58 protein-coding genes and 1 pseudogene (1 of these 59 cut by a window edge) are annotated in these 53,695 nt (G+C 74.1%); 33 read left to right on the forward strand and 26 right to left on the reverse strand.

What is annotated here, in order from left to right; genetic code table 11:
- Positions 1–76 precede the first annotated feature (76 nt).
- The 3 genes and pseudogenes from vph to ACA361_RS40215 all read right to left on the reverse strand — a co-directional run bounded on the left by vph (position 77) and on the right by ACA361_RS40215 (position 2,635).
- On the reverse strand, positions 77–973 hold the full coding sequence (vph, locus tag ACA361_RS40205) for a viomycin phosphotransferase (RefSeq protein WP_375020405.1): 897 nt from the start codon (positions 971–973) through the stop codon (positions 77–79).
- 64 nt (positions 974–1,037) lie between these two features.
- Positions 1,038–1,439: pseudogene (locus ACA361_RS40210) on the reverse strand (transposase); the annotation flags it as partial.
- 281 nt (positions 1,440–1,720) lie between these two features.
- Positions 1,721–2,635, reverse strand: coding sequence for a LysR family transcriptional regulator (locus ACA361_RS40215; protein WP_375020406.1), 915 nt, complete (start codon positions 2,633–2,635; stop codon positions 1,721–1,723).
- A gap of 96 nt (positions 2,636–2,731) precedes the next feature.
- Here ACA361_RS40215 and ACA361_RS40220 point away from each other — a divergent pair, with 96 nt between their 5' ends.
- From ACA361_RS40220 to ACA361_RS40230, 3 genes are all read left to right on the forward strand, one after another.
- A complete protein-coding gene (locus ACA361_RS40220) occupies positions 2,732–3,484 on the forward strand; it encodes an alpha/beta fold hydrolase (RefSeq protein ID WP_375020407.1) in 753 nt (250 codons plus the stop codon).
- Between the two features lie 70 nt (positions 3,485–3,554).
- The gene (locus ACA361_RS40225) at positions 3,555–4,427 is read left to right on the forward strand and encodes an oxidoreductase (RefSeq protein WP_375020408.1); all 873 of its coding nucleotides are present in this window, start codon (positions 3,555–3,557) and stop codon (positions 4,425–4,427) included.
- A gap of 193 nt (positions 4,428–4,620) precedes the next feature.
- Positions 4,621–5,226, forward strand: coding sequence for a recombinase family protein (locus ACA361_RS40230; protein ID WP_375020409.1), 606 nt, complete (start codon positions 4,621–4,623; stop codon positions 5,224–5,226).
- A 74-nt stretch (positions 5,227–5,300) separates the two neighbouring features.
- Here the strand turns inward: ACA361_RS40230 and ACA361_RS40235 are convergent, their stop codons facing one another.
- Positions 5,301–5,759 (reverse strand): carboxymuconolactone decarboxylase family protein, encoded by a 459-nt coding sequence (locus tag ACA361_RS40235; protein ID WP_375020410.1) that lies wholly within the window; start codon positions 5,757–5,759, stop codon positions 5,301–5,303.
- A 79-nt stretch (positions 5,760–5,838) separates the two neighbouring features.
- On the opposite strand from ACA361_RS40235, the gene ACA361_RS40240 reads away from it, so the two are divergent.
- Both ACA361_RS40240 and ACA361_RS40245 read left to right on the forward strand, forming a co-directional pair.
- Positions 5,839–6,708 carry a sigma-70 family RNA polymerase sigma factor gene (locus ACA361_RS40240; protein ID WP_375020411.1) on the forward strand — a complete coding sequence of 290 codons (870 nt, stop codon included), beginning with the start codon at positions 5,839–5,841 and terminating at the stop codon, positions 6,706–6,708.
- A gap of 67 nt (positions 6,709–6,775) precedes the next feature.
- Positions 6,776–7,549 (forward strand): VOC family protein, encoded by a 774-nt coding sequence (locus ACA361_RS40245; RefSeq protein WP_375020412.1) that lies wholly within the window; start codon positions 6,776–6,778, stop codon positions 7,547–7,549.
- On the opposite strand, the gene ACA361_RS40250 is transcribed toward ACA361_RS40245, so the two are convergent.
- Positions 7,531–8,502, reverse strand: a complete 972-nt coding sequence (locus ACA361_RS40250) for a helix-turn-helix transcriptional regulator (RefSeq protein WP_375020413.1) — start codon at positions 8,500–8,502, stop codon at positions 7,531–7,533. The two genes, ACA361_RS40245 and ACA361_RS40250, sit on opposite strands and share 19 nt — an antisense overlap.
- Before the next feature lie 132 nt (positions 8,503–8,634).
- Between ACA361_RS40250 and ACA361_RS40255 the strand changes: the two genes are divergently transcribed.
- Positions 8,635–9,030, forward strand: coding sequence for a RidA family protein (locus ACA361_RS40255; RefSeq protein ID WP_375020476.1), 396 nt, complete (start codon positions 8,635–8,637; stop codon positions 9,028–9,030).
- A gap of 75 nt (positions 9,031–9,105) precedes the next feature.
- Here the strand turns inward: ACA361_RS40255 and ACA361_RS40260 are convergent, their stop codons facing one another.
- The 3 genes from ACA361_RS40260 to ACA361_RS40270 all read right to left on the reverse strand — a co-directional run bounded on the left by ACA361_RS40260 (position 9,106) and on the right by ACA361_RS40270 (position 10,880).
- Positions 9,106–9,408: a hypothetical protein gene (locus tag ACA361_RS40260; RefSeq protein ID WP_375020414.1), complete on the reverse strand. Its 303-nt coding sequence runs from the start codon at positions 9,406–9,408 to the stop codon at positions 9,106–9,108.
- Positions 9,405–9,986 (reverse strand): RNA polymerase sigma factor, encoded by a 582-nt coding sequence (locus tag ACA361_RS40265; protein WP_375020415.1) that lies wholly within the window; start codon positions 9,984–9,986, stop codon positions 9,405–9,407. The genes ACA361_RS40260 and ACA361_RS40265 overlap by 4 nt, the downstream gene beginning before the upstream one ends.
- A 159-nt stretch (positions 9,987–10,145) precedes the next feature.
- On the reverse strand, positions 10,146–10,880 hold the full coding sequence (locus ACA361_RS40270) for a TetR/AcrR family transcriptional regulator (protein ID WP_375020416.1): 735 nt from the start codon (positions 10,878–10,880) through the stop codon (positions 10,146–10,148).
- 91 nt (positions 10,881–10,971) lie between these two features.
- Here ACA361_RS40270 and ACA361_RS40275 point away from each other — a divergent pair, with 91 nt between their 5' ends.
- A complete protein-coding gene (locus ACA361_RS40275; RefSeq protein WP_375020417.1) occupies positions 10,972–11,391 on the forward strand; it encodes a siderophore-interacting protein in 420 nt (139 codons plus the stop codon).
- Positions 11,392–11,426: 35 nt separating this feature from the next.
- Here ACA361_RS40275 and ACA361_RS40280 read toward each other — a convergent pair whose 3' ends face one another.
- Together ACA361_RS40280 and ACA361_RS40285 are read right to left on the reverse strand one after the other, a co-directional pair.
- Positions 11,427–12,899: an MFS transporter gene (locus ACA361_RS40280; RefSeq protein ID WP_375020418.1), complete on the reverse strand. Its 1,473-nt coding sequence runs from the start codon at positions 12,897–12,899 to the stop codon at positions 11,427–11,429.
- A 136-nt stretch (positions 12,900–13,035) separates the two neighbouring features.
- Entirely contained in the window at positions 13,036–13,680 is a 645-nt protein-coding gene (locus ACA361_RS40285) for a TetR/AcrR family transcriptional regulator (protein WP_375020419.1), read from the reverse strand.
- A 127-nt stretch (positions 13,681–13,807) separates the two neighbouring features.
- On the opposite strand from ACA361_RS40285, the gene ACA361_RS40290 reads away from it, so the two are divergent.
- Complete coding sequence (locus tag ACA361_RS40290) at positions 13,808–14,749, forward strand: sigma-70 family RNA polymerase sigma factor (RefSeq protein ID WP_375020420.1); 942 nt, start codon at positions 13,808–13,810, stop codon at positions 14,747–14,749.
- A 46-nt stretch (positions 14,750–14,795) separates the two neighbouring features.
- Here ACA361_RS40290 and ACA361_RS40295 read toward each other — a convergent pair whose 3' ends face one another.
- Complete coding sequence (locus ACA361_RS40295) at positions 14,796–15,170, reverse strand: VOC family protein (RefSeq protein ID WP_375020421.1); 375 nt, start codon at positions 15,168–15,170, stop codon at positions 14,796–14,798.
- A gap of 73 nt (positions 15,171–15,243) precedes the next feature.
- The gene (locus tag ACA361_RS40300; protein WP_375020422.1) at positions 15,244–15,819 is read right to left on the reverse strand and encodes a TetR/AcrR family transcriptional regulator; all 576 of its coding nucleotides are present in this window, start codon (positions 15,817–15,819) and stop codon (positions 15,244–15,246) included.
- 72 nt (positions 15,820–15,891) lie between these two features.
- Between ACA361_RS40300 and ACA361_RS40305 the strand changes: the two genes are divergently transcribed.
- Entirely contained in the window at positions 15,892–16,389 is a 498-nt protein-coding gene (locus ACA361_RS40305) for an FBP domain-containing protein (protein ID WP_375020423.1), read from the forward strand.
- 37 nt (positions 16,390–16,426) lie between these two features.
- Here the strand turns inward: ACA361_RS40305 and ACA361_RS40310 are convergent, their stop codons facing one another.
- The 4 genes from ACA361_RS40310 to ACA361_RS40325 form a co-directional block, all read right to left on the reverse strand.
- Entirely contained in the window at positions 16,427–17,029 is a 603-nt protein-coding gene (locus ACA361_RS40310; protein ID WP_375020424.1) for a CGNR zinc finger domain-containing protein, read from the reverse strand.
- Positions 17,030–17,048: 19 nt separating this feature from the next.
- Positions 17,049–17,435, reverse strand: a complete 387-nt coding sequence (locus ACA361_RS40315; protein ID WP_375020425.1) for a VOC family protein — start codon at positions 17,433–17,435, stop codon at positions 17,049–17,051.
- Positions 17,436–17,463: 28 nt separating this feature from the next.
- Positions 17,464–18,000, reverse strand: coding sequence for a YdeI family protein (locus ACA361_RS40320; RefSeq protein ID WP_375020426.1), 537 nt, complete (start codon positions 17,998–18,000; stop codon positions 17,464–17,466).
- 83 nt (positions 18,001–18,083) lie between these two features.
- Entirely contained in the window at positions 18,084–18,962 is an 879-nt protein-coding gene (locus tag ACA361_RS40325; protein ID WP_375020427.1) for an alpha/beta fold hydrolase, read from the reverse strand.
- A gap of 64 nt (positions 18,963–19,026) precedes the next feature.
- On the opposite strand from ACA361_RS40325, the gene ACA361_RS40330 reads away from it, so the two are divergent.
- Together ACA361_RS40330 and ACA361_RS40335 are read left to right on the forward strand one after the other, a co-directional pair.
- The gene (locus ACA361_RS40330; RefSeq protein ID WP_375020428.1) at positions 19,027–21,009 is read left to right on the forward strand and encodes a BTAD domain-containing putative transcriptional regulator; all 1,983 of its coding nucleotides are present in this window, start codon (positions 19,027–19,029) and stop codon (positions 21,007–21,009) included.
- Positions 21,010–21,067: 58 nt separating this feature from the next.
- Positions 21,068–21,829, forward strand: coding sequence for a class I SAM-dependent methyltransferase (locus tag ACA361_RS40335; RefSeq protein WP_375020429.1), 762 nt, complete (start codon positions 21,068–21,070; stop codon positions 21,827–21,829).
- 7 nt (positions 21,830–21,836) lie between these two features.
- On the opposite strand, the gene ACA361_RS40340 is transcribed toward ACA361_RS40335, so the two are convergent.
- Positions 21,837–22,409, reverse strand: a complete 573-nt coding sequence (locus ACA361_RS40340; protein ID WP_375020430.1) for a TetR/AcrR family transcriptional regulator — start codon at positions 22,407–22,409, stop codon at positions 21,837–21,839.
- A 74-nt stretch (positions 22,410–22,483) separates the two neighbouring features.
- Between ACA361_RS40340 and ACA361_RS40345 the strand changes: the two genes are divergently transcribed.
- A complete protein-coding gene (locus ACA361_RS40345) occupies positions 22,484–23,743 on the forward strand; it encodes an FAD-dependent monooxygenase (protein WP_375020431.1) in 1,260 nt (419 codons plus the stop codon).
- A gap of 67 nt (positions 23,744–23,810) precedes the next feature.
- Here ACA361_RS40345 and ACA361_RS40350 read toward each other — a convergent pair whose 3' ends face one another.
- Complete coding sequence (locus tag ACA361_RS40350; protein WP_375020432.1) at positions 23,811–24,476, reverse strand: response regulator; 666 nt, start codon at positions 24,474–24,476, stop codon at positions 23,811–23,813.
- Complete coding sequence (locus ACA361_RS40355; RefSeq protein WP_375020433.1) at positions 24,473–25,630, reverse strand: sensor histidine kinase; 1,158 nt, start codon at positions 25,628–25,630, stop codon at positions 24,473–24,475. The genes ACA361_RS40350 and ACA361_RS40355 overlap by 4 nt, the downstream gene beginning before the upstream one ends.
- Before the next feature lie 123 nt (positions 25,631–25,753).
- Here ACA361_RS40355 and ACA361_RS40360 point away from each other — a divergent pair, with 123 nt between their 5' ends.
- From ACA361_RS40360 to ACA361_RS40375, 4 genes are all read left to right on the forward strand, one after another.
- Complete coding sequence (locus tag ACA361_RS40360) at positions 25,754–26,665, forward strand: ABC transporter ATP-binding protein (RefSeq protein ID WP_375020434.1); 912 nt, start codon at positions 25,754–25,756, stop codon at positions 26,663–26,665.
- Positions 26,662–27,528, forward strand: a complete 867-nt coding sequence (locus ACA361_RS40365) for a hypothetical protein (protein WP_375020435.1) — start codon at positions 26,662–26,664, stop codon at positions 27,526–27,528. Before ACA361_RS40360 ends, ACA361_RS40365 begins: the two co-directional genes overlap by 4 nt.
- Before the next feature lie 128 nt (positions 27,529–27,656).
- On the forward strand, positions 27,657–28,085 hold the full coding sequence (locus tag ACA361_RS40370; protein WP_375020436.1) for a YciI family protein: 429 nt from the start codon (positions 27,657–27,659) through the stop codon (positions 28,083–28,085).
- 11 nt (positions 28,086–28,096) lie between these two features.
- Complete coding sequence (locus tag ACA361_RS40375; protein WP_375020437.1) at positions 28,097–29,350, forward strand: RNA polymerase sigma factor; 1,254 nt, start codon at positions 28,097–28,099, stop codon at positions 29,348–29,350.
- Here ACA361_RS40375 and ACA361_RS40380 read toward each other — a convergent pair.
- Both ACA361_RS40380 and ACA361_RS40385 read right to left on the reverse strand, forming a co-directional pair.
- Positions 29,347–29,979 carry a class I SAM-dependent methyltransferase gene (locus ACA361_RS40380; protein WP_375020438.1) on the reverse strand — a complete coding sequence of 211 codons (633 nt, stop codon included), beginning with the start codon at positions 29,977–29,979 and terminating at the stop codon, positions 29,347–29,349. The genes ACA361_RS40375 and ACA361_RS40380 overlap by 4 nt on opposite strands.
- Before the next feature lie 80 nt (positions 29,980–30,059).
- Entirely contained in the window at positions 30,060–30,848 is a 789-nt protein-coding gene (locus ACA361_RS40385; protein WP_375020439.1) for a putative protein N(5)-glutamine methyltransferase, read from the reverse strand.
- Between the two features lie 214 nt (positions 30,849–31,062).
- Here ACA361_RS40385 and ACA361_RS40390 point away from each other — a divergent pair, with 214 nt between their 5' ends.
- Positions 31,063–32,037 (forward strand): NAD(P)/FAD-dependent oxidoreductase, encoded by a 975-nt coding sequence (locus ACA361_RS40390; protein ID WP_375020440.1) that lies wholly within the window; start codon positions 31,063–31,065, stop codon positions 32,035–32,037.
- 24 nt (positions 32,038–32,061) lie between these two features.
- Here the strand turns inward: ACA361_RS40390 and ACA361_RS40395 are convergent, their stop codons facing one another.
- Positions 32,062–33,204, reverse strand: coding sequence for a winged helix DNA-binding domain-containing protein (locus ACA361_RS40395; RefSeq protein ID WP_375020441.1), 1,143 nt, complete (start codon positions 33,202–33,204; stop codon positions 32,062–32,064).
- Between the two features lie 99 nt (positions 33,205–33,303).
- Between ACA361_RS40395 and ACA361_RS40400 the strand changes: the two genes are divergently transcribed.
- The 5 genes from ACA361_RS40400 (at position 33,304) to ACA361_RS40420 (ending at position 36,519) form a co-directional block, all read left to right on the forward strand.
- Positions 33,304–34,272, forward strand: coding sequence for a helix-turn-helix transcriptional regulator (locus ACA361_RS40400; RefSeq protein ID WP_375020442.1), 969 nt, complete (start codon positions 33,304–33,306; stop codon positions 34,270–34,272).
- 158 nt (positions 34,273–34,430) lie between these two features.
- Positions 34,431–34,823, forward strand: a complete 393-nt coding sequence (locus ACA361_RS40405; RefSeq protein ID WP_375020443.1) for a hypothetical protein — start codon at positions 34,431–34,433, stop codon at positions 34,821–34,823.
- Positions 34,813–35,583 (forward strand): hypothetical protein, encoded by a 771-nt coding sequence (locus ACA361_RS40410; protein ID WP_375020444.1) that lies wholly within the window; start codon positions 34,813–34,815, stop codon positions 35,581–35,583. The genes ACA361_RS40405 and ACA361_RS40410 overlap by 11 nt, the downstream gene beginning before the upstream one ends.
- 25 nt (positions 35,584–35,608) lie before the next feature.
- A complete protein-coding gene (locus ACA361_RS40415; protein WP_375020445.1) occupies positions 35,609–36,136 on the forward strand; it encodes a roadblock/LC7 domain-containing protein in 528 nt (175 codons plus the stop codon).
- Positions 36,137–36,147: 11 nt separating this feature from the next.
- The gene (locus ACA361_RS40420; RefSeq protein ID WP_375020446.1) at positions 36,148–36,519 is read left to right on the forward strand and encodes a hypothetical protein; all 372 of its coding nucleotides are present in this window, start codon (positions 36,148–36,150) and stop codon (positions 36,517–36,519) included.
- Between the two features lie 76 nt (positions 36,520–36,595).
- On the opposite strand, the gene ACA361_RS40425 is transcribed toward ACA361_RS40420, so the two are convergent.
- Entirely contained in the window at positions 36,596–37,216 is a 621-nt protein-coding gene (locus ACA361_RS40425) for a TetR/AcrR family transcriptional regulator (protein WP_375020447.1), read from the reverse strand.
- 112 nt (positions 37,217–37,328) lie between these two features.
- Between ACA361_RS40425 and ACA361_RS40430 the strand changes: the two genes are divergently transcribed.
- Positions 37,329–38,327, forward strand: a complete 999-nt coding sequence (locus ACA361_RS40430; RefSeq protein ID WP_375020448.1) for an ATP-binding cassette domain-containing protein — start codon at positions 37,329–37,331, stop codon at positions 38,325–38,327.
- Positions 38,324–39,178, forward strand: coding sequence for an ABC transporter permease (locus ACA361_RS40435; protein ID WP_375020449.1), 855 nt, complete (start codon positions 38,324–38,326; stop codon positions 39,176–39,178). The genes ACA361_RS40430 and ACA361_RS40435 overlap by 4 nt, the downstream gene beginning before the upstream one ends.
- Here ACA361_RS40435 and ACA361_RS40440 read toward each other — a convergent pair.
- Entirely contained in the window at positions 39,157–39,918 is a 762-nt protein-coding gene (locus ACA361_RS40440) for a TetR/AcrR family transcriptional regulator (RefSeq protein ID WP_375020450.1), read from the reverse strand. The genes ACA361_RS40435 and ACA361_RS40440 overlap by 22 nt on opposite strands.
- A gap of 105 nt (positions 39,919–40,023) precedes the next feature.
- On the opposite strand from ACA361_RS40440, the gene ACA361_RS40445 reads away from it, so the two are divergent.
- Positions 40,024–41,058, forward strand: coding sequence for an ATP-binding cassette domain-containing protein (locus tag ACA361_RS40445; RefSeq protein WP_375020451.1), 1,035 nt, complete (start codon positions 40,024–40,026; stop codon positions 41,056–41,058).
- A complete protein-coding gene (locus tag ACA361_RS40450; protein ID WP_375020452.1) occupies positions 41,058–41,897 on the forward strand; it encodes an ABC transporter permease in 840 nt (279 codons plus the stop codon). Before ACA361_RS40445 ends, ACA361_RS40450 begins: the two co-directional genes overlap by 1 nt.
- Positions 41,898–41,916: 19 nt before the next feature.
- Here the strand turns inward: ACA361_RS40450 and ACA361_RS40455 are convergent, their stop codons facing one another.
- A complete protein-coding gene (locus tag ACA361_RS40455; RefSeq protein WP_375020453.1) occupies positions 41,917–42,456 on the reverse strand; it encodes a GNAT family N-acetyltransferase in 540 nt (179 codons plus the stop codon).
- 5 nt (positions 42,457–42,461) lie between these two features.
- Positions 42,462–43,541, reverse strand: a complete 1,080-nt coding sequence (gene rsgA, locus ACA361_RS40460; RefSeq protein ID WP_375020454.1) for a ribosome small subunit-dependent GTPase A — start codon at positions 43,539–43,541, stop codon at positions 42,462–42,464.
- A gap of 283 nt (positions 43,542–43,824) precedes the next feature.
- Here rsgA and ACA361_RS40465 point away from each other — a divergent pair, with 283 nt between their 5' ends.
- The 7 genes from ACA361_RS40465 to ACA361_RS40495 all read left to right on the forward strand — a co-directional run.
- Positions 43,825–44,811, forward strand: a complete 987-nt coding sequence (locus tag ACA361_RS40465) for a hypothetical protein (RefSeq protein ID WP_375020455.1) — start codon at positions 43,825–43,827, stop codon at positions 44,809–44,811.
- Positions 44,812–44,883: 72 nt separating this feature from the next.
- Positions 44,884–46,053, forward strand: a complete 1,170-nt coding sequence (locus tag ACA361_RS40470; protein ID WP_375020456.1) for a hypothetical protein — start codon at positions 44,884–44,886, stop codon at positions 46,051–46,053.
- 73 nt (positions 46,054–46,126) lie between these two features.
- Positions 46,127–46,861, forward strand: a complete 735-nt coding sequence (locus ACA361_RS40475) for a response regulator transcription factor (RefSeq protein WP_375020457.1) — start codon at positions 46,127–46,129, stop codon at positions 46,859–46,861.
- Positions 46,861–48,318, forward strand: coding sequence for an ATP-binding protein (locus ACA361_RS40480; RefSeq protein WP_375020458.1), 1,458 nt, complete (start codon positions 46,861–46,863; stop codon positions 48,316–48,318). Before ACA361_RS40475 ends, ACA361_RS40480 begins: the two co-directional genes overlap by 1 nt.
- A gap of 66 nt (positions 48,319–48,384) precedes the next feature.
- Complete coding sequence (locus tag ACA361_RS40485) at positions 48,385–49,659, forward strand: glycosyltransferase (protein ID WP_375020459.1); 1,275 nt, start codon at positions 48,385–48,387, stop codon at positions 49,657–49,659.
- Positions 49,656–51,836, forward strand: coding sequence for a glycosyltransferase family 39 protein (locus ACA361_RS40490; protein ID WP_375020460.1), 2,181 nt, complete (start codon positions 49,656–49,658; stop codon positions 51,834–51,836). Before ACA361_RS40485 ends, ACA361_RS40490 begins: the two co-directional genes overlap by 4 nt.
- A 9-nt stretch (positions 51,837–51,845) precedes the next feature.
- Positions 51,846–53,695: the 5' portion of an ArnT family glycosyltransferase gene (locus ACA361_RS40495; RefSeq protein WP_375020461.1), read on the forward strand. The gene runs 211 nt beyond the window's last position; the window shows 1,850 of its 2,061 coding nt (coding positions 1–1,850); its start codon is at positions 51,846–51,848; its stop codon lies beyond the right edge, outside the window.

The following is a 53,695-nucleotide window of genomic DNA, read 5'->3' on the forward strand; positions in this document are numbered from 1 at the left end:
GGCATGAGGGCCTCCTGGCGATCGGCGTAGATGTCGCAATCCACACCGAACCCGGAGGCCCTCCCTCACTTCAAGATCATCCGACCGTGTCCACCGCGTTCGCAACCTCCCGGGTCAGTACAGCTAGGCCGTCCGTGAGTTCTTCTTCGTCGCCGTCGCGGATTGCGTAGAGGGCTTGCTGCAGGGCGAATGTGCCGCAGATCGTGGCGATGCGGGTGAGGAGTCCGTGGTTTGACCAGTTGCCCAAGGCGAGTACCCGCTCCAGGAGCTCAGGGCCGTAGCTGGCGCCGATGGCTGCGAGGTCCTCGGCCGGGTCGCCGAGCGTGACGTCGTCCCAGTCGAGTACTCCGGAGAGGCGCGGCAGGCCGTGCGTCCACTCCCATAGGACGTTTTCGGCACCGAGGTCGCCATGGACCACTGCCTGAGTGAGATGGGGAAGGCTGTTGAGCGCTGTGAGTTCCCGCTCGGCCCGTAGGCGTCCGCTGTCGGACATGAGCGGGAACAGCTCCGCGCGCACGTTCTCCGCGAACCGCCGCCACTGGTCTTCTGCTGCCTGAGGGAGAACTGCGCGTACCGTCTCGTCGGTGCCGGTACGGGCCAGAGCGGACAGCAGCGTGGCGTACTGCGCCGCCACGGTGTCGACCACTTGGGCATCGTTGAGGGCGTCGGTCTCCAGCGGTTCCCCGGGAATGCGGCTGAGTACCAGGAACGGCGCCTCGTCGGTGCCGTGGGTGCCGCCCTGGAGCAGCGGCTCAGGTGTGCGGAAGCCGAGGCCGAGGTTGGCGAGTGCGTGTAGTGCGGCCGCCCGCTGGGACAGCCGGGCGGCTGCTGCCCGGGTGCGAGGCAGGCACACGACGCGGTCTGAGCCGATGACCACGGTGTGGAATTGCCCCTGACGTACGGCAAGGTCTTCCGGGTTGTCGTCGGGCAGCAGACGGCTCAGCAAAGCGCGATGCGTCGCATGGATTCTCACGAGTGTCTTCTGGATCCTTCGCTGGGTCGGAGGCGATGCGCGCGAAGTGCTGTCAAGCCGCGCGGAGGTAGGCGGCGAGTTTACGGATCGACCAGCGGGTGAAGGGCTGGCCGAGCTTGGTGCGGCGGGTGGTGGCCGTCTGGACGACGAAGTCCTCATCGTCAGGCTTGAGCAGGCGGGGACGGCCTCCCGCCCAACGAGGGTCCAGACAGGCCAGGCCGATCTCATTGAACCGGTGGATCACGTCCCGGACGGTGTCCTCGTCGGCCAGGACCAGCTGGGCAATCACCGGCACGCGGTTCCCGTCCGCCGACGCCAGCAGCATCATCGCGCGCCGGTAGCGCACCGAACTCGTGCTGCCCCGGCGCACGATCCGCTGCAGCTTCTGACCCTCCAGGTCGGTCAGTCTGCGCACCCGCACAGGCTCGACCACCACACCTCCAGCGATCGGAACGGACGTCACCATCCATCCAACCGCCAACCCGGCGAACGTTCCCGGTCAGAGCACATAGGGCGGGTCGCTGTCGCGCCGTGATGGGTTGGTGAGCAGGTTCAGCTGTGCACTGCCGGGCCGGGAAGGTCGTCGAGCGTGTGAGCGGGGTGGACGGCGTAGTGGGTGCGGGTGAGGTGGCTGGCGGTTTCCAGGTCGATCAGGATGCGCTGTACGGCGCGGTGTGGGGGCGCGGGCGATGGCCAGCATCGTGGAGGCCCGTGTCAGGGCGGGAGCATCCCATCAGCGAAACAACACTACGCGGGAGGGGCCGTGACGCTGGTGATGTGCCCGACCAGGAGATCCTTCGCGGATCGCACGAACTGTGTGACGAGTGGGTTCGTGTCTGCGGTCCGGGTGGCTACGACGATCTGGCAAGGCTCGATCCCGTCGAGCGCAACGGTGACCAGGCCGGGGCGCAGGGTGTGGCGCCGGTCGCCGGCCGGGACGATGGCGATGGCGGTGCCGTCGGCGATGGCCTCGAGTTTGTCCTCGTAGGTCTCGGCCAAGGTGGGCCCCACCGGGGCGGGTTCGCTGCCTGAGCGGGGTTCGAGCCGCCAGAAGGTGGTCCATTCGGCGCCCATGCCGGTGCAGCCCACCAGTGGTTCTGCGGCGATGTCGTCGGCCGTGACCACCTTTTTCCCGGCCAGGCGGTGCGAGGCGGGCACCAGCAGGACCCGGGCCTCGGAGTACAGGACCGTCACCTCCAGGTCCTCGGCCGGGATCGGCAGCGGCGTGCGGGTGACCAGGACATCGACCTGCCGTTCCAGCAGCGTGGAGGCGTCCTGCGAGCCGAGGTGGCGAGTACGGACGTGGGCGTCGGGACATCGATGGCGCAGGTTGCGCACGGCGGGTGTGATGACGAGATCGTCGACGTACCCGATGGTGATCGTGCGCGCCGGTGCCGCGGCCAAGGCGGTCAGGACCGCCTGCTGGGCGCCGTGCAGCAGTTGCTGTGCCTGGGGCAGGAAGGCCGCACCCGCGGCGGTAAGGCGGCTGCCCTGGGTGGTGCGCTCCAGCAGACGCACGCCGAGAGTGTTCTCCAGGCGCTGGATCTGACGGCTCAGGGAAGGCTGGGCAACGAGCAGTTCCTCGGCCGCCCGGGCGAAGTTCAGATGCTCGGCGACGACCGTGAAGTATCGAACCAGCCGTAGGTCCAGATCGGGAGGCATGTCCCCAGACTAGGCCCCCTGTTATGCACTTCTTGCATCACGGGGTGCAATGCAGGTCTTGGACGCCTACGCCGCCCTGGTGGTGTCATACCCGGTATGACCATTGTCTTTGTCCATGGCGTTCCGGTGACCTCCGCGGTCTGGACACCTCTGATCAGCGAGCTGCCCAAGTCCCAGCAGCAGGACGTGCTCCGGCTCTCACCTCCGGGCTTCGGCGCCGCACTTCCTGCAGGCTTCGGTGCCACCTTCCTGGACTACCGAGATTGGCTCATCGAGGAGCTGTCGCAGCTCAAAACCCCGGTGGACCTGGTCGGTCACGACTTCGGCGGCGGTTACGTGCTGGAAGTCGCGATGGCTCGCCCCGACCTGGTGCGCAGTTGGACCAGCGACACCATCGGCGGGTACGAACCGGACTTCACCTGGCATGAGATCGCAAAGACCTGGCAGACGCCGCGGGAGGGGGAACGCCATATCCAGGAGACCTTCTCGGGAGACGCCGCGGAACGGACGGCGCGCATGATCTCGTGGGGCATCCCGGAGTCAGCGGCCGGCGAGGTGGCGCTCGGGCAGGGCCCCGAGATGGGCAGGGCCATTCTGTCGCTGTACCGCTCCGTACCCGAGAACATGCTGGCCGAACGCGGGCGCAATCTGCCAGCGGCCGCAGCGCGGCCCGGCCTGGTTCCCGTGGCCACCGACGACCTCACCGCCGGCAGCGTCGCCCTCCGCCACCGCGCCGCCCACCGCGCCGGCGCCCGCGCCGTCGACCTCGACGCGCTCGGGCACTGGTGGATGCTTCAGGACCCGGCCCGGACCGCCCGCATGCTGTCGGACTTCTGGAACAGCCTGTAAAGCGGCACATCCGGAAGCCAACGATCTCGAACACCACGCAACACGATCACGGAAAGACCGCCATCACCTCATGACCATGCACGTCCCCGATCAGACCGGCCGGACCGCAATCATCACCGGCGGCAGCAGTGGCATCGGCAAGGCCACCGCTGCCGCACTGGCCGCGAAGGGCGCACGAGTCATCCTGGCCGTGCGCGACCAGACCCGCGGCCGCGCGGCCGCCGCCGAGATAGGCGGCCTAACCGAGTCACGCCCGCTCGACCTCGGGTCGCTGGCCTCCGTGCATGAGTTCGCCCGCACGGCGGACGGCCCCATCGACTATCTGATCAACAACGCCGGTTCCATGACCCACACCCTGCAGCACACCACCGACGGCTTCGAGAGCCAGCTCGGCATCAACCATCTCGGGCACTTCGCCTTGACGAATCTGCTCCTGAGCCAGATCACCAGGCGGGTGATCACCGTGTCCTCCACCACTTACCGCAGCGCACACATCGACTTCGAGGACCTGCAGTGGCAACGACGGCCCTACCGGCCGTTCGGCGCCTATGGACAGAGCAAGCTGGCCAACCTGCTGTTCACCCGAGAACTGCAGCGCCGCCTGAACAGGGCCAGCTCACCGGTCCTGGCCACGGCAGCGCATCCCGGCTGGGCAGCCACCGGATTCACCATGACCACCGGCCGGCGGATCCTTGACCACACCCTCGCACTGGGAACGCGGCTACTGGCCCAAAGCCCCGAAGGCGGGGCCCGACCGACCCTGCTGGCCACCGTCGGCGACGTCCCCGGCGCCAGCTTCTCCGGCCCCAGCCGGTTCGGGGTACGCGGCCCCGCCGCCCTCGAAGAACTGTCCGGCGAAGCACTCAACGATGACACCGCGCACAAGCTCTGGGAGGTCTCCGAACTCCTCACTCACATCAAGTCTCCCCTGCCCACCACCTGAGCGGTCGGCCTGACCCGGCTGAGCGGCCGGTGCTGATGCGGTCGCCATGGCGCTGGCGGCGTGACCGGTCCGGACGGTCGATCGGGCCGGGCCTAGACGCTCGGTGAGAGGGATAAGGCGAGGTCCGGGCGCGCTCTCAGCGGTGATCGCCACTCGGCTCCCCTGTTCGGGGTGCTCATTTGACGAGCGTTTGATGAGCGGAAGGCGGTCCGTGGTGGCGCTCATCGGCCTGGTCCGGGTCAGCACCGGCAAGCAGAACACCCAGCGGCAGCACGACGCGCTCGACCCGATCTGCTGGAAGGTGTTCGAGGATGAGCTCAGCGGCAAGCTGAACACCGACCGGCCCGCGCTGTTGGAGGCGCTGTCGCACATCCGCGACGGCGACATGCTGACCGCCCAGGAGGACGACCGCCTCGGCCGCAACCTCCTAGAAGGACTGATCGCCCTGAACGACCTGTTCCAGCGCGGGATCGCGGTCAAGGTGCTGGAGGGCATCGCGACCGGCGAGCACACCGAGCGCTCGCTGGACCTGGCCCTGGCCGAGGACCGGCGCCGCGACATCGCCCGCAAGACCAAGAACGGTCTGGAGGCGGCCCGCCGTCGCGGCCGGGTCGGTGGCCGCCGCCCGGTGGTCGACGACGACAAGCGCGCGGCGATCCTGGCCCGCCGCCAGCGCGGGGAGTCCATCCGCGCTATCGCCGCCGGCGTCAAGGTCTCGGTCGGCGTCGTGCACAAGACCCTCACCGAGGCCGCGGCCCAGGGCGAGCCGATCGTGTTGTCCGGCAGTGGGCTCGGTTGAGTGCGCACGGCTGTGTTCGGGGCAGGCTCGCCGGGAGGGGGACCTCCCGGCGAGCCCGGCGGCGGCGTGGCGAATCAGCCCCAGGTCTTGCCGGCCGGCTCCTTGATGGTGCGGTTGATCCGGTTGAAGAAGTTGGTCAGGGCGATCTCCAGGTTGAGCGCGCCGATCTGCTCCTCGGTGAAATGGGCGTTGGCCTCGTCCCAGATCTCGTCGGTGACGCCCTCCGCGCCGTCCTGCAGCCGGGTCGCGGCCTCGGCCAGTGCCAGGGCCGCGCGTTCGGCGTCGGTGTAGAACGGTGCCTCACGCCAGGCCGCCACGTTGTGCAGCCGCTCGTCGGTGTCACCGGCCTTCCTGCCGCCGGCGACGCTGGCGTAGACGCACGCGGAGCAGCCGTTGATCTGGCTGGCGCGCAGGTGTACGAGCGCGAGCAGCTTCGGGTCGACGCCGCCGGCGGCGATCGCCTTCTGGAGGTGCTGGATCGCGGTCCATACGTTGGCGTCGAGCGTGTTCTTGTTCTTGAGCCGGTTCTCCACGTGCTCTCCTCATCGGGTTACGTTTCGGGGCGTTCGCCCGTCATCCCCATGACGAAGGCGCTTCGAGGAAGGTAACGACATGCCCGGCACCGATTCCGCGGATCCGATCGCCGATGCCTTCGAGGCCCAGCGGGACCGGCTCCGAGCCGTCGCCTACCGGGTGCTCGGATCGCACGCCGACGCGGAGGACGTGGTCCAGGAGGCGTGGCTGCGGCTCTCCCGCCAGGACGCCGGCACGATCGACAACCTCGGCGGCTGGCTGACCACCGTGGTCGGCCGCCTCAGCCTCGACGTCCTGCGTTCGGGCCGGACCCGCCCGGTGGTGTCCCTCGACGTGGAGGAGACGGACGGGACGCTCGACGACGCTCCCGAACCGGACGACCTCGTGCAGCTGGAGGACTCCGTGGGCCTCGCGCTCTTCATGGTCCTCGACTCGCTGGGCCCGGACGAACGGCTGGCGTTCGTGCTGCACGACGTGTTCGCCGTTCCGTTCGCGGAGATCGGCGCCATCCTCGGCAGGTCCACCGACGCGAGCAAGATGCTCGCCAGCCGCGCCCGCAGGAAGGTGCAGGGCGTCCAGCGGCCGGGGAGCGCGGTACGGCGGCGGCGCGAGGTGGTGCAAGCCTTCCTGGCCGCGGCCCGGGAGGGCCGGTTCGAGCGGTTGCTGCAGGTCCTGCACCCCGAGGTGAGGTTCACCGTCGACACCCCGGACGGCCGGTTCGTGACCATCGGTGCAACCGAGGTCGCCGGCCGCGCCCGGATGGCCGGCGGCGCGGCGCGGGCGCACGCGGCGATCGTCGACGGCCGCCCCGGCGTCATCTCCTGGAGCGAGGACGGCACCCCGCTCTCCGTGCTCGCCTTCACCGTCGCCGATGACCGCATCACCGAGATCACCGCCGTCGTGGATCCGGCCGCGCTCGCGCGCATGGAGCTGCCGGATCCGGTGTGACGGCCGTCCGGGGGCGGGCTCCGGGCGGTTCGTGACGCCCGTTCACCTGGGATTAGGGTGGGGCGCCATGGCACTGCGACTCGTTCAGGTGAATTTCAAGGCCCGGGACGACTCGGCCCTCGGCCGGTTCTGGGCGGACGCGCTCGGCTGGGGCGTTTCCAGCGAGGGGCCCGGCGTGACCAACGTCGAGCCCGTCGGGTTCTCCTGGCCGAACCCCACCGCCGTGTGCGTGGACGTCGTCACCGTCCCGGATCCCGAAACGGTGAGGTACCGCGTCCACATCGACCTCGCGACCACCTCCGCGGCGCATCAGGCGGAGCTGGTCGCGCGCCTGAAGGAGCTCGGTGCGACGCCCGCGGACGTGGGGCAGGGCGACGTCCCGTGGACGGTCCTCGCCGACCCGGAGGGCAACGTGTTCTGCGTGCTGGAGCCCCGGGAGGTCTACCGGGACACCGGGCCGATCGCCCGGGTGGTGGTCGACTGCGCGGATCCGCGGGCGCTGGCCGGGTTCTGGGGCGAGGCGATCGACTGGACCCTGCACGAGCTGACCGACGATCACGCGGTGTTCCGGTCGGCCGAGGGTGTCGGGCCGTACCTGGAGTTGCGCCGCGCGGCCGGCGAGCGGCCGGTGTCGACTCGTGTCCATATCGACCTGCTGCCGTACTCCCGTGAGGAGCACGCGGCGGAGGTGGCCCGGCTGGAGGCCCTCGGTGCCACCGGCGTCGATATCGGCCAGGGTGACGCTTCGTGGACGGTCCTCGCCGACCCCGAGGGCAACGAGTTCTGCGTCCTCGGTAAGCCGTCGGGCGCCGCCGGTGGCGTTCAGGGCGAGTCCTCGTAGCGGGCGGCGATCGCGGCGGCGCGGTCGCGCAGTGAGGCGCGCAGCGACCGCGGGGCGAGGGCCTCCGCGCCCATGCCGAGCTGCCACAGCGCCCATTCGGCGTGCCATGAGTCCTGGAAGGCCACCTCCAGCCGCAGCCAGCCGTCCGCGTCGGGCTCCTCGGCGCGGACGGCGAGCGCGGTGCTGAGCAGGTCCTCGCGGCGCGCCGGGTGCACCCGTACCTGGACGGTGATCTGGTCGCCGGACAGGAACTGCGCGCAGCGTTCCCGCCAGATCCGGTCCAGGTCGATCCCGTCCGGCCGCTGGGCCGGTTCGGGGAGTTCCTCGGCGGCCAGCACCCGCGACAGCCGGTAGGTGCGGTCCGCGCCGGATCTCGTGGCCAGCAGGTAGCCCCGGTCGCGTACGGTGACCAGGCCGATCGGGTCCACGGTGCGCCACTGCGGTGCCTGGCCCGCGGCGGCGTAGTGGATGCGGAGCCGGTTCCCGGTGAGGACCGCGCGCCGGACCTCGGTCATCGTGGCGTCGGGTACGTCCTCGGTGCCCCGCCGGCGGGGGAGGAGATCGGTCTCCGGGTCGACGAGCAGGCGCCGGGCCGCGTCGCCGGCGATGGCGCGATGGCCTTCGGGCAGCGCCTCGACGACCTTGCGCATGGCCGAGGCGAGCGCCGCGCCGAGGCCGTACACCTGGTCGCCGCGCCCCGATCCGGCGACCAGCAGGGCGAGGGCCTCGTCGTGGTTCAGGCCGGTGAGGTCGGTCCGGAACCCGGGCAGCAGGGCGAACCCGCCGTTGCGGCCGCGCTCCGCGTACACCGGGACGCCGGCCGCGGACAGCGCCTCGATGTCGCGCAGCACGGTGCGGGTGGACACCTCCAGCTCGCGGGCGAGCGTGTCCGCGGTCAGCCGGCCGCGCTGGCGCAGCAGGAGCAGCAGCGAGATCAGCCGGTCGGCGCGCACCCGGAAACTCTACAGAAATCACGACAAGAGGTGTCGTGTATCGCTGGGAGGCTCGTCCACACGACGCCCGAGACGGCCACCGAGCCGCCGGGCGTACGCGTTCGCGACGAATCGAATGGAGCCGATGTGGCAGTGGAACGAACGGCCGTCAACCCGTGGGCGTGGTCGGCGGAGCTGGGCTACAACCAGGGCGAGGTCGTCTCCGGGCACGGCAGGACGCTGTTCTGCGCCGGGCAGACCGCGATGAGCGGCGAGGGCAAGCCGCAGCACGCCGGTGACATGGCGGCGCAGCTGGCGCTGAGCCTCGACAACCTGGAGGCCGTGCTCGGCGAGGCCGGCATGTCGCTGGCCGCCCTCGTCCGGCTCAACGTCTACACCACCGACGTCGACCTGCTCTTCCAGCACTACGGCGTGCTGGCGGGGCGGCTGGGCGCGGCCGGCGTGGCACCGCCCACCACGATGCTCGGGGTGACGCGGCTGGCGCTCCCCGACCTGATGGTGGAACTGGAGGGCACCGCCGCCGCGTGACGCGGGCTCTCCACCTCCGGCCCGGCCGCTCGTCCGACGGGCGGCCGGGCCGGAGGCGTTGCGGTTCGGCCCGGCTCAGGACGAATCAGGCGAAGCCGGGGCCAGCTTGCAGGCGCCGTCCGCGCAGGAGCGTTCCAGCCGGCCGCGGGAGACGGTCTGCGCCAGGCCGATCATCCAGCAGGACGGGCAGCCGCGGAAGGCGACCAGGCTCAGCGGGGCGGCCACCAGGGTGGCGGGGCCGGCGACGGGCACCAGGGCGATCGAGCCGACGATCAGGCCGAGGCCGATGGCGCCGCGCAGAAGGTGCCGCGGGACGGAGGCGCTGGCGAAGTCCGCCTCCGCGCGGTGCGGCTTGCCGGTCTCCACGGTGTTCGTCATGGTCGTGCCTTCCCTTCGGCTTCTTCGTCGGCCGGAGCCAGCGCCTGCCGCAGGGCGGCACGGGCCCGGTGGAGCCTCGACTTCATCGCCGGAACGCTCAACCCGAGCGACCGGGCGACCAAGGGGCCCGGATACCCCTGCACGTCCCTCATGATCAGTACCTGCCGCTGGTCGCGGGGCAGGGCGCTGATCGCGGCCGCCACCCGCTCGGCCTCCATGCGCCGGAGGACCGCGTTCTCCGCGGAGGGCGTCGCCTGCTCGCCGCCGGCATGCCGGACGGCCGGTGCCGAGGCGAGAAGCCGCAGGTGCCGCAGGCACTCGTTGCGCACGATGCGGAACATCCAGGACGCGAGGGCACCGGAGGCGCGGAGCGTGCCGATCTTCCGGTAGAGGGTGATCAGTGCTTCCTGGGCCGCGTCCTCGGCGTCCTGCGGTGTGGCGCACAGCGTCCGCGCGAACCGGCGCACGTGAGGCTGCGACTCCATCACCACGGCGGTCAGCGAGGTGACGTCGCCGTCCTGGGCGGCCTTGATCAGCCGCTCGTCCGGCCAGGGCCGGCCCGGGCGCGGCTCAGCCACGGCTCCGGCTCCTCCGCCGGAGCAGCGTCACGCCGCACGCGCAGACGAGCAGCACTCCGGCCACGGCGACGATCGCGATCATCATGCTCGGTTCCTCCTGATGTCCACCGGCCCGTGCGGCCGGTCCGTGGACAAGAGGCGACGGGAGCGGAAAAGGATTCAGGCGGGCGCGGGCGGCCGGTATTCGAGGCGGAGCGTCGTGGACAGGTCGCGGAGGGCCTCCTCGTAGATCGGCGCGAGGTCGGAGTAGACGAAGTCGAGCTGGTTGAGGACCTCCATGCACAGCAGCCCGTACAGCCTGATCCAGCAGGTCAGGGCCACATGGAGTGCCTCGACGGGCAGGTCGCGTCCCAGGCCGGCGGCGTAGGCGCGCAGCTGCTCGCGCACGGAGGGGTCCAGGTCCGCGGGGTCGGGGACGGGGAAGCCCTGGTGCGCCCAGAGTTCCTCGATCTGCCGCATGAAGACCAGTTCGAAGTCGCGGCCGGCCTGGTTGCGGGTGGTGTCGGGACGGTGGCGGGCGGAGGCGGTGGCCGGGATCGGGCTGGCGAAGATCCAGCCGAACTCGGCGCGGTGGGCGGCGGCCCAGTGGCGCATGGCGCGGCAGGTGGCCAGCAGCCGGTCGGCGGCGGTGCCGTGGGCGGGATCGTCGCGGGCGGTCTCCAGCGCCGTGGTGAGCTCGCGCAGGAAGTCGGCGGTCACGGCCGCGACCAGGTCTTCGTGCGAGGCGAAGTAGTGGTACAGCGCCGGCCCGCTCATGCCCATCTCGCGGGCGACGGCGTTCACCGTCACCGCCGCGGCGCCCTTGGTGGTCAGCAGCCGGCGGGCGGCCTCGCGGATCTCGGCAAGGGTGGCCTCGCGGAGCCTCTCGCGCCGGCGGGCGGGGTGGGCGGCCATGGGGTGATCCTTTCTGACGACCGTTGACAGCCTAGTGCCTCTATGCTTCTTTAGAGGCTCTAAGAAGATCTAGAGCCTCTAGGGAGCTGTCGTGAAAGTGGGAGACCGCATCCGCAACCCGCTGGGTGGCGCGTTCGGCAAGTACCGCCTGGAGACCACGGTCACCGACACCGCGATGGTCACGCCGACGATGCGGCGCATCCGCCTGGTCGCCGACGAGCCGATCGGCTTCGCGTACGTCCCCGGGCAGCACGTGCGCGTCGAGATCAAGGACCCGCGGTCGGTGTCGGGCCTGCTGCGTCCGGCCGAGACGCTGCGCACCTACACGATCTGGGACCTCGATCCGGGCGAGCGCGCGATCGAGCTCCGCGCTCACCTGTACGAGGGGGACGGCATCGGCCTGAAGTGGGCGCGCGCGGCCGCGGCGGGGGACAGGGAAGAGGGAACGGGCAGATGGCAGGGTTCGTCCCGGACCGGGTCGGGACGGCCTGCGGCGGCACCCCGGTGCTGACCGGGATGCCGCCTTGGTCGCGCCTCCGCGGCCGGTCAGCGTTCGGCGACGGCGGCCTTCTCGGCCGGCCGCTCGGGCGCGGCGGGCGGGACGTCAAGCCGGCCGGGGCGCGGCCGCATGAGCACGACGGCGGTGAGGACGGCGGCCAGGTAGAACGCGGCCGCGCCGAGCAGCCCGGCGGTGTAGCCGTGGGTGAGCGCCTCCGGGAGCGGCGTTCCGGCGGGCCGCCCCGCGGTGGCGTTGACGGCCACGCTGGCCAGGGCGGCCAGGCCCAGCGCGCCGCCGACCTGCTGGCTGGTGTTGATGAGCCCGGACGCGATGCCCGAGTCCTCGGGGGCGACGTCCCGCACGCCGCCGATCGTGGCCGCCACGAACCCGATGCCCAGGCCGATGCCCGCGACGAGCTGGGCGGGCAGCAGCACGGCCAGGGCGTTCTGGTCCGGGGTGAGCATGCTGAACCAGACCATCGCGGCGGCGGCCACCCCCATGCCGGCGGCCAGGACGACGCGGGGCGAGGTGCGGGCCTGCAGCTGCGGGCCGATGGCGCCGGAGCCGATGCCGATGCCGACCGCGAACGGCAGGTAGGCCAGCCCGGTGACCATGGGCGAGTAGTCCTTGATCGACTGCATGTAGAGGGTGAGGAAGTAGAAGGTGGCCAGCTGGCCCGCGCCCATCAGCAGCATGACCAGGTTCGCGCCGAGCCGGCTGCGGTCGGCCAGCACGCCGGCCGGGAGCATCGGGGCGCGCACGCTGCGCTGGATGACGGCGAACGCGATCCCCAGCACCAGCGCGATCCCGCCGAACGCCAGGGTCAGCCCGTCGGTCAGGCCGTCGGAGCCCGCCCGGTTGATCGCGTACACCAGGGAGCCGAGGGCGAGGGTGACGGTGACCGCGCCGGGCAGGTCGATGCCGCCGCGCTCGCGGGTGCCGGGGACCAGGGCGAGCGTTCCCACCAGCACCGCCAGCGCGATGGGGACGTTGATGAACATGATCCAGCGCCAGCCCAGGTACTCGGTCAGCGCACCGCCCAGCAGCAGGCCGATCACCGAGCCCAGGCCGCCCATCGCCCCGTACACGCCCAGCGCCTTGTTGCGCCGGGGACCCGCGGGGAACGTGTCGGCGAGCAGCGACAGCGCGGCCGGCGCGATGACGGCGCCGCCCACGCCCTGCAGCACGCGCGCGGCGATCAGCGTGGCGCCGTCCTGGGCGACCCCGCCCAGGACGGAGGCCAGCAGGAACACCACCAGCCCGGCCCGGAACAGCCGCCGGCGGCCGAACAGGTCGCCGGCGCGGCCGCCGGCGAGCAGCATCCCGCCGAACGCCAGCGCGTACGACGTCAGGATCCAGTCCAGGTCGGCCGGCGCGATGCCCAGGCCGGAGCCGATGACGGGGAGGCCGACGGTGACGATGGTGCCGTCCATCACGATCAGCAGCTGCGCCGCCGCGATGACCAGCAGCGCCAGGCCGGTCCGCTCGCCTTGGGGGCGCGTTCGAGGTTTCGAGGTCATCAGGGTTCTCCTCAGGAGGCGGGTCCGGCCGGGCCGGGCCGGCGCGATCCGTCTCTCGTTCCGTTCGTGGGTGCTTCCGGGGTGCTGACGAACGGAACGGCGGGAGTGTGACCGGACGCGTGAGGAGACGTGGCGGTCAGGCGGCGGGGCGGACGGCGTAGCCGCCGAGGGAGGGCTCCAGGGCGCCGAACGCGATGCGCGCGTCCTCGGCGACGATCGCGGCGATCTCATCGTCGCCGCGCTCGTCGAGGGTCAGGCGCAGCGTCTCCTCGAACAGCAGCCGGTGGACGCCGCCCAGCTGGGCCGCCGCGACGCGGGGGAGGACGGCGCCGGGTTCGGCGCCGGTCTCTTCGGCGAGGACGCGGACCATGGCCTTCTCACGGTCGTCGTGGAAGTCGCGGAGGCGGGCGACCAGGACGGGACTGCCGGTGATCATGCGCGCGAACAGCGGTCCGGAGAAGCCGATGACCGGGTTCCGCTCGGCGACCGCGGCCAGGTAGGCGCGGCGCAGCGCGGCCAGGGCGGACTCGCCCGGCTCCCGCTCGCGGATGGTCGTGACCGGCATCTCGATGAAGACGTCCTGCAGATCGAGCGCCAGGTCCTCCTTGCGGGGGAAGTAGTTGGTGACGGTCATCTTGGCCACCTGCGCGGCGGCCGCCACCTCGGCGATCGTCACGTTGTCGAAGCCTCGTTCAAGGAAGAGCCTGGTGGCCTGGTTGGAGATGTTCTCCCTGGTCTGACGCTTCTTCAGGGCTCGCAGGCCGGTGTCTCGTCCGCTCATGGGACCACTATACATAGGTTCAACATAAATTTATGCTTGACATCTGCTTGGGCCTGACCTAAGTTTAGGTCCGTCGGGCGGCGCGCACACCGAGCCGCCGTCCGGCGGGACCGAAGGGATCTCCTCTTTGACCGCTACCGCGCACGCCCCGCTCACCACCGACCCGGTGAACGACTACCTCAAGCGGATCGCCCGTACGCCGCTGCTGACCGCGGAACAGGAAGTGGAGCTCGGTGCGCGCATCGAGGCCGGAACGCTGGCCCGGCACCGTCTCGGCACGGAGGCGGACCGGCTCACCGCGGACGAGCGGGCCGGGCTGGAACGGCGGGCCGCGGACGGCCGCCGCGCCGCCGACCACATGATCGAGGCCAACCTGCGGCTGGTCGTCTCGATCGCCAGGCGCTACGCGGCCGCGGGCGGGCTGCCGCTGCTGGACCTCGTCCAGGAGGGCACGATCGGGATGATGCGGGCGGTGGAGAAGTTCGACCACCGGCGCGGGCTGAAGTTCTCCACGTACGCCACCTGGTGGATCAAGCAGGCGATCGGCCGGGCGCTGGCGGACCAGGGCCGCACCATCAGGCTGCCCGCGCACGTGGTCGAGGTCCTCAACCGGGTGAACCGCACGCGCCGCACCCTGCGCGACGACCTGGGCCGGGAGCCGACGGCCGCGGAGGTGGCGGCCGAGCTCGACCTGACCGCCGAGAAGGTCGAGCAGCTCCTCGGGTACGCCCGCGACCCGATCTCGCTGCACACCCCGTTCGACGGGAACGGCGAGGGCGGCGGCGAGCTGGGCGACGTGGTCCCCGACGACGCGCCCGGCCCCGCCGACGCGGTCGCCGCGTCCTCGCTCCGCCGGTCGCTCGACGCGGTGCTCACCACCCTGCCCGAACGGGAGGCGGCCGTGATCTCGCTGCGGTACGGCCTGGACGACGACCGTCCCCGCACCCTCGACGAGATCGGCCGGCGGTACGGCGTCACCCGGGAACGCATCCGCCAGATCGAGGCGAAGGGGATGAACAAGCTGCGCCACCCCACCCGCACCCGTTCCCTGGCCGACCTCCTCGCCTAGCGCTCCGGTCAGGCCGGGGCGGGCCGGACCCGCCTGAGCCGGTCGTTCAGCTCAGGCGGGTCCGCAGGAGGCAGAACTCGTTGCCCTCGGGGTCGGCCAGAACGTGCCAGGACTCCTCGCCGGTCTGGCCGACGTCCGCCGGGCGCGCCCCGAGCGCCAGGAGCCGTTCGAGCTCGGCGTCCTGGTCGCGGTCGGTGGCGTTGACGTCGAAGTGCAGCGGCAGGAGTCCCCTCCTGGGTTCGGTGGTGGGGCTGAAGACCAGCGTCGGCTGCAGGCCGCCGAACCCTTCCCGCGGTCCGATCTCCACCGAGCCGTCGTCGTCGGTGTCGAGCACGACGAAGTCCAGCACCTCGCACCAGAACTCCGCCAGCCGCTGCGGATCCCGGCAATCGATCACCAGTTCGGAAATGCGACAGGCCATGATCGGCACCCTACGGGGCGGCGGCCGCGCGCGGCCACTCCGTTCCCGCCGCCGTGTCGCGGCCGTTCCCGCCTCAGGAGGGGGGCCAGCCGGCCAGGGCGGCGTGCAGGGTGTCCAGGATCCTCGCCCATGAGGCGTCCGTGCCGCGCACGTCGCTGGAGTGCCGGAACGCGTCCGCCGCCTCCAGGCTCACGAAGCCGTGGAAGGTGCTCCCCAGCAGCCGGATCGCGTCGATATGGTCGGACTCGGGCACCGCGTAGCCGCGCAGGATCGCCCGCGTCATCTCCACGTGGCGGACGCCGGCACTGGCCGCCGCGGTCTCCGGATCGAGGCTGAAGCGGGTGGCGGCGTACCGTCCCGGATGCTTCCTGGCGTAGTCGCGGTAGGCGTTGGCGAACGCCACCAGGGCGTCCTTGCCCGAACGGCCCGCCAGCGCCTCGCCGGCGTCGTCGGCGAGTTCGGCCAGCGCGAACAGCGCCACCTTGACCCGCAGGTCCCGCATGTTCCTGATGTGGGAGTAGAGGCTGCCCTCCTTGACGCCGAAGCTGCGGGCCAGCGCCGTGACCGTCACGTTCTCGAAGCCGATCTCGTCGGCCAGATCCGCCGCCACCTGGATCAGCCGCTCGACGGTCACCCCCGCGCGCGCCATCCGGCCCTCCTCTCGAACCTAAACGACTTAGGAATTTGCATAATAGCTTCAGGATAACTAGCCTCGCCACCCATGAGAGCCATCACTGAGAGCGACATCCGTACATCCTTCGTCAACTGCTCCAAGGGCGAGGCCAAGCGGCTCGGCCTGCCCAAGGACTTCGATGAGAGGCCATGGGACGATCTGGACTTCCTGGGCTGGCGAGATCCCGGCGCGCCAGGCCGCTCCTATCTGGTAACCGAGAGTGGCGACCGCCTGGTCGGCATCGCGCTGCGGGTGACCTCCGGCGGCGGCCGCGGCTTCACCACCCGGAGCATGTGCTCGCTGTGCCTGACCACGCGCAGCGGCGGCGGCGTGTCGCTGATGACCGCGCGCCGTACCGGCGAGGCCGGCCGCCAGGGCAACACCGTCGGGCAGTACCTGTGCGGCGACCTGGACTGCTCGCTGTACGTGCGGGGCAGGAAGGAGTCGGTGGCCGGGGGAGCCATGGAGGAGTCCCTCACCCCGGACGAGAAGGTCGCCCGCCTCCACGCCAACCTGGACGCCTTCCTCGCCAAGATCACTCAGTGATCGCGGAGGCGGCGCGCCGCGGCCGGGAGCGCCGTCGTCAGGCGTCCGTCGCCCGGCGGGCTCGCAGTGCGCGGAGTTTGTGGCGGTTGCCGCATCGTTCCATCGCGCACCAGCGCCGGGCGCCGGGCCGGGAGGAGTCGACGAACACCAGCGGGCAGTCGTCGCTCGCGCATTCGCGGAAGCGTCCGGAGAGCGGCCCGGACAGTAGCTCGATCATTTCCCGGGCGAGGGTCGACAGCGCCTGGGTCGCCCGTACCGGTGCCGCCCAGCCGGAGGCCGTCCCGGCGGCGTCCAGCTCGGGGACCAGCGGCGGCGCGGACGCCGCGTGATTGATGGCGGCCACCGCCGCGGCGGGGAGCGCGCGCCCCGCCGCCCGCGCGTGCGCCGCGTCCCAGATCGCCCGGCGGAGGGTCTTGGCCGCGGCGAGTTCGCCGGCCGTCACCGGGACCGTCACGGCCGCGTCCAGTGGCGGTGCGGCCAGCCATTCGGCCAGGTCGGCGGGCTCGTGCAGGGTCTCGAACACCGCGTACCGGCCCTCGCCGCCGGTGTGGGCGAAATCCAGGCACACGGCGCCGGCGTCGAACCGGAACGACCCTCCCTTGGGATCGTGCAGCACCCGCCCGGTCGTCGTCGCCCTCATGAAACCACCGTAACCGGTGTCAGCCGCTCCCGGACGGGGCGCGGCTCAGGTCCACGACGCAGAACGCGTTGCCGTCCGGGTCGGCGAGGACGACGAAGTCGGGGTCCGGCGGGTACAGGTCCCAGTCGACCCGGCGGGCCCCCAGGCCGATCAGGCGCTCGACCTCGGCCTCCTGCTCGGCCGTGGTGTCCACGAAGAGGTCGAGGTGGAGGCGGGGGCGCGCCTGGGCGGGCGACTCGCTGAGCATCAGGGCGAGCGCCCGGCCGGAGCCGTCCGCGTGGTCCAGGGTCCGCCACGCCGGGCTCTCCCACTCCGGCGTGGCCACCAGATCCAGCGCGGACGTCCAGAACGCGACGGCACGTGGAATGTCGGTCACGCCGATCACCGGGAACCCGAGCCTGAGCATGATCCAAGACTAGTGCCCGCGCCGCCCGTCAGCGCAGGTCGGCCAGGGCCTTCTCCAGGCGCGCCGCGCGGCCTGCCGGGGTACGGGCCTTGAGCAGGGACAGGATCACCAGGTAGCGGGCGGTCTTGTCGAGGGCCTCGAAGCGGGCGGCGGCGCGCGGGTCGGCGGCGAGGGCCGCGGCCAGGTCGGGCGGGACGGTGGCGTTGCGCTGGGCCGCGTACGCGGCGTCCCAGCGGCCGTCGGCGCGGGCGGCGGCGACCTCGGCGAGGCCCGGCGGGCGCATCCGGCCGGCCGCGGTCAGCGCCTCCACGCGCTCGACGTTCTCGCGCGACCACGGGCTGCCCTTGCGGCGGCGCGAGTAGCGCTGGAGGTAGTGGTCCGCGTCATGGGCCTTGCGCTGGCTGTCGATCCAGCCGTAGCACAGCGCCACCTCCAGGGCCTCCCCGATGGTGATCGACGTGGCGGCCGAGTTCTTCTTGGCGATCTTGAGCCAGACGCCGCCCTCGGTGTCGTGGTGCTCGGCCAGCCACGCTTCCCACGCGACGGCGTCCTCGAAGAGCATCATCGGTCCGGGCCTCCTCATGTCCGTTTCCCCGAACCCTAGAACGCCTTGAGGAACGTGCGGTTCCTCAAGGCGCGATGCGGACATCAGCGGGCGAGGAGGTCCCGGAGGGCCTTGACGATGTCCGCGGGGGCCTCCTCGGCCATGAAGTGGCCGCAGGTGACGGTGGCGTGGTGCAGGTCGGCCGCCCAGGCCCCCCACAGGCCGGCGGCGTCGTAGCCGAGCGCGGCGCCCCAGTCCTGCTGGAGGACGGTGACCGGCATCGCCAGCCGGTTGCCGGCGTCCCGGTCGGCCCGGTCGTGCTCGACGTCGATGCCGGCGGACGCGCGGTAGTCGGCGACGATCGAGGGCACCGCGCCGCGGCAGGCGTCCAGGTACGCGGCCCGGACGTCGGCGGGGATCGCGGCCGGGTCGTTGGTCCACAGGTCGAGGAAGTGGCCGAAGAACGCGTCCGAGGACGCCGCGATCAGCTGCTCGGGCAGGCCGGGCGGCTGCGCCATCAGGTAGAGGTGGAAGCCGACGGCGGCGGACGCGCCGTGCATCACGTCCCACATGTCCAGGGTCGGCAGCACGTCGAGGATCGCCAGCCGGGTGATCGTCTCGGGGTGGTCGAGGCCGGCGCGGATGGCGACCAGGGCGCCGCGGTCGTGGCCGGCCAGCGCGAACCGGTCATGGCCCAGGGCGCGGGCCAGGGCGACGATGTCGGCGGCCATGGTGCGCTTGGAGTAGGTGTCCGGCCCGGCCTCGGCGGGCTTGTCGCTGGCGCCGTAGCCGCGCAGGTCGGGGCAGATCACGGTGTGGTCGGCCGCGAGGTCGGCGGCGACGTGCCGCCACATCAGGTGCGTCTGGGGGAAGCCGTGCAGCAGTACGATCGCGGGGCCCGATCCGGCGACGGCCGCGTTCAGCGACACGCCGTCGGCGACGGGGACGCGCCGGTACTCGAATCCGGGGATGGCGGTTGCCATGGTTTCGTCTCTTTTCCGTAGATGGCCTGGTGCTTCCACCCTGCGGGGTACGGATGAGCATCCGATGAGCAGGAGGGGGGCCGCGGGGGTGCGGGTCGAGTTCGGGGTGCTGGGGCCGGTGGCGGCCTGGGACGGCGCCGGGGAGCCGATCGCCCTGAGGGGGCCGCGGCACCGGGCGGTGCTGGCCCGGCTGATCGTGGCCCGCGGCCGCGTCGTACCGGCGTCCCTGCTGGCCGGCGACCTGTGGGCGGACCCGCCCGCGGACGCGATCGGCGCGATCCGCACGTTCGTGGCGGCGCTGCGCCGGTCGCTGGAGCCGGACCGCCCGCCCCGCGCCCCGGCGCGGCTGCTGGTCACCGACGGTCCCGGGTACGCGCTGCGCGCCGAGCCGGACGCGGTCGACGCCTGGCGCTTCGAGCGCGCGGTGCCGGCCGCCGCCGAACTCGCGCCGGGGGATGCGCTGGCGCGGCTGGACGAGGCGCTGGGCTGGTGGCGCGGGCCCGCGTACGCCGACTTCGCCGAGGAGCCGTGGGCGCGCGCCGACCGCTCGCGGCTGGCCGAGCTGCGGCTGCACGCCGTCGAGCGCCGCGCCGAGGCCCTCCTCGCGCTGGGGGCGGCGGCCGAGGCCGTGGCGGACCTGGATGCGCACGTGGCCGACCACCCCTGGCGGGAGGACGCCTGGCGCCTGCTGGCCCTGGCGCTCTACCGCGCGGGCCGCCAGGGGGACGCGCTGGAGGTGCTGCGCCGGGCACGGACGCTGCTGGTCGAGCAGCTGGGCGTCGATCCCGGGCCGCGGCTGCGCCGCCTGGAGGACGACATCCTGCACCAGGCCGAGCACCTCGATCCGCAGGGGAGCGCGGAACGGGTGTGGACGCGGGCGGCCGCGGCGTACGACCGTACGGTCGGGCCGGGCGCCCGGACGCGGCTGGAGTCGACGGTGGGCCTGCTGCGGGGGCTCGCGGTGACCGGCGGCGGCGGGCTGGAGGCGGCCCGCGAGCACCGCGTCGCGGCCGTCGCGGCGGCCGAGGAGCTGGGCGACGCCGAGCTGACCGCGCGCGTGATCGGCGCGTACGACGTCCCGGCGAACTGGACGCGCGCGGACGATCCGCGGCAGGTCGCCCGGGTGGTCGCGGCGGCCGAGCGGACGCTGGCGGCGCTCCCGCCGGCCGGGCACGAGGCGGCCCGGGCGCGGCTGCTGGCCACGATCGCGCTGGAGTCGCGCGGCACCGGCTCGGCGCGCGGGCGCGCGGCGGCCCGCGAGGCCGAGGAGCTGGCCCGGGGGCTGGACGATCCGGCGCTGCTGGCGTTCGCGCTGAACGGCGTCTACATGCAGGCGTTCGAGCGGGCCGGGCTGGCGCCGCGCCGGGACGCGATCGGCGCCGAGCTGGTCGATCTGTCCGCCCGGCACGGCCTGGTCACCTACGAGGTGCTCGGGCATCTGATCCGCGTCCAGTCCGGCGGCGCGCTCGCCGACTTCGCCACCGCCGACCGCCACGCGGCCGCCGCGGACCGGCTGGCCGAGCGCAACGAGCTGCCGCTGGTGGGCGTGTTCACCCGCTGGTACGGGGCGATGCGCCTCGCAGCGGCCGGCACGGCGCCGTACGCGGAGGCGGAGGCGGCCTACCGGGACGCCGCCGGGGCCCTCAAGGGCGCCGGGATGCCCGGGCTTGAGCACGGCCTGCCGCCGCTGGCGCTGCTGTGCCTGCGGCTGGCGTACGGGCTGCCCGCCGAAGCCGACGAGGGGGCGGACTACGGGCCGTACGAGCCGTGGGTGCGGCCGGTGCTGCTGCTGGCCCGGGGCCGCCGGGGCGCGGCCGCAGTGGCGCTGCGCGAGGTCCCCGGCCCGCCTCGCGACCTGCTGCAGGAGGCGATGTGGTGCCTGGTCGCGCGGGCGGCGATCGAGGCCGGCTCCCGCCCGGCGATGGAACGCGCGCGCGAGGAGCTGGCCCCCGCGGCGGCGGAGCTGGCCGGCGCGGGCAGCGGCCTGCTCACCCTCGGGCCGGTCGCCGGCTACCTGGACGATCTCGCCACGGCCTTGCAGAGCTGACGGCCGCCCCGCCGAAAAGCGCTGGTCATCGCGCGCGCCGCACTGAGACGATCACACCATGGCGGGAGCGTTCGAGGAACTGGTGGCCGAAGGCGAGTCGGTGCCGGTGGCGGGCTGGGACTTCTCCTGGTTCGAGGGGCGGGCCACCGAGGCGCGCCCCTCGTGGGGGTACCAGCGGCTGATGAGTGAGCGCCTCGGCCGCGCGGCCGCGGCGCTGGACGTCCAGACCGGCGGCGGCGAGGTGCTGGCCGGGGCGGAGGCGTTCCCGCCGACGATGGTGGCCACCGAGTCGTGGCCGCCGAACGTCGCCAAGGCGACCGCGCTGCTGCATCCGCGCGGGGCCGTGGTGGTGGCGAGCCCGGACGAGCCGCCGCTGCCGTTCGGCGACGCGGCGTTCGACCTGGTGACCAGCCGCCATCCCGCGACCGTGTGGTGGGAGGAGATCGCGCGGGTGCTGCGGCCGGGCGGCGCCTACTTCGCCCAGCATGTCGGTCCCGCGTCGGTGTTCGAGCTGGTGGAGTTCTTCCTCGGCCCGCAGCCGGAGGAGGTGCGGCGCGCGCGCCATCCGGAGGACGAGGCCCGTGCCGCCGAGGCCGCCGGCCTGCGGATCGCCGGGCTGCGCACCGAGCGGCTGCGGATGGAGTTCTACGACGTCGGCGCGGTGGTCCACTTCCTGCGCAAGGTGATCTGGATCGTGCCCGGCTTCACCGTGGACGCCCACCGGGACCGGCTGCGCGACCTGCACGAGCGGATCGTCCGGGACGGCCCGTTCGTCGCCCACTCCGCGCGCACCCTCATCGAGGCACGCAAACCATCCTGAACGCGGTTTAATCCGGCCGCTCGCGGCCTTGAGCTTCGGGCCGCGGCTCGATGCCCAGGGCCGCGCAGGCGCCGTCCACGGCCGCCCGGCGGAGCTCGTCCTCCGGCACGTCGGGGAACTGGATCGTGCAGTCCTGGAGGCCGCCGAGGGCGATCGCGGCCCGGGTGGCCTGCTCCAGCGTGGGCTCGGGGCCGTGCAGCAGGCCGGCCAGCCGCCCGCGCCAGTCCATCACGCGGTCGATCAGGCCCAGGTCGGCGAGCGTGGTCAGCTCGCCGAGCATGAGCACCATCTCGGAGCGGTGGCGGTAGTGGAAGTCGAAGTAGCCCTCCAGCAGGGCGCGGGGCTCCACCTCGTCCAGCGCCTCCAGGCGCGCCAGGAACGCCTCTTCCTCGTCGAGGATCGGCTGCACGATGCTGCGGACCAGTTCCTCGCGCGAGGAGAAGTGGTAGTAGAGCGCCGGCTTGGTGATGCCCAGCCGGTGGGCGATCTCCTGCAGGCTGGTCCGCTGCACGCCCTGCTGAACGAAGAGCTCGCGGGCGACATCCAGGATCCGCTGCTTGGTGGCGGAGGGACGGGGCATGCCGGAACTCTAGCTTACTTAACGATAGGTAAGTACTCTGAGCTTACCTATCGTTAAGTAAGGAGGGTGAGGTCATGCGGATCCTCATCTCCGGCGCCAGCATCGCCGGCCCGGTGCTGGCGTACTGGCTCACGAGACACGGCTTCTCCGTCACCGTCGTCGAGCGCGCGCCGGCGTTGCGCAAGACCGGCGGCCACGCGGTCGACCTGTTCCGGCCCGCGATGGACATCTCGGAGAGGATGGGCGTCCTTCCGCGCATCGAGGAACGGAACGCCGGCGCGGAGCGGATGAGGCTCTACCGGGAAGGCGTGCGGCACCCCGTCCGGGTGGACCTCTCCAAGATCTTCAGTGCCGCCTCCGGCCGGCATGCCGAGATCATGCGCGACGACCTGAGCGAGATCTACCACGGCGCCACGGCCGGCGACGTCGAGTACGTCTTCGGCGACTCGATCACCGCGATCTCACCCGGCGGCGAGGTGCGGTTCGAGAACGCCGCGCCGCGCCGCTTCGACCTCGTCGTCGGCGCGGACGGGCTGCACTCCAACGTGCGCCGCCTCGTCTTCGGCGACGAGTCCCGCTTCGCCGCCTTCATCGGGGCCTACTTCGGGGTGCTGACCCTGCCGGGCGACTCCGGTCTCGACGGCGAGCTCGTCATCCACGCCGGCGTCGGCCGCACCGCCGGCATGTACGGCGCGCGGCACCTCGGCGGCGCGCGGGCGCTGTTCCTGTTCCGCAGCGACCGCGAACCCGGCCGCCACCATCGCGACGTGCCCCGGCAGAAGGAGCTGCTGCGCCGCGCGTTCGACGGCCTGCACGCCGACGTGGACGGCTGGCTGGACGAGCTCGACCGCACCCCGGCGTTCTACTTCGACTCGATCACCCAGCTCCGCATGGACACCTGGTCGCGGGGCAGGGTGACGCTCGTCGGCGACGCGGGCTACAGCCCCGGCCCGGCCGTCGGCGGCAGCACCACCCTGGCCGTCGTCGGCGCCTACGTCCTCGCCGGGGAACTGGCGCGGGCGGGCGGTGACCACGAGCGCGCCTTCCCCGCCTACGAGCGCGCGATGGCGGAGCACGCGCACGGCAGCCGCGCGGTCGCGCTGAGCGCGGCGAAGACCCTGGTCCCCACCTCCCGCCTCGGCGTGTGGGGGCTGGCCCAGGGCGCCCGCCTGATCTCCGCCCTGCCCGCCCGGCCCGGCCGCGCCCTCGTCCGCCTCACCACCAGGAGCGCACGCCTCTACGACTCCATGACCCTCGACGACTACCCGCTCGCGTCCGGCGCGGCGGCGGGCCGGGCCGGCCGCGAAGCGGATCCCGCGTCGCGGCTGCGCTGACCGGCCCGTGACGTCAGGTCGCGCGTGATCGGCGCGGCCGCGCTCGGCGCACCGTTCAGAGGGCGGCTCAGCGGGACGGGGACGCCAGGCCGAGCTCGTAGGCGATGATGACCAGGTGGACGCGGTCGCGGGCGTCGAGCTTGGCCAGCAGCCGGGTCACGTACGCCTTGACGGTGGCGACGCTGATGTGCAGCCGGGCGGCGATCTCGGCGTTGGTCAGCCCGGCGCCGACCAGGGTCAGCACCTCACGCTCGCGGTCGGTGATCCCGCCGGCGGAGCGGTGCCGGGCGGCGGCCGGAGGCGGGCCGGGACGGCGGGCGAACTCCTCGATCAGGCGACGGGTGACGCTCGGCGCGATCAGGCCGTCGCCGGCGGCGACGATGCGGATCGCGGCGAGGATGTCGGGCAGCGCCATGTCCTTGACCAGGAAGCCGGAGGCGCCGGCGCGGAGCGCGCCGTACACGTGGTCGTCGTCGTCGAACGTGGTCAGCACGACGACCCGGGTGTCCCCGGAGTCCGCGGTGATGGCGCTGGTGGCCTCGATGCCGTCCATGCCGGGCATGCGGATGTCCATCACGACCACGTCGGGCCGCAGCTCGCGCGCCAGCAGGACGGCCTCGGAGCCGGTCCCGGCCTCGCCCGCGACCTCCAGGCCGGCCGCATCGGCCATCACCATGCGCAGGCCGGCCCGGACGAGGGGCTGGTCGTCGGCCAGCACGACCCGTACGGTCACCGGGCCTCCACCGGGAGCCGCGCGGCGACGCGGAAGCCGCCGCCGGGGCGCGGCCCGGCGGTGAAGTCGCCGTCCAGCAGGCCGACGCGCTCGCGCATCCCGAGCAGGCCGTAGCCGGCGCCCGCGCCGGCCGCGGGCCCGCCGCGGCCAGAGTCGACGATCTCGATCGCCAGGTCCCGGTCGGTGTGCTCGATCGACACCCGGCACCGGTGGGTGCCGGAGTGGCGCACCACGTTCGTCACCGCCTCCTGGACGATGCGGAACGCCGACCGGTCGATCTCGGCGGGCAGCGGGCGGCGCGGCCCCCGCCAGCGCAGGTCCACCTGGACGCCGGCGGCGGCCGTGGTCGCGGCGAGGTCCTCCAGGTCGGCCAGGCCGGGCGCGGCGGCCGTCACCGGTTCTGCCTGCCGGAGGGCGCCGAGCATGCGCCGCAGTCCCGACAGGGTCTCGCGGCTGGATGTCTCGATCGCGTCCAGCGCGGCGCGCGCCTCGGCCGGCCGGGCGTCGATGACCATCTTGGCGGCACCGGACTGGATCGCGATGATCCCGATGCTGTGGGCGACGGAGTCGTGCAGCTCGCGGGCGATGCGGAGCCGTTCGGCGGTGACGGCCTGGGCGTGCACGGCCGCGGCGCGCTCGCGGTTTTGCCGCAGCCAGTTCCCGGCCAGCCAGGCGATGACGGCCGTCAGCGCGACGGTCAGCTGCGTGGAGGTGCCGATGTGGTAGCCGAGCAGCAGCCGGGCCAGCGCGTACCCGGCCAGCGTGCCGAGCGTCAGGCCAACGGCGGCCAGGGAGGAACGGCGCGCCCGGGTGGCGGCGACGTACGCGAGCGCCACCTGCGCCGCCAGGAACTGCGCGAACGTGATCTCGGTCGAGTTCAGCGCCATCGCCTCGAACACCGAACCGGCCAGCAGCAGCGCCAGCGCCGGCAGCGGCCGGCGGCGCAGCAGCACCGACCCGGCGAGCGCCAGGGCGGTCGCCGCGGCCAGCGTCGTCCAGTGGGCCGCCATGAGGTGGGAGAACCTGAGCGGCCGGAACGGCTCGGCCTCGCCGGGCAGCCGGACGTCGACGGCGAACGAGTACGCGATGCCCGCGCACCAGGCCGGCGCCGTCCAGAAGCCGGGCGGAGGTCGTCTGAGGTGCGCGGCTCGCATGCCGTGATCGTAATCGGCGCGGTGGCGGCAGCACATCGGCCCGCGGGTGTACACCCGGGGTCGACGCGGAAGCAGACGGCGGTCCGATGCGCTGGGGGCGCCGCCCCGGGCAGCGTGGGCCGGGTGATCGAAGCCAGAGAACTGACCAGGCGGTACGGCCGCGTCACCGCCGTGAACGCGCTGACGTTCACGGTACGGCCCGGCGTCGTGACCGGATTCCTCGGCCCGAACGGGGCCGGCAAGACCACCACGCTGCGGATGATCCTGGGGCTCATCGCGCCCACCGGCGGGACCGTCACCATCGGCGGCGTCCGGTTCCGGGACCGGCCGCGCGGGCTCCGGCACGTGGGCGCGCTGCTGGACGCGGGCGACGTGCACGGCGGCCGCAGCGCGGCGGCGCACCTGCACGCCCTCGCGCGCGGCAACGGCATCCCGCGCCGCCGGGTGGACGAGGTGCTGGAGGAGGTGGGGCTGGCGGGCGTGGCAAGGCGCCGGATCGGCGGCTTCTCCCTCGGGATGAAGCAGCGGCTCGGGATCGCCGGCGCGCTGCTGGGCGACCCGCCGGTGCTGCTGTTCGACGAGCCGCTGAACGGCCTGGACCCCGAGGGCGTCCTGTGGGTGCGCGGGCTGTTCCACCGGCTGGCCGCCGAGGGCCGCACCGTGTTCGTCTCCAGCCACCTGATGACCGAGATGGAGAACACGGCCGACGACCTCATCGTCATCGGCCGCGGCGAGCTGATCGCGGCGGAGCCGCTCACGGACTTCGCGGCCCGCGGCACCCGGCAGAGCGTGACCGTCCGCACCCCCGATCCCGCCGCTCTGGTGGCCGCGCTGGCCCCCGAGGGCGGCACGGTGACGCAGGAGGACGACGACTCCTGCACCGTGACCGGGCTCGGCGCCGCCCGCGTCAGCGAGATCGCGTTCCGCCAGGGCGTCCTGCTGCACGAACTGACCACCCGCACGTCCACGCTGGAAGAGGCGTTCATGGAACTGACCGCCGACCGGACCGAGCACCGCGCCGGAGAGGCCCGATGAGCACCGTGACACTGCCCGCCGGCGAGGCCCGCGCCCGGTTCGGCGACCTGGTCGCCGCCGAGTGGATCAAGCTGCGGTCGCTGCGCTCGACGTACGCGGTCCTCGCGGCCGGCGCGCTGGTCTCCATCGGGATCTGCGCCAACTCCGCCCGCTCCAACGTCCACCTCATCGCGACCAGCGCGCGGCCGGACGACCAGCGCGCCGCGCTCGACCCGCTGCACGCGGCGTTCGTCCCGGAGGCGTACCAGATCCTCATGCTCGTCGCGGCGAGCGTCGGCGCGTCCGTGATCTTCGGCGAGTACTCCAGCGGCATGATCCGGACGACGTTCGCCGCCGTCCCCGCCCGCCGCCCGGTCGTCGCGGCCAAGGTGCTCGTCGTGGCCGCGATGATGCTCGCGTACGGGACCGCCGTCGCGGCCGGCACCTTCGGCCTGACCCAGGCGATCTACGACCAGGAGGGCATCGGCCTGCCGATCGGCGCGCCGGGGGCGTTCCGGGCCGTCGCCGGGGCCGCGCTGATCGCCGTCGTGGCGGGGATGGTGGGCATGGCGCTGGGCGCGCTCGTCCGGCATCCCGCCGGAACCGTCGGCGCGGCCGTCGGCGTGCTGGTCCTGCTGCCGCGGCTGTTCGAGGGCGACACCTACCGCTGGGTCGCCGAGACCGGCAACGCGATGCCGTACGCGGCCTGGGCGGCGCTGGTCGAGAACCCCGTGCGGAACATGATGCCCGAGGGCCGGGACGCGCCCATGCGCCCGGTCGATCCGTACCCCGTGTCGATCACCGAGGCGTGGCTCGTGTACGGGGCGTGGGCGCTGGTGGCGGTGGCCGTCGCCGTCGCGGCCGTCCACCGCCGCGACGTCTGACGCTCCCGGAAGGGCCGGCGGATAATCGTGGTGAGCGAGCGGCGGGGGACGTCCGGGCCGGCGCGACGGCTCCGACGTCTCCGGTGAGAGGCGCCGCGGAGGGCGCCGGCCCAGCAGGGGAGCGGACGATGAAGTACATGATCATGATGTTCGGGTCGCAGCTCGACTACGACGCGATCGCCGGGCGGGTCAACGAGGGGCGCCCGGCCTGGTCGGAGGAGGACATGGCGGCGCTGCACGCGTTCATGGAGAAGTGGAACGACGACCTGGTCCAGTCCGGGGAGTTCGTCGACGCGTGCGGGATGACCGCCCCCGTGCACGCCCGGCGGGTCGAGGTCCGCGACGGCGTGCCGGTGGTGACCGACGGGCCGTACCCCGAGAGCCAGGAGGTCCTGGCGGGGTACACGATCGTCGAGTGCGCGAGCTTCGACCGGGCCACCGAGATCGCCGCGCGGCTGGCGGACACGCCGGCCCCGGCCGGCGAGGACCTGGGCGGCCGGGCCTGGTACGTGGACATCCGGCCGGTCGCCGGCTCCGCGGCCGAGCTGGAGCTGTGAGCGGCGCCCCCGTGGCTGACGACACCGTGGCTGACGACGCCGGGCCCGGCGAGGGACTGGAGGACCTGCTGGGCTGGCTGGCGCCGCAGGTCCTCGGCGCCGTCGTCCGGCGGTACGGGCACTTCGACGCCGCCGAGGACGCGGTGCAGGAGGCACTGCTGGCCGCCGCCCTGAAATGGCCGGAGGAGATGCCGGCGAACCCGCGCGGCTGGCTGATCACCGTCGCGGCGCGGCGCCTCACCGACCTGCTGCGCGCCGAGCAGGCCCGGCGGCGCCGCGAGGACACCGCCGCCCGGTGGGCGCTGACGGAGGAGTGGATCGCGCCCGAGGGCGCGTCCGACGACTCGCTGGTCCTGCTGTTCATGTGCTGCCATCCGGCGCTGTCGCCGGCCTCGCAGATCGCACTGACGCTGCGGGCCGCCGGCGGGCTGACCACCGCCGAGATCGCCCGCGCCTTCCTGGTGCCGGAGGCGACCATGACCCGGCGCGTCAGCCGGGCCAAGCAGGCGGTGAAGGAGAGCCGCGTGCCGTTCCGGATGCCCTCGCCGGCCGACCGCGCCGAGCGGCTCGGCGCGGTGCTGCACACCCTCTACCTGATCTTCAACGAGGGGTACGCCAGCACCTCCGGGCCGGACCTGCAGCGCGCCGAGCTGTCGGCCGAGGCGATCCGGCTGGCCCGGATGGTCCGCCGGGCGCTGCCCGACGACGGCGAGGTGGCGGGGCTGCTGGCGCTGATGCTGCTCACCGACGCGCGGCGGCCCGCCCGCACCGGCCCGGACGGGGTGCCGGTCCCGTTGGCCGAGCAGGACCGCGGTGCCTGGAACGCCGCGTACATCGCCGAGGGGACGGCGCTGATCGGCGCGGTCCTGCCGCGCGGCGCGCCCGGGCCGTACCAGATCCAGGCCGCGATCGCCGCGCTGCACGACGAGGCGCCCAGCGCGGCCGAGACCGACTGGACGCAGATCGTTGCCCTGTACGAGCTGCTGCTGCGCGTCTCGGACGGCCCCGTGGAGCGGCTCAACCACGCGGTCGCGGTGGCGATGGTGCGCGGCGCGCCCGCCGGCCTGGACCTGCTCGCGAGGCTCCGGGACGACCGGCGGATCGCCGGGGACGACCGTTTCCACACCGTGCGCGGGCACCTGCTGGAGATGTCCGGGGAACCGGCGGCGGCGCGCGAGGCGTACGAGGCGGCGGCGCGGCGGACCGCCAGCCCGCTGCGCCGCCGCTACCTCGGCGCGCGGATCGCCCGCCTGCCGCCGGCCTAGGACGCCCGCCGCACCTTGACGGTGTTGTCCACGCGGGTGCCCGGGGTGCCGTCCGGGGAGTTCTGGACGCGGTCGTGCTCCTCGCAGCGCAGCACCTCCCACTCCCCGTCCGCGAGCTCCAGGGAGTCCAGGACCTCCCGCGGCGTCGGGAAGTGGACGTCCGGGTCGGGGTTCTCCTCCCACGACGGCCAGCCGGAGTGGCCGACGATCAGGAGCACGCCGCCGGGCGCGACGGCCGCGGCGGCGGCCCGCAGGACCTGCTCGCGCGGCAGGCCGCCGGGCGAGTGCAGGAAGTGGGCGGAGACCAGGTCCCATTCGCCTTCGGGAAAGGACGTGCCGAGGTCGGCGCGGCGCCATTCGATCCGGCCGGCGACGCCCGCGTCCTTGGCGTGGCGGGCCGCCCGTTCGAGCGCGACGCCCGAGATGTCGGTGGCGGTGACCTGCCAGCCCTGCCCGGCGAGCCAGATCGCGTCGCCTCCCTCGCCGCAGCCCAGGTCCAGGGCGCGGCCGGGCGCCATTCCGGTGACCTCGCGGACCAGGACCTCGTTGGGGTTCCCGCTCCAGATCCGTTCCTTCTCGCCGTAGCGGGCGTCCCAGAACCGCTCGCCGGTCATATCGTCGTCGTGCATCGGCGTCTCCTCTCGGCCTCGTCCTCCGCAGGCTGCCTCCTGGCCCGGCCCGTGACAAACATCGTTGCCGGACCGGCAAGTCAGCCGGTCCCGCGGGTGCCGATCACGACGGTGGCCTCGTGCTCATCGGAGGTGACGACCCGTGCCGCCAGCCCGTCGCCCGCGGCGATCGCGGCCGCGAGCGGGGCCTGCCGGCGGCTGGTCTCGAACAGCAGGTGCCCGCCCGGCGCCAGCCATCCGGCCGCGCCCGCGGTCACCCGCCGCAGCACCGCCAGCCCGTCGGCGCCGCCGTCGAGCGCGACCCACGCCTCGTGCTCGCGGGCCTCGGCCGGCAGCAGCGCGACCTCCGCGGTGGGCACGTACGGGACGTTGGCGAGCAGGACGGCCACGCGGCCCCGGAGCGCGGCGGGCAGCGGGTCGTACAGGTCGCCTTCGTACACGCGGGCGCCGGCGGGGACGTTGCGGCGGGCGCACCGGACGGCGGCGGGGTCGATGTCGGCGGCGTGCAGCTCCACGCCGGGCCGGGCGGCGGCCAGGGCGGCGCCGAGCGCGCCGGCGCCGCAGCACAGGTCGACGACGACCGCGTCCGGCGGCGCGAGCGCGGCGGCCCGCTCGACGAGGAACTCGGTGCGCCGGCGCGGCACGAAGACGCCCGGGTCGACGGCGATCCGCAGGCCGCGGAACTCCGCCCAGCCCACGACGTGCTCCAGGGGGAGGCCGGCGGCGCGCCGCTCGGTCATCGCGGCGAGTTCGGCGGGGGTACGGGCCGCCTCGGCGAGCAGCTCGGCCTCGTCCTCGGCGAAGACGCATCCGGCGGAACGGAGCCGCTCGACGACCGCGGCATGGGTGAGGGACCGGCTGGGAGACATGGTGACCTTTCAAGGTGCCGTGCGGGCGCTCCTCGGGTCATCCGTGACGCCGGCGGGAGGGGAGCACCCTGCCTGCTACTGCGGTAATGGGTCTCACCTCCTCGCTCGTGTCCAGCGGGAACCCTACCGGCCGGGTCCGGACTTGCCGAACCGGCAACAGGGTTTGTCGTTCTCCGGAGTCGCGACGCATGCTCTCCGCAGGAGGTGCATCGCAATGAACGAGAACCGCAAGGATTACGACGTGGTGGTCGTCGGCGGCGGCCCGGCGGGCCTGAGCGGGGCCCTGGCGCTGTCCCGGGCGCGGCGCTCGGTGCTGGTGGTCGACGCCGGCCGGCCGCGCAACGCCCCCGCCGAGGGCGCGCACAACTACCTCGGCCTGGACGGCGTGCCGCCGCTGCAGCTGCTGGCGGCGGGCCGCAAGGAGGTCACCGGGTACGGCGGCGAGGTCGTCACCGGCCGGGTCGTGTCGGCCCGGCGGCGCGACGAGGGCGGCTTCGACGTGCGGCTGGAGGACGGCACCGGGTACGGCGCGCGCCGGCTGCTGGTCACCACCGGCCTGGTGGACGAGCTGCCCCCGGTGCCCGGCGTGGCCGAGCTGTGGGGACGCGACGTGCTGCACTGCCCGTACTGCCACGGCTGGGAGGTGCGCGACCGGGCCATCGGGATCCTGGCGACCGGGCCGCAGGCGGTCCACCAGGCGCTGATGTGGCGGCAGTGGAGCGACGACGTGGCGCTGTTCCTGCACACCGGGCCCGAGCCGTCCGAGGAGCAGTACACGGAGCTGGCCGCGCGCGGCGTCGCGGTCGTCGACGGCGAGGTCGAGCGGCTGGAGACCGAGGGCGGCCGGCTGACCGGCGTGCGGCTGAAGGGCGGCCCCGGCGGTGCGGGCGTGGTGCGTCCCGCCGACGCGCTGGTGGTCGCCCCGCGCTTCACCGCCGTCGCGGACGTGCTCGCGAGCCTGGGCCTGGAGGCCGCCGACCAGGAGGCGTTCGGGACCGTCGTCGGCAGCGCCGTGCCGTCCGACGCCACCGGCGCGACCGGCGTGCCGGGCGTGTGGGCGGCGGGCAACGTCACCGACATCATGGCCCAGGTCGTCACGTCGGCGGCCGACGGCCTGCGCGCCGGCAGCATGATCAACGCCGATCTGATCGCCGAGGAGGTGCGGCTGGCCGTCGCCGCCGCCTCCTAGCGGGCGGCGCGCCCGGCGGGCGGGTCAGGCGTGGCCGCCGACCGTCACCTTTCCGATCGTCAGCTCGGGAACGGCCTCCAGGATCTCGCCGACCCGCCCCGCCTGGTCGTCCAGCTCGGCGCGCTGCGCGCGGGTGAGGGCGACCAGCGGCTCGACGGTCAGGGCCAGCCGCCTGCCGGAGCGGCGCTGGTGCCACAGCCCGGCCACGGTCCCGTCCACCAGCAGCACCTGGTAGTTGGCGGGCAGCACGCGGTCGGCGGCCTCGCCCGGATAGAGGATCGCGGGCGGCTGGTTGCCGACCCGGTAGGCGTAGGTGTCGAAGTACGGCAGCAGCCGCACGCCGCGCGGCGGTCCGGCCGGCACGGCGGTGTCCCCGGCCGTCACCCAGTTCGCCTCGCCCTCGACGTCGACCCGCTCCAGCTCGCCGGACATCGCGGCGAAGAGCTCGTTCGCCCACTTGACCGGCGCGTTCAGCCAGTGCGCGAACCGCTGCGGCGTGGCCGGGCCGTAGGCGTGCAGGTACCGGTGGACGAGCCGCGGCAGCGCCTCCTCCGCCGCCATCGGCTCCAGGCCGGGCAGCCACCTGTGCGGGTTGGTGTAGGTGACCTTCCGGCCGCGGCCGGGCCCGAAGCACAGCACGCCGCGGATCCCGGCCTCGTGGTGCGCCTGCCGCCACCGCGGCCACATGCCCTGGAACGCGGGCATCACCGGCTCGCCGGCCCACGGCCCGGTGCGCTCGACGACCGCGGCGGTCAGCTCGTCGACCGTCAGCTCCGCGTCCCTCAGGGCGTCCCCGACCGCCGCGACGACCTCGTCGGTCTGCTCGGGCGTCATCCGCTGCCCCGGCGGGAACGGGTTCGCCCGCGGCAGCGCCGTCAGCGCACCGATCCACATGCCCAGCTCGTGCGCGGGCAGCAGGTGGACGGTGCCGCGCGGGCCGTACGTCTTGACCAGGCTGCGGTCCTCCCACAGCGCCGCGCGGACGTCGGCCCGCGTCGCGCCCTCGATCCGCAGCGCGATGCCCAGTTCGGCCGCCGAGAGCACCTGGGCGTGCGTTCCGGCCATGGCGGTGACGATGTCGGCGGGCCGGGCCTCCTTGGCGGGTGCGTCCAGCGCGTGCCGCGCCAGCCGGCGCGCGTTCAGCTCGTCCCAGTTCATCCGCCGCATGTATGCACACCTTCCCGAGGAACCCGTCTCGCGTACGTCCACCACGCTAGGAGGCATCTAGGTCAGATCACGTCCTATACGTCCGCCATCCTGGAAGGCATGGCGGACACTTCGGCACGGCTGCTCAACCTCCTCTCTCTCCTGCAGACGCCCCGCGAATGGGCCGGCAGCGAGCTGGCGGAACGGCTGAAGGTCAGCGGCCGGACGATCCGGCGCGACATCGAGCGCCTGCGCGAGCTGGGCTATCCGGTCGAGGCCACGATGGGGCCCGTCGGCGGCTACCGCCTGGTCGCGGGCACCGCGATGCCGCCGCTGCTGCTGGACGACGAGGAGGCCGTGGCGATCGCGGTTGGCCTGCGCACGGCGGCCGGGAACGCGGTCGAGGGGATCGGCGAGGCGTCGGTGCGGGCGCTGGCGAAGCTGGAGCAGGTGCTGCCGTCCCGGCTGCGCCGCCGGGTGGGGGCGCTGAACGCGGTCACCGTCCCGCCGCCCGGCCTGGACGGGCCGAGCGTCGACCCGGCGGTGCTGTCGGCGATCGCGGCGGCGGCCGCCAACCGGGAGCGGCTGCGGTTCGCCTACGAGTCGTGGGACGGGGACGGGTCGCGGCGGCTGGTGGAGCCGCACCGCCTCGTCCCGGCGGGGCGCCGCTGGTACCTCGTCGCCCACGACGACGGCCGGGACGACTGGCGGATCTTCCGGGTGGACCGGGTACGGGAGCCGCACCCCACCGGGCAGCGGTTCGCGCCGCGCGAGATTCCGGGCGAGGACGCGGCCGCGTTCGTGCTGAGCAGGCTGTACTCGCTGACCCCCACCTACCAGGCGGTCGCGACCCTGCGCCTTCCGGCCGACGAGGCGCGCGGCAGGCTGCGGGCCGGCCCGGACGAGATCGAGCCGATCGACGCGGCGAGCTGCCGCCTGACCGGGCACACCGACACGCTGGAGTGGCTCGCCGCCCGCCTGCTCATGCTGGGCTGCGAGTTCGAGGTGCACGAGCCGCCGGAGCTGATCGCCCACCTGCGCGATATCGGCTCCCGCGCCTCCCGGGCGGCCGGCGAGCCGCTCTCCTGAAATACCGAGAGGTATTCTTCTCCCGACTGACACTGGCTTTTCACGCCATTTCAAGAAAGTGCGGCTAACCGCTGAGATTCTCCGATGAATCGGTGGATGGCCGGCGGGCGGCCGTGTAGCGTCGGCGTCTCGAAACACTTCGCGCATTGCGGGTGTGCGTGCTCGGCATCGACGGCCGCCTGGCCCGGATCATGGGCATTCCCGGGGCCCGGCGGGTCACCCTGGTGGACTGCGCGAGCGGGCTGGCGATCGCGGCCGCGGGCCGCGACGACCCGATCGACCAGCATGAGGACGCGGCCGGCACGACCGACGTGGTGCGCGCCGTGCTGGACAGCCCGGCGCTGTGCGCGGCGCCTGCGGGCGACGACATCGAGGAGATCATCGTATGCGGGTCCGCGGGTTATCACCTGCCCACTCTGATCAATACCGAATTCGACGGCCGGCTGTTCCTGCATCTGCTGATCGACCGCGATACCGGCAACCTCGCCCTGGCCAGGATGCGCACGCGGACGCTGATTGAGGAAATGGCAGGATCCGGCCATGGCGCATGACATTCCGGCGGCCTTTTCCGGCTGCTCGCTGGCCGGCGCGCTGGAGAGGCTGGAGGGCGACCGCCGCACCGGAACGCTGCGGGCGGGCGACGAGGGCGCGCTGCACATCGTCGACGGCGCGATCGCGTTCGCCGAGAGCCGCGGCACGGCGGGGCTCGACCTGCCGGCCGGGGGCACCGCGCCGGAGATCTCAGACATCCTGGGCGAGCCGCGGCTGGAGGCGCTGGCGCTGCTGGCGATGTTCGACGCCGCGTACCTCCTGCTCGGCTCCGGCGCCGAGCCGGAGTTCACCGAGGGGCCGCCGCACCGGCTGGCGCCGCTGTGCCGGATCGCACCGGGCGCGCTGCTCGCCGAGTGCGCGCGCCGCGCGGCCCGGCTGGACGCGGTGTGGCCGGGCGCGGCGGCCGACCGGGCGCCCGTCGTCCCGGTCCGGCGGGTCGACCGGCAGCGGGTCGTGCTGACCGGGCTCCAGGCGGAGGTGCTGCTGAACGCCGACGGCCGCCGCGGCCCGGCCGAGCTGGCCCGCGACCTCGGGCGGTCCACGTTCGGGTGCCTGCTGGCGGTCCGGGCGCTGATCGCGGCCTCGCTCGTCCGGCCGCCCGGCCCTGGCGGTTCCGCGGCCCCGGCCGCCGAGCCGGTGCGCGAGCCGCCGCCCCGGCGGGTCCGGGTCGTTCCGGATCCGGGCGAGGCGGCGGGCTGGGAGCCGGTGGAGCACGACGTGCTCCTGCGGCTGCGGGCCGGGCTGGAGGAGCTTGCGTGACGTGCTGAGACGGCGCTGGGGATCGATGATCGAAAGGTTGGCGAACGTGGCGTTCCACGAGCGGATCGACGGCCGCGGCACGGCCGCGCCCGACCCGGCCGTGCTGGCGGAGCTCACCGCGCTGCGCGCGCGGGTCCCCGACCTGACCGGCAGCGTCGTCGCCTCCAGCGACGGCCTGCTGATCGCGCACGATCTGCCGGACGGCGTCGAGCCGGCGGGCATGGCCGCGCTGACCGCCGCCGAGCTGGCGCTGTCGCACCGGATGGCCTCGACCGCGCACGGCGGCGGGTTCCACGAGGTCGTCGTGCACGGCACCAGCGGCTACGTCGTGGTCTACTCGGCCGGCTGGAACGCCTCGCTCACCGTGCTGGCGGGCCCCGGCGTCAACGTCGGCCGGCTGCACCTGGAATCGCGCCCCACGGCCCGCGCCGTCGCGGCGCTGCTGGCCGGGCCGCGTTCCGCCGCGTCCCCGTCGTCCCCGTCCGCGGCGCCGGCGCCGCCGGAGGAAGGAACCGCACCATCTGACCGCGCCGCCCGAGAAGTGAACCAGTGAAGGGAGCACGCATGTCCAACATGGACGTCTCGTTGAAGGACATGATGACGATCGACGGTGCCGTCGGCGCCGCCGTCGTCGACTACAACAGCGGTATGGCCCTCGGGTCGCTGGGCAGCTCCAAGAGCCTGGACCTGCAGGTCGCCTCGGCCGGCAACACCGAGGTGGTCCGGGCCAAGATGCGCACGATCGAGCAGCTGGGCCTCAAGGACGACATCGAGGACATCCTGATCACGCTGTCCAGCCAGTACCACGTGATCCGGCCGGTCACCGGCCGCAAGGGCAAGGGCCTGTTCCTCTACCTGGCGCTGGACCGCAGCCGGTCCAACCTGGCCATGGCGCGCCACCAGCTCAAGCAGGTCGAGGAGAACCTGCAGGTCTGACCGCGGATCACCGCGCACCCGTCCCGGCCGGCGATCTGACGGCGCACCGGCCGGGACGGGCCCGCGCCCGGCGCCCTCAGCCCGCCGCGGGACGGATGCCGTTCTCGAACGTGCGGATCACGGTGGCGGTGACGCCGTGGCGGGGGAGCAGCCCCTTGTCGGCGTCCTCGACGCCGGTGAAGACCAGGGACCAGAGCGTGTGCTGGATCCACTCCGGGCTGAGCTCGGCGTCGAACACGCCCTCGGCCTGCCCGCGCCGGATGAGGTCCAGCACCGGGTCGTCGGCGATCCGCGCGGCGTCCCCCTCGCAGTCCTCCTCGGCGGCGTCGCCCCAGCGGGCGCGGGGGCCGTACTCCTCCAGCACGCGCGGGTCGCCCCACAGGAACATGATCCGGTCGCCGCTCTCGACCATCGCGGCGACCAGCCGGCGCATCGCCTCCAGCGGCGGCCCGTCGCCGATCGCGGCGTCCTCCACCGAGCGGCCGATCGCCTCGACCGAGTCGTCCACCACGGCCCTCATCAGCTCGTCCCGGTCGGGGAAGTAGCGGTGCAGCGTGCTGCGCCCGACGTCGGCCGCCTCGGCGATCTCGGCCAGGGTCGCGCCGCGCCGGCGGGCCAGCAGCGAGGCGGCGGCGCCCAGGATCGCGCGGCGGGTGCGGCCGCGCACCCCGGACTCGGGGGACTCGGTGGTGCTCATCGCAGGAAAAGTATCACTTGACAACCATCACGAGGCTTGTGACTCTCTCTTTGGGACATCTATGTCCCAAAAATAGCGTTGGAGATCCAACTCTGGGAAGAGAGGTACTCGTATGGGATCGACGGCTCCGGCTGTCGTCGCCGAGGCGGTGCGCAAGCGGTTCGGCACGACCGCCGCACTCGCCGGCTTCGATCTGGAGGTGGGGGAGGGAACGGTCTGCGGGCTGCTCGGGCCCAACGGCGCGGGCAAGACCACCGCGGTGCGGATCCTGAGCACGCTGCTGCGCGCCGACTCCGGCCGCGTCACCGTGGCCGGGCACGACGTGGCCCGGGACGGCGCCGAAGTGCGGCGCCGCATCGGGCTGACCGGGCAGCATCCGGCCGTGGACGAGGTCCTCACCGGCCGGGAGAACCTGGAGATGTGGGCGCGGCTCTACCACCTGCGCGCCCGCGCCGCCCGCGCCAGGGCCGGCGAGCTGCTGGAGCGGTTCGGGCTCGCCGACGCCGCCGGCAAGCGCGTCAAGCACTACTCCGGCGGCATGCGCCGCCGCCTGGACCTGGCGGCGAGCTTCATCCTGGCGCCGCGCGTGCTGTTCCTGGACGAGCCCACGGTCGGCCTGGACCCGCGCGGCCGCACCGAGGTGTGGGAGGCCGTCCGCACCCTGGTCGCCGGCGGCACCACGGTCCTGCTCACCACGCAGTACCTGGACGAGGCCGACCGGCTGGCGCACCAGATCGCGGTGCTCGACTCCGGCCGGGTGATCGCCGACGGGCCGCCCGACCGGCTGAAGTCCGCGATCGGCGGCGACCGGATCGACCTCGTGCTGCGCGAGCCGGCCGGCGTCGCCGCGGCGGAGCGGGTGGTCGCGCGGGTCACCGGGACCGGGCCCGACACCGACCGCGACGCCCGCCGGGTCAGCGCGCCCGTACGGGACCGGATCGGCGCGCTGACGGAGGTCATGCGGGCGCTGGCCGAGGAGGGCGTCGAGGTCGAGGACGTGGCGCTGCGCCGCCCGACGCTCGACGAGGTGTTCCTGCGCCTCACCGGCCGTCCCGCGGAGGCGGGCGAGCCGGGCGGGGACGGCGCGCCGGTCGCGGAGGTGGTCGCGTGACGGCGCCCGCCCCGCCGCTCGTGTCCCCCGTGCCTCCCGTGCCGGCCGTGCCCTCGGGACCGCTGTCCCGGCTGGGCTGGGCGTGGCTGGACGGCTGGACGGTCGCCCGCCGCGAGCTGATCCACTGGATCCGCAACCCCGGCATGGTCGTCTTCCAGGTGCTCTGGCCGATCATGCTGGTGCTGATGTTCGGCTACGTGTTCGGCAGCGCGATGACGGTCGACGGCGGCGGCGACTACCGCGAGTTCCTGATGCCGGGGATGTTCGCGCAGACGATGATGTTCGGCATCGCGCTGACGATCACGATGGTGTCCACCGACGCCGCCCGCGGCGTCACCGACCGGTTCCGCTCGATGCCGATGTCGCCGTCCGCGGTGGTGCTGGGGCGCGGCCTGTCGGACGTGGTCAACTCCGCTCTCGACCTGGCCATCCTGGTCGGCTGCGGGCTGGCGGTCGGCTGGGGCTTCCACGAGGGGCCGCTGCGGGCGCTGGCGGCGATCGGCCTGCTCCTGCTGCTGCGGTTCGCGCTGACCTGGGTGGGCATCCTGGTGGGCCTGTCGGTCGGGCCCGAGGCGGCGGCGATGGCGTGGGCGCCGCTGTTCCCGCTGACCATGGTGTCCAACACGTTCGTCTCGCCGGACCAGATGCCCGGCTGGCTGGGCACGATCGCCGCCTGGAACCCGATGTCGGCCACGGTCGCCGCCTGCCGGGAGCTGTTCGGCAACCCCGGCCTGGGCGGCGACTCCTGGCCCGCGCAGCACGCGCTCCTGCTGGCGGTGGTGTGGCCGCTGGCCATCGTCGCGGTGTTCCTGCCGCTGTCGGTGCGCCGCTACCGGCGGCTGGACCGCTGATCGTCCGGTACGGCCGGGAGCCCCGCCTCGATGCAGTCCAGGACGCGCTCCAGGCCGTACCGGAACCGCCCCTCGGCGTCCATGTGGGGCTGCCGTGCCTCCTTGACCACCCGGGCGAACATCGGGTGCTCCCCGCCGGCGAGCAGTTCGCGGACGTAGGCGCCGCTGCGTCCCATCACGTCCTCGCGGCCCAGCCCGCTGCGGCGCTTCTCCTCCCGCCAGGCCAGCTCCTCCTGAGCGGCGTTGTCGACGTAGCCCATGAGCAGGCCGAACAGGACGAGGATGTCGTCGATCGGGATGCCCACGTCCAGGGCCCCGAGGCCGAACTCCATCATCCGCAGCTGCGCGGGCCCGAACGAGCCGCGCGGGCGCCGCAGTCCGCACAGCCACGGGTGGCGCAGCCGCAGTTCCCGGGACCGCTCGGCGACGAGGGTGAGGTCGGCGCGCCAGTCGCCCGACGGGCGGCCGGGCAGGTCCAGCTCGGCGGTCGCGTGGTCGACCATCAGCTCGATCAGGTCCTCGCGGCTCGGCACGTACCGGTACAGCGACATGGCGCCGGTCCCGATCTCGGCCGCGATCCGGCGCATGGACGCCGCCTCCAGGCCCTCGGCGTCGGCCACCCGGACGGCGGCCGCGGTGATCTGCGCGCGGCTGTAGGCGGGCCGCGGCCCGCGTGCCGGCCGCTCGGGCCGCATCCAGATGTCGGCGTACTCCGTCCCGCCGCTCGCGCCCTCGGCCACCGGCGTCACCCCCTTCGGCGAGCAGTCTAGTTGCGTACGGCGTACCCGGTTGTTTACCCTTCGGGCTGTAACCGCGTACGACGTACCCAATTTTTTGGAGGGGGAATGGCGGAACCCATCGTGGCCGCCGAGGGGCTGCACAAGCGCTTCGGCGAGACGCGCGCGCTCCGGGGCCTCGACCTGGCCGTACCGGCGGGGCAGGTCTGCGGGGTCCTCGGGCCCAACGGCGCCGGCAAGACGACGCTGATCCGGATCCTGGCGACGCTGTCGGACCCCGACGCCGGCCGCGCCCGGATCGGCGGGTACGACGTGGTCCGGGAGGCCGATCGGGTGCGAACGCTGATTGGCCTGGCCGGGCAGTACGCCGCCGTGGACGAGAAGCTCACCGGGCGCGGCAACCTGCGCATGTTCGGGCGGCTGTGCCACCTGTCCCGCGCCGGTGCCCGCCGCAGGGCCGACGAGCTGCTGGAACGGTTCGGGCTGGCGGAGGCCGCCGACCGGCAGGTGCGCGGCTACTCCGGCGGCATGCGGCGGCGGCTCGACCTGATCACCAGCCTGATCCTGCGCCCGCGGGTGCTGTTCCTGGACGAGCCCACCACCGGCCTGGACCCGCGCAGCCGCAACGAGATCTGGGCCAGCGTCCGCGAGCTGGTCGCCGACGGCACGACCGTGCTGCTGACCACCCAGTACCTGGATGAGGCGGACCGGCTGGCCGACCGGATCGCGGTGGTCGACCACGGCCGGGTGATCGCCGGCGGCACCCCCGACGAGCTCAAGGGCATGATCGGCGACCGGCTGGACGTGGCGCTGGAGGACGCCGCGCTGACCCCGGCCGCGGCCGCCGTGCTCGGCGGCCTGACCGGCGGCGAGCCGGCGGCCGAGCCGGCCGAGGGCAGGCTCAGCGTGCCGCTGGCCGGCGGTTCGGTACGGCTCGCCGACGTCGTGCGGGAGCTGGACCGGGCCGGGGTCGCCGCCGCCGACGTGAGCGTGCGCCGTCCCACCCTCGACGAGGTGTTCCTGCGCCTGACCGGCCGCCCCGCCGCCGGCGACGAGGACGCCCATGACCGGGACGCCCATGGCGAGGGCATCCGCGACCAGGGCGTCCGCGGTGGCGACGTCCGTGACAGGGAGGCCGTGTGATGGCCGCGCCGGCCCTCGCCGCACCGCCCGTCCGGTCGCGTGCGGAACGGATCCGCTGGACCTTCGCCGACGGGCTCACGCTCGTCGGCCGCGAGCTGAGCCGGATCCGGCGGGAGCCCGGCGGGCTGGTCGCCGCGCTGATCTTCCCGGCGGTCATGGTGCTGCTGTTCGGGTACGTGTTCGGCAGCGCGATCAAGGTGCCGGGCGGCGGGAACTACCGCGAGTACCTGATGCCCGGCCTGTTCGCCATGGTCACCTTCAGCGCGGTCACGGCGCTGACGCTGCAGGTCGCCACCGACGCCTCCCGCGGCGTCATGGACCGCTTCCGCTCGATGCCGATGGCGCGCTCGGCGGTGCCGTTCGGGCAGACCGGCGCCGACATGCTGACCGGCCTGCTCAGCCTGGCGATCATGGCGGGCGCCGGGCTGCTGGTCGGCTGGCGCGCCCGCAACGGCCTGTTGCCCGCCGCCGAGGCGTTCGCGCTGATCCTCGTGATGCGGTACGCGATGAGCTGGGTCGGCTGCTACCTGGGCCTGGCGGTGAGGAACGAGCAGGTCGCCGACCATCTGGTGCCGCTGATGCTGCCGGTCACGATGCTGTCGAACGCGTTCGTGCCGACCGCCGGCATGCCCGGCTGGCTCCGGTTCATCTGCGACTGGAACCCCGCCAGCGCGCTGACCACCGCCTGCCGCGACCTGTTCGGCAACCCGGGCGTGCCCGCCGGCGACCAGGCATGGCCGGTCGCCCACCCGGTGGCCGCCGTGCTGCTGTGGTCGGCGGTGCTGCTGGCGGTGTTCGCCCCGCTGTCGGTCCGGACCTACCGGCGCAAGGGCCGGTAGGTCCGGACCGCGGAACGGATCAGACGCCGAACGGCGCCGGGTACTCGATCGTTCCGGACGGGAGCGGCGCGGCCCCGGTGCCGTTCAGGGGCAGCGCCATCAGGGCCTCGTCCGGCACCTCGAACGAGGCCCGGATGCCCATTCGCGACGCCGGGACGAACCCGAACCTCGGGTAGTACTCCGGATGCCCGAGGACGACGGCCAGCGGCTCGCCCAGCTCGGCGGCCGCGCGCAGCGCCGCCCGCGTGACGGCCGCGCCCGCGCCCCGCTTCTGGTACGCGGGCAGGACCGACACCGGGGCCAGCGCGAGGGCGTCCGCGCCGCCGACCCGGCAGCGGGTCAGCAGCGCGTGGCCGGCGATCTCACCGGCCGGGGTCTCGGCCACCCAGGACAGGCCGGGGATCCAGGCCGGGTCGGCGCGCAGGGCGTCGACGAGATCGGCCTCCTCGGCGGTGGGGAACGCGGCCCGCACGACCGCGCGGACGGCCGCGGCGTCGCCCGCGGCCTCCGGGCGGGTGATCCACCCGATCGGCGCGTCCTTCTCGTTCGTCTCGCGCACGGCGCTCACCGCTTCTTCCCGTCGACCTTGTACTTCTGCCGCAGCGACCTGCTGATCTCCTTGTAGCGGCCGGCGCGCTCGGCGCGGAGCCGGGCGTCGCCGCGCGAGGCGGCCCACTCGTTCTCGCGCAGCAGCCTGCGGTAGCTGTCGAGACGCCGCTCCGGCAGCTCGCCGCTCTCGACGGCGGCGAGCACGGCGCAGCCGGGCTCGCTGTCGTGGGCGCAGTCGCCGAAACGGCAGCCGGCCGCCAGCTCCTCCACATCGCTGAAGGTCTGCTGGATTCCGTCGGCGGCGTCGACCAGGCCGACGCCGCGCAGGCCGGGCGTGTCGATGAGCACGCCGCCGCCCGGCAGCGGCAGCAGCTCGCGGCGGACGGTGGTGTGCCGACCCTTGCCGTCCTGGTCGCGGACGGCGCCGGTGGCGAGCACGTCGGCGCCCAGAAGCGCGTTGGCCAGCGTCGACTTGCCGGCCCCGGACACGCCGATCAGGACGACAGTGCCGGCCAGCACGGCGGTGACGACGTCGACGCCGTCCCCGGTGAGCGCGCTGCACGAGACGACGTCGACCCCGGGCGCGGCCCGCGCCACCGCGGCCTCCGCGGCGGCGGGATCGGCGGACTCGTCGGCCTTGGTCAGCACGATCACCGGCCGGGCGCCGCTCTCCCAGGCCAGGGCGAGCAGCCGCTCGATCCGGCCGAGCGAGACGGCGCGGTCGTTCCCGGCGAGCGCGACGGTGATCGCGACGGTGTCGATGTTGGCGGCCAGGACCTGCCCGCGCGAGTCGCGGGAGGCCGAGGACCGCACGATGGCGGTACGGCGGGGGAGCAGCGCGGTGATCGCCGGATGCTCCCCGGTGCGCAGCGCCGCCCAGTCCCCGGTGCACGGCCCCTCGGCGGGATCGGCCCCGGTCACGGGTGCGGTGGCGGCGCGGACGACGCCGTTCTCGGTGACGGCGTCGCAGCGGCCGCGGTCGACGGCGGCGATGCGGGCGGGCACGAGGCCCTGCTCACGGTACTGAGCGAACTCTTGCTCCAGGCTCTCGTCCCAGCCATAGGACAGGAGGGCCTGCGGAATCGCGAAAGACAACGGAGTGTGAACCCTTGCGTGAAGGGGCCCGGCGACGCCTCTGGAAGGGCCGTCAGCCTCGGGCCCGGGACATGAGGATGGCTCGTGTGCTGCGCGCAGCAGCGACACCCGCGACGGCCATCAACTCACCTCCCTGGAAACTCCGCGTCCGATAGGTCGCAGGCAGAGACTACCCGCCCGGCCCGCCGCCCGCCACCGGCTTCGCGGGAATCGCCCGTACGGGGGAACCGGATCGCTCCCGCCGGGGAGGCCCCGCACGCCCCCGATCCGAAGGATCGAGGGCATGGTGACGATGACGGCACGGCGCAGGACCGACCCGCGGATGTGGGCGGCGGCGGGCGTTCCCTGGCTGATCGCGTACGGGGCGCTCCAGTCCTACTGGGCGCTCGGGCACCGTCCCGCCGAACTCTCGCCGGTCGGCGGGGACCTGGTGGTCTTCAGCGGCTGGGGGATGGCGGGCCTGTGCGCGGCGGGCGCGCTGGTACTGGCGGGACTGGCCGCGGCGCCGGCCGGGAGCGCGGCCGGGCGGCCGCTGCTGGCGGCGGCGTGGGCGGCCTGCGCGGCGATGGTGGCGTCCGGGGCGATGCTCCTGCTGGACGTGGTCGGCGCGATCCTGCCGGGACTGGGCGTCGAGTTCTTCCCGCTCGGGGCGCTGAGCCGGGCCGCGTGCGTGGGCGGCGGGGCGCTGATCGGGCTGGCGGCGCTGTCGTACCGGCGCGCGGCCCGGGCGGCGTGCGCCGAGTGCGGGCGGCCGGCGGGCGCGCCCGGCCCGCTGGAACGCACCCCGGCCTGGGCGTACGCCGCCGCCTCTGCCGCGGTCGCGGGCTGCGCGGTGCGGGTGGCCGCCCAGCTGGCGGTGGGCCTCGACCAGAACCCGCTCACCTCCGGTGTCGCGGCGCTGCTGTTCGAGATCGGGTTCCTGCTCGGCGGCGGCCTGCTGCCGCTGGCGCTGGTGCACGCCTGGGGACGGGTCTGGCCGCGCTGGGTCCCCGGCCTGGCCGGACGGGCCGTGCCGCGCCGGCTGGTGCTGTGGCCCGGCACCGCGATCTCGGCCGGGCTGGTGGTCTACTTCGGGCTGATGCTGCTCCAGATGATCTCCGAGCGGCTCCAGGGCCGGAACCCGTTCCCGCCGTCGGGCGGCCTGGAGCTGCCCGAGACGTTCTTCTGGTTCGCCGTCCCCGGATACCTGGTCTGGGGGATCGGGATGGCGGCCGGGGCCGCCGCCTACGCCCGGCTGACCCGGGACGGCTGCGCCCGCTGCGGCCGATGAAACAAGATCAAAAGGGGTGATCACCGACATCGCCGGTTATGGTGATGTCAACGACCGGACCATTGTGGGGGCGTGGCCGTGGACGAACAGGTGGACAGGGCGGACGAGCGTCCGCCGGCCGGGCGGGAGGACGCGAGCCCCCCGTCCCTCGCGGCGCTCGACCGGGCCGCCGCCGAGCGGATCGAGGAGCTGTGGAACGGGCTGGCGCCCGCCGCGGCCGAGGCCGCCCGGCTGGCCGCCGGGGTGAGCGAGCCGGTCCGGCAGGCCGCCCGCGACGCCGCCGCCCGCGCCGCGGCGACGATCGTCGAGCAGCTGGCCGGCACCCCCGCGATGCGGGTGATCGAGCAGGCCGCCCGGGACGCCGCCGTCAAGGCCGCCTCCGCCGCCGCCGAGCGGGCGGTCGCCGAGGCGCGCGCGGCGGCCGGGGCGCACCCGGTCACCGGCGCCGCGTTCGAGGCCACCACCACCGCGATGTCCATCGCCGGGCAGGCCGCCCAGCACCCGATGGCCGCCGCCGCGGCCCGGCTCGCGGCCCGCCACCCGCTGACCCGCGCGGCGACCGCGACCGCGCTGGACGTGGCCGGCCGCACCGTCGGCGCGCCCGCCGTCCAGGCCGCGTCCAAGATCGTCGTGGACGCCGCGCTGGACACCGTGGCCGAGGTCGCGGTGGACGTGACCATGGACGTGGCCGGCGACGTGGTGTTCCGGGTGGTGCGCGACACCGCCCGCGAGACGGCCCGCGACCTGGCCGTGGGCGTCGGCGGCCGGGCCCGGGAGGCGGCCGCGCTGTCCCCCGTCACCGCCGCCGCGGCCGAGATGGCCACCGAGATCACCGCCCGCGCCGCCGCCAGCGAGACCGTGCGCGGAACGGTCCGCTCGGCCGGCGACCTGCTGGCGGCGGCCGCCGGCAGCGCCGTCGCCCGTACCGCGCGGGAGCTGGCGATCCGTGCCGGGACCACTGCGGTCCAGGCCGTGATGGCCGAGCTGATGCGCGAGGCGCTCAAGCTCGCGCTGCGCGAGGAGCTGCGCGGCCTGATGCTCGCCGTCGCGCGGGACGTGGTCGTCGACGTCACCAAGACCACCTGGACCGCCGCCACCCGCCCCGGCCCGGCGGCGCCGCCGCCCTCGCGGACCGTGTGGGCCGAGGCCGTCGAGGTCGTCGAGACCGCGGAGGTCGTGGAGGTCGTGGACGGGGAGGTCGTCGAGGCGCGGGCCGAGCCCGCCGAGCGATCGGCTTCATGAGAAGTTCCTGAAAGATCCGTGAGAACCGCCCCCGCGGGCATGACCGCACGTCAGGGGCGGTTACGTTGAGTTCATGGAGCCCGCCGGCACCCCGCAGGCACCCGCCCGGATCCTCGTCGTGGACGACGAGCCCGCGGTACGGGAGTCGCTGACCAGCAGCCTGGAGTTCGAGGGTTACCGGGTCGGCGCGGCCGCCGACGGCGCGCTGGCGCTGGAGAGCGTCGAGCGGGACCCTCCCGACCTGGTCGTCCTGGACGTGCTCATGCCGCGGATGGACGGGCTCACGACCTGCCGCCGGCTGCGCGCCCAGGGCGCCACCATGCCGGTGCTCATGCTGACCGCGCGCGACATGGTCGGCGACCGGGTCACCGGCCTGGACGCCGGCGCCGACGACTACCTGGCCAAGCCGTTCGAGCTGGACGAGCTGCTGGCGCGCGTCCGCGCCCTGCTGCGGCGCAGCGCGATGGCCGCTCCCGCCGCCCCGGCTGCCGGGACCGGCCCGCAGGAGGTCCTGGCGTTCGACGACCTGCGGATGAACACCCTCACCCGCGAGGTCACCCGGGCCGGGCGGCCGCTGGAGCTGACCCGCACCGAGTACATGCTGCTGGAGATGTTCCTGCTGCACCCCCGCCAGGTCCTCACCCGCGAGCGGATCCTGGAGACGGTGTGGGGGTTCGACTTCGAGCCCGCCTCCAACTCCCTGGACGTGTACGTCATGTACCTGCGCCGCAAGACCGAGGCCGGCGGCCTGCCCCGGCTGGTCCACACCGTCCGCGGCGTCGGCTACGTCCTGCGAACGGCGTCGTGATGCGGCGGATGCCGCTGCGCGGGCGGCTGCCGCTGCGCGGGCGGCTGTCGCTGCTCACCGCGGTGGCGGTCGCCGTGGCGGTCGCGGCGTGCGCCACCGCGAGCTGGTTCATGGTCCGCGACCAGCTCTACAAGGAGCTGGACCGGCGCCTTGGGGCGATGGCGTCGATGCCCAGGCCGGGACCGCCCGGGGGGAACCCCGGGCCGCGCCGCTCGGAGGACGTGACCATCGCGCTGGCGCGGTGCGAGGACACCGCCACGACCACCGGCGAACGGCAGTGGCGGCCCGGCCGGCTGGAGATCATGCAGGTGGTGAACGCGCAGGGCCGCCCCTGCACGGTGCCCAACGCCGGGTCGCTCACCGTCACCGGCGAGGACGCGCGGGTGGCGCGCGGCGAGCGCGAGTTCGCCGTGCACGACGGCACCGGCGTCACCGCCGACGGGGAGCGCATCGACGTGCGCGTGCGCACGCAGGGCTTCGTGACGCCCGCCGGCACCCGCGGGGCCGTCTCGGTCGGCCTGGACCTGGACCAGGTCGAGGGGCCGCTGAACGACCTGGCGCTGGCGCTGGCCGCGTTCGCGGCCCTCGGCGTGCTGGCCGCGGCGGGCATCGGGCTGATGGTCGCGCGGGCCTCGCTGCGCCCGGTGGACGAGCTGACGGCCGTGACCGAGCACATCGCCCGCACCGAGGACCTGGGCACCCGGATCCCGGCCGAGGGCGCCGACGAGATCGCCCGGCTGAGCCGCTCGTTCAACACCATGACCGCCGCGCTGGCCGCCTCCCGCGACCATCAGCAGCAGCTGATCGCCGACGCCGGGCACGAGCTGCGCACGCCCCTGACCAGCCTGCGCACCAACATCGACCTGCTGCTGCGGGCCGAGGCCACCGGCCGCGACCTGCCCGCCGAGACCCGCCACCGGCTGCTGGTCAGCGTCAAGGCGCAGATGCAGGAGCTGTCCAGCCTGGTCGGCGACCTGCTGGAGCTGGCGCGCCCGGAGGAGGCCGAGCCCGCCCGCGAGACCGTCGCGCTGCACGACGTGGCGGCCCGCGCGGTCGAGCGGGCCCGGCTGCGCGGCCCCGGCCTGGCCATCGAGGCCGGCATCGAGCCCTGGTACGTCACCGGCGACCCCGCCTCGCTGGAACGCGCCGTGGTCAACCTGCTGGACAACGCGGTGAAGTTCAGCCCGCCGGGCGGCTCTGTCCGGGTGCGGCTGGCGGGCGGCGAGCTGAGCGTGTGCGACCACGGCCCCGGCATCCCCGGCGAGGACCTGCCGCACGTGTTCGAGCGGTTCTGGCGGTCCCCGTCGGCGCGCAGCCTGCCCGGCTCCGGGCTGGGCCTGTCGATCGTCGCCCGCGTCGTCGCCGAGGCCGGCGGCGAGGTGCGGCTCGAGCCCGCGGCCGGGGGCGGCACCCTGGCCCGCGTGCGGCTGCCCGGCGGCGCCGAGCGCGCCGACTGACCCGTTCTCATCCGGGATTAATGTTCGGCTCAGGCCACTCCAAGCCCGGCCGCCGACGTTGGTCCCATGAGTCAATTGGTCACCGATACGGCGGCTCCCGCCGGGGCGCGGCCGCGCGACGGCCGGCGCCCCCTCGTCGAGGTGGTCGTCCCCGTGTACAACGAGGAACGCGTGCTGGCGGCGAGCATCCGGCGCCTGCACGGCTACCTGGCCGAGACGTTCCCGTACCCGTTCCGGATCACGATCGCCGACAACGCCAGCATCGACGGAACCTGGCCACTGGCCGAGCGACTGGCCGCCGCCCTGGCGCACGTGCGCGCGGTGCGGGTGCCCGAGAAGGGCCGCGGCCGGGCGCTGCGGTACGCGTGGGGGCACAGCGACGCCGACGTCGTCGCGTACATGGACGTGGACCTGTCCACCGACCTGGACGCCTTCCTCCCCCTGGTCGCGCCGCTGATCTCCGGGCACAGCGACCTGGCGATCGGCAGCCGCCTGTCGCGCGGCTCGGCGGTCGTGCGCGGTCCCAAGCGCGAGCTGATCTCCCGCTGCTACAACCTGCTGCTGCGCACGACGCTGGCGGCGCGGTTCTCCGACGCCCAGTGCGGCTTCAAGGCGGCCCGTACCGAGATCGTCCAGGCGCTGCTGCCGGCGGTCGAGGACGAGGCGTGGTTCTTCGACACCGAGCTGCTGCTGCTGGCCGAGCGCAACGGGCTGCGCATCCACGAGGTCCCCGTCGACTGGGTGGACGACCCCGACAGCCGCGTGGACGTCCTGCACACCGCGCTGGACGACCTCAGGGGCATGGCGCGGGTCGGGCGGCGGATGGTGACCGGGGCGTTCCGCGCCCCGGTCGGCGGCCGCACCCGCCCCGAGCTGCCCGCCGGGATGGCGCGGCAGCTGCCCAGCTTCGCCGTCATCGGCGTCATCAGCACGCTCGCGCAGCTGGTGCTGTTCGTCCTGCTGCGCACGGTCATGGGGCCGCTGGCGGCGAACGCGGTGTCGCTGGTGGCCACCACGATCGGCAACACCGCCGCCAACCGCCGCTTCACCTTCGGGGTGACCGGGCCGCAGCGCGCGTTCCGGCAGCAACTGGAGGGCGGGCTGGCGTTCCTGCTGGGGCTCGCGCTGAGCACCGGCGGCCTCGCGCTGCTGCACGCCACCGCTTCCGGCGCGTCCCGCACGGTCGAGGTCGCCGCGCTGGTCTGCGCGAACGGCGTGGCGACCCTGGTGCGGTTCCTGCTGATGCGGGCGTGGATCTTCCACCCGCGCCGGCTGGGCCGCGACCGTACCGCCGCCGCTGCCGTGCCCGAGACCGAGACCGCGGGGGAGACGCTGCGATGACGGCCACCGACACGATCACCAACGCCCCCGGCGGCGCCGCACGGCACGCCGCGCCCGGGAAGGCACGCGGCCGGCTGCGGCGGCTGGCGCTGGGCGCCCCCGGCGACCCGCGCTGGTCCCGGCCCGCGCTGTGGGCGGTGCTGCTGCTGGCGTTCGGCCTGTACGCCTGGAACCTGCCGGACGGCGGGTACGCCAACTCCTACTACTCGGCCGCGGTGAAGAGCGGGACCGAGAGCTGGAAGGCGTTCTTCTTCGGCGCCCTGGACTCCGGCTCGTTCATCACGGTGGACAAGCCGCCGATGGCGCTGTGGGTGATGGGGCTGTTCGCCCGGGTCCTGGGATTCGGCACCTGGAGCCTCCTGCTGCCGCAGGCGCTGATGGGCGCGGCGTCGGCCGCGGTCGTGCACGCGACCGTGCGTCGCGCGTTCGGGCACCCGGCGGCGCTGATCGCCGCCGTGGTGGCGGCGCTGACGCCGATCACCGTCGCGATCAACCGCGACAACAACCCCGACACGCTGCTGGTCCTGCTGCTGGTGCTGGCCGCGTGGGCGACCCAGCGGGCCGTCGAGTCCGACCGGATGCGCTGGCTGGCGGCGGCGGCGTTCTTCGTCGGCTGCGGCTTCAACACCAAGATGCTGCAGGCGTTCGTGGTGGTGCCCGCGCTGGCGCTGGCGTACCTGGTCGCCGCCCGGCCCGGCGTGCCGCGGCGGATCGTCCACCTGCTGGCCGCCGGTGCCGCGATGGCGGTGGCGAGCTTCTGGTGGATGGCCGTGGTCGACCTGATCCCGGCGGACCGGCGGCCGTTCATCGGGGGCAGCACCGACGGCACGGTGTGGGACCTGGTCATCGGCTACAACGGCCTCGGCCGGATCTTCGGTGAGGGCGGCGACGGCCGCGGCGGCGGGCCCGGTGGCGGCGGCGGATTCGGTGGCGAGGCCGGCGCGGGCCGGCTGTTCAACGACATCCTGGGCGGCCAGATCTCCTGGCTGCTGCCGTTCGCCGCGCTGGCGCTGGCGGCGGGCCTGGTCCTGCTGCGCAAGCGGCCGCGGACGGACCCGGCGCGCGCCGGGCTGCTGCTGTGGGGCGGCTGGCTGGCCCTGCACTACGTGGTGTTCGGCTTCGCCGAGGGCACGTTCCACCCGTACTACTCCACCGCGATGGGCCCGGCGATCGGTGCCCTGACCGGGGCGGGGGCGGTGCTGCTGTACGGCGCGTACCGGCGCTCGGCGGCGTGGGCGTGGGTGCTGCCGGTTGGGATCGCGGTCACGGGCGCGTGGTCGTTCGTGCTGCTGAACCGTACTCCGAACTGGAATCCGTGGCTGCGGTGGGCCGTGGCGGCCGTGACCGTACTGGCGGTCCTGGCCCTCACCGCGGGCCGCGTGCCGCGCCTGCGGGCGCGGGTGGCCGTGGCCGGGCTGGCGCTGGCGGTCCTCGCGGGGCTGGGCGGTCCCGCCGCGTACGCGGTGTCGGCCGCCTCGTCGCCGGTGAACGGCACCAATCCGCTCGCCGGGCCGTCCTCGGGGCAGGGCTTCGGCGGTTCCGGCGGACGTTCCGCCGCGATGCCGGGCCGCATGCCCGGCCGTGGCGGCGCGATGCCCGGCGGCGGCCTTCCCGGCGGCATGCCGCCCGGCGGGCAGGGCCAGGACGGCCGTCCCAGCGACGGGCGTGCGCCGAGCGCCCAGGGCCAGGACGGCCGACCGCAGAGCGGGCAGGCGGCGGGTGGCCGGCCGCAGAGGGGGACGCGCCCCGGCGGCTTCGGCGGCGGGCCGGGCGGGCAGGTCGGCGACCAGATGGTCGACTACCTGAAGAAGAACCGCGGCGGCGCGCGCTGGCTCGTGGCCGTCAGCAGCTCCCAGCAGGCGTCCTCGATCATCCTGGAGAGCGGTGAGCCGGTCATCGCCATGGGCGGCTTCACCGGCCGGGACCCGGCGATGACCGTCGAGAAGCTCCAGCGGTACGTCGAGAGCGGGCGGCTGCGCTACATCCTCATCGGCGAGGGGCGCGGCGGCGGTCCCGACGGCGGCGGCTCGTCCGAGGTGACGGCCTGGGTGCAGAAGAACGGGACCCTCGTCGACGCGAGCGCGTACGGCGGTTCCTCGTCCTCCTCGTCCTCCTCGTCCTCCTCGTCTTCCTCGTCCTCTTCGGCCGGCGGCGCCCGGCTCTACAAGCTGAGTTAAGGATTCCCGATGACGACGACTCTGACCGGCGGGCGGGCCGCCTCCGGCCCGCTGCGCCGGCTGGTCCGGGGCCGCGAGAGCGATCCGGTGTGGGCGCGGCCCGCACTGCTGGCCCTGCTGGCGGGTACCGCGGTGCTGTACGTGTGGGGGCTGGGCGCGTCCGGCTGGGCGAACTCCTTCTACTCGGCGGCCGTGCAGGCGGGCGCGACGAGCTGGAAGGCGTTCTTCTTCGGGTCCTCCGACGGCGCCAACGCCATCACGGTCGACAAGGCGCCGGGCGCGCTGTGGCCGATGGTCCTGGCCGCCCGCGTCTTCGGCGTGAACTCCTGGAGCATCCTCGTCCCGCAGGCGCTGATGGGTGTGGCGACCGTCGGCACGGTGTACGCGGCCGTGCGGCGGCGCCTCCCGGCCGGTGCGGCGCTGCTGGCCGGGCTGGCGCTGGCGCTCACGCCGGTCGCGGCGCTGATGTTCCGGTTCAACAACCCCGATGCGCTGCTGGTGCTGCTGCTGACGCTCGGCGCGTACGGGCTGCTGCGGGCGCAGGAGGACGCGAGCACGCGCTGGCTGGTGCTCGCGGCGTCGTGCGTGGGGTTCGGGTTCCTGGCCAAGATGCTCCAGGCGTTCCTGGTCGTGCCGGTGTACGCGCTGGTCTACCTGGTGGCGGCGCCGACCCCGGTACGGCGCAGGCTGTGGCAGCTGGTGCTCGCCGGGGCGGCGCTGCTGCTCTCGGCGGGGTGGTGGGTCGCGGTGGTCGCGCTGGTGCCCGCCTCGTCCCGGCCGTACATCGGCGGCTCGCAGAACAACAGCGTGCTGGAGCTGGCGCTGGGCTACAACGGGCTGGGTCGCCTCAACGGCGACGAGGTCGGCGGGCTGGGCAACCTGAACCAGAACGCCGGCTGGGACCGGCTCTTCGGCGCCCAGATCGGCGGCCAGATCTCCTGGCTGCTGCCGGCCGGGCTGGTGCTGCTGGCCGCGGGCCTGTGGGCGACGCGGCGGGCGCCGCGTACCGATCCGGTACGGGCGGCGTTCGCGCTGTGGGGCGGCTGGCTGCTGGTCACGGGCGTGATCTTCAGCTACATGCAGGGGATCTTCCACGAGTACTACACGGTGGCGCTGGCGCCGCCGGTCGCCGCGCTCGCGGGGATGGGCGCCGGGGTGCTGTGGGAGCGCCGCCGGAGCCGGGCCGCCGCGGCTACGCTGGCGGCGGTGGTCGTGGGTACGGCGGGCTGGGCGTGCGTGCTGCTGGGCCGTACCGGGGACTGGAACACCTGGCTGTCGCCGGTGATCGTCGCCGCGGCGCTGCCGGCCGGTGCCCTGCTGCTGGTGGCCGGGCGGCTGCCCCGCGCGGTCGCGCTGGTCGCGGCGGCGCTGGCGGTGGTCAGCGGGTTCACCGGGCCGGCCGCGTACGCGCTGGACACGGTCGGGACGCCGCACACGGGCGCGATCGTCACCGCCGGCCCGGCCACCGGGCAGGGGTTCGGCGGGATGCGCGGCCCGGGAGGGCGCGGCGGTCCCGGCGGGCGCCAGGGCGGCTTCGGCCCGCCGCCCGCCGCGATGGGGCCCGGTGACGGAGGCCAGGCGGGCCGGCCGATGGGCGGCGTCCGGCCGGGCACCGGCGGCACCGCGGGCACCGGCCAGCCGGGAAGCGCCGGTCAGGCCGGTGACGGCGGCGGCGGGCAGCGTCCCGGCGGCGGTACGGGCGGGCTGTTGAACGGGGTGACGCCGAGCGACGCGGTGACGGCGGCGTTGACGGAGGACGCCGGCGCCTACACCTGGGTGGCGGCGGCCGTGGGGTCCAACAACGCGGCCGGGTACCAGCTGGCGGCGGGGCGGCCGGTGATGGCCGTGGGCGGCTTCAA

This window comes from Actinomadura sp. 21ATH (assembly GCF_041951345.1).
GTDB lineage: Bacteria > Actinomycetota > Actinomycetes > Streptosporangiales > Streptosporangiaceae > Spirillospora.

Bases quoted from the DNA above. Each gene is read 5' to 3' on its own strand.
- ACA361_RS40215 (WP_375020406.1), bottom strand. From the start codon at position 2,635: ATGCCTCCCGATCTGGACCTACGGCTGGTTCGATACTTCACGGTCGTC.
- ACA361_RS40220 (WP_375020407.1), top strand. From the start codon at position 2,732: ATGACCATTGTCTTTGTCCATGGCGTTCCGGTGACCTCCGCGGTCTGG.
- ACA361_RS40225 (WP_375020408.1), top strand. From the start codon at position 3,555: ATGACCATGCACGTCCCCGATCAGACCGGCCGGACCGCAATCATCACC.
- ACA361_RS40230 (WP_375020409.1), top strand. From the start codon at position 4,621: ATGAGCGGAAGGCGGTCCGTGGTGGCGCTCATCGGCCTGGTCCGGGTC.
- ACA361_RS40240 (WP_375020411.1), top strand. From the start codon at position 5,839: ATGCCCGGCACCGATTCCGCGGATCCGATCGCCGATGCCTTCGAGGCC.
- ACA361_RS40245 (WP_375020412.1), top strand. From the start codon at position 6,776: ATGGCACTGCGACTCGTTCAGGTGAATTTCAAGGCCCGGGACGACTCG.
- ACA361_RS40260 (WP_375020414.1), bottom strand. From the start codon at position 9,408: ATGACGAACACCGTGGAGACCGGCAAGCCGCACCGCGCGGAGGCGGAC.
- ACA361_RS40270 (WP_375020416.1), bottom strand. From the start codon at position 10,880: ATGGCCGCCCACCCCGCCCGCCGGCGCGAGAGGCTCCGCGAGGCCACC.
- ACA361_RS40280 (WP_375020418.1), bottom strand. From the start codon at position 12,899: ATGACCTCGAAACCTCGAACGCGCCCCCAAGGCGAGCGGACCGGCCTG.
- ACA361_RS40285 (WP_375020419.1), bottom strand. From the start codon at position 13,680: ATGAGCGGACGAGACACCGGCCTGCGAGCCCTGAAGAAGCGTCAGACC.
- ACA361_RS40295 (WP_375020421.1), bottom strand. From the start codon at position 15,170: ATGGCCTGTCGCATTTCCGAACTGGTGATCGATTGCCGGGATCCGCAG.
- ACA361_RS40300 (WP_375020422.1), bottom strand. From the start codon at position 15,819: ATGGCGCGCGCGGGGGTGACCGTCGAGCGGCTGATCCAGGTGGCGGCG.
- ACA361_RS40305 (WP_375020423.1), top strand. From the start codon at position 15,892: ATGAGAGCCATCACTGAGAGCGACATCCGTACATCCTTCGTCAACTGC.
- ACA361_RS40310 (WP_375020424.1), bottom strand. From the start codon at position 17,029: ATGAGGGCGACGACGACCGGGCGGGTGCTGCACGATCCCAAGGGAGGG.
- ACA361_RS40315 (WP_375020425.1), bottom strand. From the start codon at position 17,435: ATGCTCAGGCTCGGGTTCCCGGTGATCGGCGTGACCGACATTCCACGT.
- ACA361_RS40320 (WP_375020426.1), bottom strand. From the start codon at position 18,000: ATGATGCTCTTCGAGGACGCCGTCGCGTGGGAAGCGTGGCTGGCCGAG.
- ACA361_RS40325 (WP_375020427.1), bottom strand. From the start codon at position 18,962: ATGGCAACCGCCATCCCCGGATTCGAGTACCGGCGCGTCCCCGTCGCC.
- ACA361_RS40330 (WP_375020428.1), top strand. From the start codon at position 19,027: ATGAGCAGGAGGGGGGCCGCGGGGGTGCGGGTCGAGTTCGGGGTGCTG.
- ACA361_RS40335 (WP_375020429.1), top strand. From the start codon at position 21,068: ATGGCGGGAGCGTTCGAGGAACTGGTGGCCGAAGGCGAGTCGGTGCCG.
- ACA361_RS40340 (WP_375020430.1), bottom strand. From the start codon at position 22,409: ATGCCCCGTCCCTCCGCCACCAAGCAGCGGATCCTGGATGTCGCCCGC.
- ACA361_RS40345 (WP_375020431.1), top strand. From the start codon at position 22,484: ATGCGGATCCTCATCTCCGGCGCCAGCATCGCCGGCCCGGTGCTGGCG.
- ACA361_RS40355 (WP_375020433.1), bottom strand. From the start codon at position 25,630: ATGCGAGCCGCGCACCTCAGACGACCTCCGCCCGGCTTCTGGACGGCG.
- ACA361_RS40365 (WP_375020435.1), top strand. From the start codon at position 26,662: ATGAGCACCGTGACACTGCCCGCCGGCGAGGCCCGCGCCCGGTTCGGC.
- ACA361_RS40370 (WP_375020436.1), top strand. From the start codon at position 27,657: ATGAAGTACATGATCATGATGTTCGGGTCGCAGCTCGACTACGACGCG.
- ACA361_RS40380 (WP_375020438.1), bottom strand. From the start codon at position 29,979: ATGCACGACGACGATATGACCGGCGAGCGGTTCTGGGACGCCCGCTAC.
- ACA361_RS40385 (WP_375020439.1), bottom strand. From the start codon at position 30,848: ATGTCTCCCAGCCGGTCCCTCACCCATGCCGCGGTCGTCGAGCGGCTC.
- ACA361_RS40390 (WP_375020440.1), top strand. From the start codon at position 31,063: ATGAACGAGAACCGCAAGGATTACGACGTGGTGGTCGTCGGCGGCGGC.
- ACA361_RS40395 (WP_375020441.1), bottom strand. From the start codon at position 33,204: ATGCGGCGGATGAACTGGGACGAGCTGAACGCGCGCCGGCTGGCGCGG.
- ACA361_RS40400 (WP_375020442.1), top strand. From the start codon at position 33,304: ATGGCGGACACTTCGGCACGGCTGCTCAACCTCCTCTCTCTCCTGCAG.
- ACA361_RS40410 (WP_375020444.1), top strand. From the start codon at position 34,813: ATGGCGCATGACATTCCGGCGGCCTTTTCCGGCTGCTCGCTGGCCGGC.
- ACA361_RS40415 (WP_375020445.1), top strand. From the start codon at position 35,609: ATGATCGAAAGGTTGGCGAACGTGGCGTTCCACGAGCGGATCGACGGC.
- ACA361_RS40420 (WP_375020446.1), top strand. From the start codon at position 36,148: ATGTCCAACATGGACGTCTCGTTGAAGGACATGATGACGATCGACGGT.
- ACA361_RS40425 (WP_375020447.1), bottom strand. From the start codon at position 37,216: ATGAGCACCACCGAGTCCCCCGAGTCCGGGGTGCGCGGCCGCACCCGC.
- ACA361_RS40430 (WP_375020448.1), top strand. From the start codon at position 37,329: ATGGGATCGACGGCTCCGGCTGTCGTCGCCGAGGCGGTGCGCAAGCGG.
- ACA361_RS40445 (WP_375020451.1), top strand. From the start codon at position 40,024: ATGGCGGAACCCATCGTGGCCGCCGAGGGGCTGCACAAGCGCTTCGGC.
- ACA361_RS40450 (WP_375020452.1), top strand. From the start codon at position 41,058: ATGGCCGCGCCGGCCCTCGCCGCACCGCCCGTCCGGTCGCGTGCGGAA.
- ACA361_RS40465 (WP_375020455.1), top strand. From the start codon at position 43,825: ATGGTGACGATGACGGCACGGCGCAGGACCGACCCGCGGATGTGGGCG.
- ACA361_RS40475 (WP_375020457.1), top strand. From the start codon at position 46,127: ATGGAGCCCGCCGGCACCCCGCAGGCACCCGCCCGGATCCTCGTCGTG.
- ACA361_RS40480 (WP_375020458.1), top strand. From the start codon at position 46,861: ATGCGGCGGATGCCGCTGCGCGGGCGGCTGCCGCTGCGCGGGCGGCTG.
- ACA361_RS40485 (WP_375020459.1), top strand. From the start codon at position 48,385: ATGAGTCAATTGGTCACCGATACGGCGGCTCCCGCCGGGGCGCGGCCG.
- ACA361_RS40490 (WP_375020460.1), top strand. From the start codon at position 49,656: ATGACGGCCACCGACACGATCACCAACGCCCCCGGCGGCGCCGCACGG.